Here is a 56,806-nt window from a genome sequence, read left to right on the forward strand (position 1 = left end):
CGGACAGCAGGGCGCCGGGATCGGCGGGGGTGAACGGCACGTCGGTCATCACCGCGGCAGTGAGATTGCCCTCGGCCGCGGCGGACGGTTCGCGCACCATCAGCGGTACCGCCACCCGCAGCCGCTCGCGCAGCGGCCCGGACCAGTCCGGCCGCATCCGCCGCAACGCGCAGACCATGACGGTCAGCAGCACGTCGGTGACCCGCGCCTGCCGCGAATGCGCCACGGCCCGAACGGTTTCCAGGTCCAGACCCGCCACGGCGAAGTCGCGCCGCGTGGAGCCCTCGGGTATCCGCCCCGCCGGCCGGGCATCGGTGGCGAGCTGAGCCAGCCCGGTCGCGATCCCGACCGCCGCCCGCCCCGGCCCGGGTCCCCGCCGTCCGTCGATGGCGAGGTCGACCGGCGGCCGCAGCAGATGCAGCGCCTGCACCACGGTCCCGACCCCGTCGGCCACCGTGTGATGCATCAGCAACACCACCCCGACCACCCCGGCCCCCGGATCCCGCACCACCACCAGCCGCCACAGCGGCCGATCCCGAGGCAGCGGCTCCCCCGCCAATTCCCCCACCAGCCGGGCGATCTCACCCGTCCACGGTCCCGGTTCGTCGGGCTCCCCGGCATCCGGTAGTCCGCCGAGTTCGTTCTCCCTCGGCGCTAGGAGCCGCTCGGTGACGTGCCAGGCCCAGTCGATATCCGCGTCGACCCAGCGGGCGCGCCGCCAGCCGCCGGGCAGATGCAGGCGCTGACGGAAACGGGGCAGGTGGGACAGTTCGCCGCGTACCAGATCGCGGACCTCGTCGATCGTGGGTCCGCCGGGCCCTGGCCGCAGGACGACCATGCCGCCGACCTGCTGGGGCAGTCCGGCGTCCTCGATGTGCAGGAAGAAGGCATCGGCCGGCGGCACCACGGGCGGGCGGTCGTGCCAGCGGTCGACCAGCAGGATGCTCAGCGCCACGACTATCGCCGCGACGACCGCGTCGAGGACGAAATGGTTCGCGGTCGCGACGATGACGTACAGCGTCAGCAGGACGTGCAGCGCGCTGAGCAGCTGCACCAGCAGGCCGCTCGCGATGCGCGCCAGCACCACGCTCACCCACAGCGCCCAGCCCACGTGCAGCGACGGCACCGCGGCCAGCTGATTGCTCCCGTCCACCAGCGGCGTACCCCACGACCCCCAGGTCCCGCCCGAGACGACGGTGTCGGTGAATCCGAGATCCGGCAGCAGCCGCGGCGGGGTCACGGGATACACCGCGAAACACGCGATGGCGAGCGCATTCAGCAGCAGGAACGAGTCGCGCGCCCGCGGATAGTCCGCCGGCCTGCGGAAATACATCCAGAACAGCAAGGCGAACGCGGTCACGATATAGGTGAAGGCATATTCGTAGTTCGCGGCGGTGGCCAGCCAGTCGCGCCCGTCCAGCCACCGGTTCAGCGACAGCTCGACATCGATGTGCGACCACCGCTCGAGATCGAACAGCGAGCGCGCGTTGCGATCGGCCGCGGCCCGCCGCTCCGCGCTGTGCATGCTGTCCACCAGCAGATACAGCCCGAATACGCCCAGCCCGACCGCGATATCCCGCCACAGGACGGGCCGCCGCGAGGGATTACCCACGCCAACCGTCATAACACAAAGCCCCCCAGCCTTTTACGATCTTCGAGCGGCTTCAGCGCGCGTCGTCGTGGCTCATGGTGCCCGCGGGCACGCTGTCGTCCCGCGCCGAATCGGACCCGGCGTAGAACGCCTGGGCCAGCGGGGAGTGGGCCAGGCCGGAGATTCCCCAGGCCACCAGGGCCCCGGCGACGGCGATACCGGCCAGGGCGCCGGGCGAGACGGGGATCTCGACGCGGAAGGCGAGGATGCCGACGAGGTAGCTCACAACCGGGTTGGTGACGCTCATGGCGGCGATCGCCCAGGGCAGCGGACCCGCGGCGAACGCGGCCTGCTCCAGCAGCAGGCCCGTGAGCGTGGACAGCGCCAGCAGATAGCCGGGCCAGTCCACCGCGGTCGCCGGAACGCCGCGATGCAGCAGGTCCTGGGTGGTGAGCTTCATGAAGACCGCGCTCATCGCGAAACAGATCCCGGCGGCGACCGCGACCGTATTCGCGGCGACGCGGATCGAGCAGCGGGTGCTCGCGGCGGCCAGCAGCGCCACCAGCCCGGCCGCCGACACCGTCGCCAGCAGCACCCGGTCGCGTTCCGGATCGCCCGACAGCGGCGCCGCGCCCTCCACACTGAACAGCACCGCCAGCCCCGCGCACACCAGCAGCGCGTAGAGCAGATCACGCGGATTCGGCCACCGCCTACGCCCCGCCGCCTCCAGCGGCACCGCGAACAGCAATTGCGTCGACATCAGCGGCTGCACCGCCGCGACGGACCCCACCTGCAACGCCGCGGCCTGGGTACCGAATCCGGCCAGATTCGTCAGCCACCCCCGCAGCCAGGTGCGGCTGCGCAGCAGGCGCCGCATGAGCATCGACAGTCCGGGCACCCGCGCCGCCCGCGGTTGCTCGGCCACCACGTCCCGGGCCGCCCGCTGTTGCAGGAACCCCGCCGCAGCGAAGAGAAATGCGGCCAGCACGCCCAATGCGACTACCAGAACCATGCCGGACCCCCAACTGGTGATCTCTCCTCGACTTTACGCCCGCGCCCGGTTCCGTCAGAGGTCGTGAGTGTCGAGCCAGGTGCGGGCGAGGTCGGGGGCGTGCTCGTCGCGCAGGCGGCGGACCAGGGTCGTGAGTTCGTCGGTGGTCAGCTCGCCCGCGACGTAGTTGAGCTTCTTGATCTGGCGCGCGGAGAGGGCGCCCTTGCGGAACAGCGGGATGACGCTCTGAGCGCGGAAGGCGTACTTCGGGTCGGCGATCGGGACCAGGTCACCGACGCCGCCGGGCAGCAGCGCCGCCGGGGCGGTCAGCACACCGGCCTGAACATGACCGTCCTGCAACGCCTTTCGCAGTTCCGTATCGCTCGGATACACCGTGTAGTGCGCGATATCGCAGCCGTAGACCGACCGCAGCGGCTCGATCACATCGCGACGCGGATCGGGCGCGGGCCGCAACGGATCCAGCTCACTGCCGGTCGCGACTCCCACCGTCAACTCACCACACCGTCCCCCCAACTCCGCCAACGAATCCGGAAATTCGCGGGCGTGCGCCGGGGCGAAGACGAACGACGCCCGCAGATCCGTGCCGTCGGCGATATCGGACACCGAAAACCCCTCGGGCAACGCCCGGCTGACCGCGTCGGCCACATCGGGCACGGGCTTGTCGGAGGGCTTGTCCGCCGTACCGCCCGGCGTCGTCGTGGTGGCCGCGGCGGCGAGCTTGTCGGGCAGCCGGGCCGGGGACGCCGCGTCCAGGGCGTCCAGCAGGTCGCCGCTCTGGTCGCCGACCAGCGCGACGGTGCCGGCGTCGAGGGCGGCCAGATAGTCGCCGCGCTGGCCGAGGCCGGTCCGGGTGACCGTGCGCGCGCCCGTGCGGGCCAGCGCGCCGGCGTAGATCTCGGCGATCAATTCGGACTGAGCGGAATTTCCGGCGCCGACGGTGATCGCCGTCCCGGAATCGCCGTCCGAACAGGAAACGACCAGCGTAGCGGCCATGATCGCGACCACCGCGCGAGCTGTCACCCGCATCGATGCGGCCAACTCCATCCGGCGACACCCACTCCCGATACATAGTATGAACGACACCCGGCTGACAGTATGGACAGCCGAGAAGGTGGCTGTCCCGCGACGAATCGTAGTCGGAGCGTGCGCCGTCCCCCTCGGAGCGTCCGGGCCATCGGAAGGACCTGCAGTGAAAGCCACCCCCATCAGTTCCACGCGCCTATTAGCCACCGCCGTCGCCCTGGCCGCCGCCATGGCGCTCTCGGCATGCGGCGGCACCAGCGATCCGCTGTCCAGCGGCTCCGGAGGCTGCGACGGCGACACCAACAAGATCACCGTCGGCTCCGCCAACTTCCCCGAATCCGAGACGGTCGCGAACATCTACTCGGAAGCGTTGCGCGCCAACGGATTCGGCATCGACACCAAATTCAACATCGGCAGCCGCGAGGCCTACATCCCGGCCCTGCGCGACTGCTCGATCGGCCTGATCCCCGACTACACCGGCAATCTGCTGCAGTACCTGGACAAGTCGGCCACGGCCACCGCCGCCGACCAGGTGAACCAGGCCCTGACCGCCGCGCTGGGCGACCAGCTCGCGATCGGCACGCCCGCCCCCGGCGAGGATTCCGATGCCGTGGTCGTCACCCGGGCCACCGCCGACAAGTGGAATCTGAAGTCGATCGCCGACCTCGCCCCGCATTCGGCCGAGGTGAGTTTCGGCGCACCCGCCGAGTTCTCCGAGCGCCCGGGCGGCATCCCGGGCCTGAAGTCCGTCTACGGACTCGATATCGCCAAGGACAAATTCGTCCCGATCGGCGACGGCGGCGGCCCGGCGACCGTGCGCGCACTGACCTCGGGGCAGGTCACCGCCGCCGACATCTTCACCACCTCGCCCGCCATCAAGGAGAACGACCTGGTGGTCCTCGCGGATCCGAAGCACAACTTCGCCGCCCAGAACATGGTGCCGGTGTTCAACGCGAAGAAGAAGTCCGACAAGGCCCAGAAGGTCCTGGACGCGGTCTCGGCGAAACTGACCACCGCCGAACTGGTCTCGCTCAATCAGGCGGTGTCCGGCAACGCCAAGACCGAGCCCGCCGCGGCGGCCAAGACGTGGGTGACGGCCCAGGGGCTCGACAAGCCGGTCGGATAGGAGCGCTCCCGTGGCGGATATCGAGTTCAGCAACGTCACCAAGACCTATCCGGACGGCACCACGGCCGTCACCGACCTGGACCTGCGCATCGACTCCGGTTCCTTCACCGTCTTCGTCGGCCCGTCCGGCTGCGGGAAGACCACCTCGATGCGCATGATCAACCGGATGATCGCGCCCACCGCGGGCACGATCACCGTTGCGGGCGAGGACATTTCGGCCGTCGATCCGGTGAAGCTGCGACTCGGTATCGGCTACGTGATCCAGAGCGGCGGGCTGCTGCCTCACCGCACGGTGCTCGACAATGTCGCCACCGTCCCGGTGCTGCGCGGCCGCACCCGCCGCGCCGCGCGCCGGGACGCGCTCGACGTCCTCGACCGGGTGGGCCTCGACCGCGGGCTCGCGGGGCGGTATCCGGCACAGCTGTCCGGCGGCCAGCAGCAACGCGTCGGCGTGGCGCGCGCCCTGGCCGCCGATCCGCCGATCCTGTTGATGGACGAGCCGTTCAGCGCCGTCGACCCGGTGGTGCGCGAGGAACTCCAGGCCGAGATGCAGCGATTACAGGCGGAACTACACAAGACGATCGTCTTCGTCACCCACGACATCGACGAGGCAGTCAAACTCGGCGACCGGATCGCCGTCTTCGCGCGCGGCGGCGTACTGCAACAGTACGATTCGCCGCAGCGCATCCTGTCCGAGCCGGCCACGGATTTCGTTGCCGACTTCGCCGGGCGCGACCGCGGGTACCGGGGCCTGTCCTTCCGCAGCGCGAAAGACGTTGTGCTGCACGATCTCCGCACCGCGACCGCCGACGAGGTCGCCGGACTGCGTCTCGCGTCCGGCGACTGGGTCCTGGTCGTCGACGACCGGCGGCGCCCGCTCGGCTGGGTGGACGTCACCGGCGTCGAGGCCGTGCGAGCCGGACACGCGTTGTCCGGCAGCATGTCCGCGGGCGGTTCGCTGTTCGTTCCCGGCGGCGACCTGCGCCAGGCCCTGGACGCCGCGATCTCCTCACCGTCGGGAACCGGTGTGGCCGTGGACGATTCGGGTGCGGCGGTCGGCGGCGTCATCGCCGAGGAGATCATCGAACTGCTGGCCCGCCAACGCGCGGGCGAGGACGCCGCACGCAACCGGCACTTCTTCGAGACCGAGGAAACCCGGTGAGGTACCTCGTCGACAACTTCGCCGACATCGCCGGATTCGCGCGCACGCACCTGTATCTCGCGCTGGTCCCGCTGCTGATCGGTCTGGTGATCGCCATTCCGGTCGGCACCCTGGTCCGCCGCGTCCCGTGGTTGCGCCGCGTCAGCGTGACCGTGGCCAGCCTCGCCTACACCATCCCGTCGCTGGCGCTGTTCGTGATCATCCCGCCGCTGGCCGGTATCCCCGCCATCGATCCGCTGAACGTCGTCATCGCGCTGAGCATCTACTCGGTGGCGCTGCTGGTGATCGCCGTTCCGGCGGCGCTGGATTCGGTCCCGGCGGCCGTGCTCGACTCGGCCGACGCGATCGGCTACGCCCGGCTGCGGCGCGCCCTGACGGTCGAATTCCCCTTGGCGCTCCCGGTTTTCGTCGCCAACCTCCGGGTGGTCGCGGTCACCAACATCTCGATGGTGACGGTCGGCGCGCTGATCGGCGTGGGCGGCCTGGGCAAGCTGTTCACCCAGGGCTACCAGCGCGACTACCCGGACGAGATCGTCGCCGGGATCATCGTGGTCCTCGTGCTGGCACTACTGGTGGACCGGGTGCTGTATCTGCTCGGCCGGTGGTGCACGCCGTGGCTGCGCACCGATCGGCCGACCCTCGCGCGGCGCCTGCGCCTCGCCACCGATCCGGCGCGGGGTGCGAGCGCATGAACCTCTTCCTGGACGCGTGGCGCTATCTCACCGACGGAGCGAACTGGGGCGGTCCCGCCGGCATCGATCACCGGCTGCTGGAACATCTCTGGTACAGCTTCCTCACCGTCGCGCTGTCGGCGGTGATCGCGGTCCCGATCGGCCTGCTGATCGGCCACACCCGCCGCGGTTCCGCCCTCGTGGTCGGCTTCGCCAACGCGATGCGCGCGCTGCCCACGCTGGGCCTGCTCACCTTCGTCGTCTTGCTGCTGGGCCTGGGCCTGCTGCCGCCGCTGCTGGCGCTGATCACCGTCGGCATACCCCCGTTGCTGGCCGGCGCCTACGCGGGCATCGCCAATGTCGACCCCGATGTGGTCGACGCGTCGCGCGCGATGGGCATGACCGAGAGCCAGGTCCTGCTGCGCGTCGAGGTGCCGAACGCGCTGCCGGTGCTGCTGACCGGTCTCCGCTCGGCCACGTTGCAGGTCGTCGCGACGGCCACCATCGCCGCCTATGTCAATCTCGGCGGCCTGGGCCGCTACATCTTCGACGGCATCAGCCTCTACAAGTACGACCGCGTCCTGGTGGGCGCCCTGCTGGTCGCGGTGCTGGCGCTGGTCCTGGATGCCGTCCTGGCATTCGTGGTGTGGGCCAGCGTGCCCGGCACCGGCCGCCTGCGCCGCCCGGTTCCCGTGGATTAGCGCCGCGGCTCTCGAGCGGTTCACAGCCGTTACCCAGGCACTCCTCACGCGGTGCCGGAGAATGACGATGTGCAGCCTGGACGCGTACTGGTCGTCGAAGACTCCGAGGCCATCCGGACGGCGGTCGCGGCCGCCGTCACCGCGGCCGGTCACGAGGCGCTGACCCGACCGCACGGCGAGCGGCTGGAGCACGATCTGGACCGGTTCCGGCCGGACGTGATCGTGCTGGACGTCATGCTGCCCGGCCGCGACGGCTTCGCGCTGCTGGATATCGCGCAGTCCCGGTGCGGCGCGGGCGTTCTCATGCTCACGGCGCGCGATCAGGTCGAGGACCGGATCCGCGGCCTGCGCGCGGGCTGCGACGACTACGTGGTGAAACCCTTCGACCTGACCGAACTCGTCGCGCGTATCGAGGCGCTGCTGCGCCGCCTCGGACGGCTGCGCACCCGGATCGCCGTCGCCGACCTGACCGTCGACATCGATGCCGGAATCGTGCTGCGCGGCAACGAATCCGTCGCGCTCACGGCCACCGAGTTCAAACTGCTCGCCTATCTCGCCGCGCACCGCGACCAGGTCGTCACCAAGACCCAGATCCTCACGGCCGTCTGGGGTTACGACAACTACGACCCGAATCTGGTCGAGGTCTACGTCAGCAACGTCCGCCGGAAACTGGAGGAGTACGGACCGCGGGTGCTGCACACCGTGCGCGGTATGGGGTACACGATGCGGGCCGGCGACCGGTGAGGACCGTCTCGCTGCGCCGTCGCGTAACCCTCACCGCCGCACTCATTTCCGGGGTCGTGCTGGTGCTGATGTCGCTGCTGATGCACGCCGCGTTCGCCGTGGTGGTCAATCGCACCGAGAGCGCGGTGCTCGTCGACCGCGCCCAGCTCGCGCGGCGGCTGGCCCAGACCGGGATGCCGCCGCCCGACCTGCTCGCCCAGGTGGATTCGAGATCGGTGCGGGCGCGCCTGGTGCTCGCCGACGGGCGCGGTTTCGGCAGTCTGTCGCCGCGGCGGGCGATCGATCCGGAGGCGAAGACCCGGCGCGTGGCCTTGACCGGACCCGGCGAACTCGACCACGCCCAGCTGACCCTGCAGGTCGACACCCCGCTGCTGGCCAAGGTGCAGGCCCGGATCGGCTGGGTGCTGTCGACCGTGACCGCGGCGGCCGTCCTGCTCATCGCGGGCGGCCTGTGGTTCGGTGTGCGGCGGGCGCTGGCGCCGCTGGACTCGATGACCCGGCTGGCGCGCGAGATCGCCCAGGGCGGACGCGGACGCCGCCTGTCGCCGTCCCGCACGGACAACGAACTGGGCCGCACCGCAAGCGCTTTCGACGAGATGCTGGACGCGCTCGAGGGCGCCGAGGCGCGGGCGCAGGCCTCCGAGCGGCGGCTGCGTGCTTTCGTCGGCGACGCCGCCCACGAACTGCGCACGCCCGTCGCCGGAATCCGGGCGATCGCCGAGGCGGTCCTGCACCAGCCCGCCGACGCGGATCCGGAGGAGCGTCAGCGGATGCAGGCGCTGCTCGTGCGCGAGGCGCAGCGGGCCGGCCGGCTGGTCGACGAACTGCTCGATCTGGCCCGCATCGATGCCGGGCTGCGGCTGCGGTGCGACCGGGTGGACCTGTACGGCCTGGCCGCGACCCATCTGGAGCGTATGCGGACGGTGCACTCCGGCACCGAATTCCGGCTCACGGGCGGCCCGGCCATGGCGGTCGCGGACGCCGAGCGCATCGGCCAGGTCCTGGTGAACGTGCTCGACAACGCGTGCCGCGCGGCCGGTCCCGACGGCACGGTCACGGTGCATATCGGCAGCGCGGGCGAGGTGGCCGAGGTCCGCGTGCTCGACACCGGCCCCGGCGTGCCGCCCGCGGAGCGCGAGCGCATCTTCGACCGTCTGGTGCGCCTGGATTCGAGCCGCGATCACCGCTTCGAGGGTTCGGGGCTGGGCCTGGCGATCGCGCGCGGCATCGCCCGCGCGCACGGCGGTGACCTGGTGTGCGAGGAACCGCGGGCGGGTTCGGCCGGAGCCGAGTTCGTGCTGCGGCTCCCGGCCGCCGCCTGAAGATCCGCTGAAGAAGGGTCCCGGATTCAGGGTCCCTTCAGCCGGAGCGGGCAGATTCGGTGGGGCAGTGTCCCCGAGGATTGGAGTCAACGAATGAAGCGAGCTGTTTCCGTGGTCCTGGCCGGTGCGGCCGGTCTCGCCGCGCTGGCGATCGCCGTGCCCGGTGTCGCCTCCGCCGACGGCCCGCAGTGCGGTCCCGAAGCCCGCGCCGCCGCTCGCGAGCAGGCACGGCCGCAGATCCAGGCGTTCCTCGACAGCCACCCCGACTTCAAGGCCGAGCGGGAGAAGATCAAGGGGCTGCCGAAGGAGCAGCGCAAGGCCGAGCGGCAGGCCTTCGCGCAGGCGCACCCGCAGGAGGTCCAGGACTTCAAGGCGGCCGCCCAGCCGATCATCGACTACCGCCACGCCTGCCACAAGTAGCGCGGCGCCGGGTCACCGGGGCGGTGGCGGCGTCACATCGAGCCGCCGCCGCACCCGCCTCCCCCGAACTCCTTGTACGCATTTCTCTCGTGGGGCCTGTTGCGCTCGTTGATGCGCCGCAGTGTGGCAAGATCGCGAACCGCCGCGGCTCTGCGTTGCTCGGCCGCCCCTTTCGATTCGGCAGGGCGGCGAAGAATCTTTCGGACAATCGCTCGAATTCCCATGCCCGCCAGCCTTTCTCCCGATATATGTTAAACATTATTCCAGCGCACATACCGCAGCCGTCCCCCAATACCGGGGACAGTACGAGCCGGACAATAGATAAACGAAAAGGTGCCTCGCTCGAATCGAGCGAGGCACCTTTTCTGTGAAATTAATTGCTACGCAACGCCCTCCGCGCGCGCGGTCGCCGCCACTGCCTCCGCAACGGCGGGAGCGACGCGCGGGTCGAGGGGGCTCGGGATGATCTTGTCGACGGCCAGCTCGTCGGCCACCACGGCGAAGATCGCGTTGGCCGCGGCCACCTTCATACCCTCGGTGATCCGCCGGGCGCCCGCGTCCAGCGCGCCCTTGAACACGCCCGGGAAGGCGAGCACGTTGTTGATCTGGTTCGGGAAGTCGCTGCGGCCGGTGGCCACGACGGCGGCGTACTTGTGCGCCACCTCGGGGTGGATCTCCGGGTCCGGGTTGGACATCGCGAAGACGATGGAATCCGGCGCCATCGAGGCGATCAGGTCCTCGGCGATGGTGCCCGCCGACAGGCCCAGGAAGACGTCCGCGCCGGACAGCGCCTCGGCCGCGCCGCCGGTGACATCGCGCGGATTGGTGCGCGCCGCCAGGTCGGCCTTCACGGAGTTGAGGTCGCCGCGGTCCCGGCTCACGATGCCGCGCGAGTCGAGCACGACGATATCCGGCACTCCGGCCGCCAGCAGGATGTTGGTGCACGCCACACCGGCCGCACCGGCGCCCGAGACCACGACCTTCAGCCCCGAGATGTCGCGGCCGAGCACCTTGGCCGCGCCGTTGAGGGCGGCCAGCACCACGATGGCGGTGCCGTGCTGGTCGTCGTGCATGACCGGGCAGTCCAGCGCCTCGACGACGCGCCGCTCGATCTCGAAGCACCGAGGCGCGGAGATGTCCTCGAGGTTCACCGCGCCGAAGCTCGGGCGCAGCCGGATCAGCGTCTCCACGATCTCGTCGACGTCCTTGGTGTCGAGCACCAGCGGGATCGAGTCCAGGCCCGCGAACTTCTTGAACAGCGCGGCCTTGCCCTCCATCACCGGCAGCGAGGCGCGCGGGCCGATATCGCCCAGGCCGAGCACCGCGGTGCCGTCGGAGACGACCGCGACCAGGCGGTCGGTCCAGGTGTAGCGCTTGGCCAGCAGCTCGTCCTTGGCGATGGCGCGGCTGACCTGCGCTACACCCGGGGTGTAGGCGATAGACAGATCGCGCTGGGTATCCAGCGGAGCGGTCAATTCCACCGAGAGCTTGCCCCCGAGATGACCCGCGAAAATCTCTTCGTGCGTAATTGCGGAAAGGCTTGCCGCATCGTTCTCACGGCTCGCCGTGGCGGCATTCGGTGCGTCAGTCACGGGTGACACGATCTCACTCCTGCTCGGTGGTGGCTAGCCCGGCTAGCGGTTACCGCCGGGTATCGGGAATAGGGGTTTTACGGGTTACTCGCAGGGTGTGCCGAGCGCGCTCGCGGACGCCGGACGCTACCCCGCGGTAGCTATATCGCGGCAAGCCGCGCACGGCACAACGGCATTCGGTTCGCGTATCGCGGCACAGATCTGTCGAGCGAGAACCGGACGGGTGGGTCCGGGCAATGCAATGGCGTGATCCGCGATCCGGAGCCGTTCGTCACGAATCGAGATTCACCAGCAGTCCCGGACCGGGCGGTGGCGTCGGCCGGGAATCCGCAACATTCTGCCAGCCGGAGCGTGGCCTTGCCAAATCGCCTCACGATGCGTGCTCCCATCACCCGAGGGTAGCGACCCCGAATTACCTCGGGGTAAGCGGAAACTCGCAGCTCGGCGTGTGATCGGGGTGAGCTGTCGCACGGGGCGAGGCCGGCCCGGTGTGAGGTCGGGACTCGGGCGATGCGTGGACGTTACGCCAGTATCCAGGGTTGCGGGTTTCCGGCCGAAAGCGTGCCGGAAACAAGAATCTTGGCCGCCCGCCCCTTCCTCGCGCCCGGCATCCCCTCCCTTGTTTCCGGCGCGCTTTTGGCCGGAAACAAGCAACTACGCCGGGGTCAAGTCCGCTCGACACGGGGCCTCACCGGGATCGCACTGCTCCGGCCGCACCCATACCGATCCGATTCCGCCCGCGCGCAGGCGGACCTGCCAGTCGTCGCCCGCGCTCGGGTGGTCGGTGCGGCGGTGCATGCCGCGGGTCTCGGTGCGGGCCAGGGCGCTGTGTTTGGTCCATCGGGCCACCGCGAGCAGCGCCGCCGCCTGCCGCGCCGGCAGCCGCTGCGGTCCGTGGCCGCCGAGATCGTAGGCGGTCACCGGCCACATGCCGTCGAGTTCGGCGATGCTGTCGCGCAGGCTCCCCGCGCTGCGCCAGTAGCTGCGCCGCAGCGGCAGCGTGTGCTCCTGCACCAGGCCGACCACCGCGCGCGGGTCGATGCCCGCGGTGGCGTTGAGGCCCGCGCCGGGCGCCGGGCGGCCCTTCGACGGCCGCCCGCGCTCGAGCGCGAAGCGCGCCGCGCCCCCGCCCGCCCACACTCCCGACGACATCGCCCAGGCCCCGCCCTGACCGCCGAATCCGCCGACGGCACCGGTGATGGGCTCCCTCGTGGTCACGTCACCGGCGCCGAACAGGCCGGGAACTGTTGTGGCACAGTCGAATCCGGACAACTGCACCCCACCGGTCCCGCGCACGGTGCCCTCCAGGACCGCCCGCAGCGGCACCCGCGCGGGCTTGCGGTCCTGCCCGGCGAACCAGGGGGCGCGGGCCAGTTGCTTGCGCAGCGGCCCGGGGATCTCCTCCAGGGCCGCGTACACCCGGCGCCCGTCGGCGAGGGCGGCGAAGGCCTCGGCCCGCGAGCCGAGGCCCCCACCGCCCAGGGCGGCGCCGGACTCGTCGTACAGCGTCGCGAAATGCAACGCCAGATCGGGCGCGGGTACCGGATTCGGCCCCGGCGTCTCGTCGGTGACCGCGGCCAGGCGCACCCCGCCCGCCGGGGTCAGCGCGTAGGCGTTGGAGAACTCCATTCCCGACAGCTCGCCCCCGACCTCGGCGGCCATCAGCAGGCCGTCGCCGGTGTCGACATCGCTGCCGAGGCCGCCGGACAGGAAGGCGCAGCCACCGGTCGCCAGCACCACCGCACCGGCCCGCACGGTCCAGGAACGGAATTCGTTGCGCAATTGCACACCGCAGGCCCCGGACACCATGCCGTCGCCGTCGGCGAGCAATTGCAATGCCGGATGATGGTCGAGAATGCGCACTCCCGCGACGATGAGACTGCGGCGCATCCGGCCCAGATATCGCGAGCCGTTCAAATACACCCGGTCGGGCCGCCCGCCCCGATCACCGGGGAAACGGTAGCCCCACCGAACCAGCTGATCGACCCGCCGGTGCGTCTCCTCCAGCACCCGGTGCATCCACTCCGGATCGCCGAGGAAACCGCCGTGCCGATAACTGCGCTGCACGGCCTCCTCGCGGGCCGCTCCCGGCGGGATATTCCACAGGGCCACAAGCCCTTTCGCGGTCGGCCCGCTGCTGCCGCAGCGCCCCTTGTCGACCACGACGACCCGTGCGCCGGCGTGCGCGGCGGCGAGGGCGGCCCAGGCGCCGGCGGGGCCACCACCCAGCACCAGCACGTCGGCCGCAATTTCGCTCACAAGGAAAAATGTTCGGCCACAATTCACCCCACCGCAACCGTTACACGTACCTCAATTCCACCACTGCGTAACCAATAGATAACCTGCCGCCACAAAAACGACCAGCGATCCGGAAACCGAGGCCAAACCTCGACGACGGTCGGCGAAAATCTGGGCCGCGAGGGCCACGACCGTCAGCCCGATGTGCCAGGCCAGCATCTCCGCGCCCGGCCCCGGAAAACCCCGACGATCCCCGACGAACGCGGCCCCGACCAGCACCAGAGTGAGCGCGACCAGCCCACCGGCAACGATCCCGCTCACCGCACGCAGCGGTTTCATACCCCTACTCCGCGGTACTCCCCTTGCCGCCCGCTCACGGGGCGATCACCGGTACGCCGGTCGCCTTGGCCGCCAGCGCCTCGAATTGGTCCGGGGCCGTGGTGAATTCGCCGAGGCTGATGGTCTTGTTGGCGCCGTGGTAATCCGAGGAGCCGGTGACGATCAGCTCCAGTTCGGCCGCGAGCCCGGCCAGCAGGGCACGGTCGGCGTCGCTGTGGTCGGGGTGGTCGACCTCCAGCCCGCCGAGACCGAGGGCGGCCAGCTCGCGGATGTCGTCGACGGCGAGCAGCCGCCCGCGCTTGCGGGCCCGGGCGTGCGCCACCACGGTGACTCCGCCCGCGGCGGTGACCATCTCCACCGCGCGGCGCAGCGGGGTGTCGGCCTTCTCCACGTAGTAGCGCCCGCGCGGCGCCAGCAGATCCACGAAGGCCGCGTCGACCGTCGGCACCACGCCGGCCGCTACCAGGGCGCGCGCCAGGTGCGGGCGACCGGCGGAGGGGCCCGCGGAGGCAAGCACCTGATCCGGGTCGACCGGTAGGCCGTCGGCGGCCATCTTCTCGGCCATCGTGCGGACCCGCTCCACGCGCTCGGCCCGCAGCCGCTCGCGCTCCCGGGCGAATGCCCGGTCGGCCGGGTCGAACAGATACGCCAGCAGATGCACGGGCACCGGCCAGCCGTCCTCGCCCATCCCGACGCACGACATCTCCATGCCCCGCACCAGCGTCATGCCGGCCGGCAGGGCGTCGGCGGCGTCGGCCCAGCCGGAGGTGGTGTCGTGATCGGTGATCGCCACGACGTCGAGCCCGGCCGCGGCCGCGTTGCGGACCAGTTCGGCCGGGGTATCGGTGCCGTCGGAGGCGGTGGAATGGGTATGCAGGTCGATGCGCACCCTGTCTATAGTGCCCAACGGCCGTGCGGCGACGGCGATCAGCGTGCTGCCCGCGACCCGCGCGCAACCGCGGACCGGCCGACTAGCATCCAGACAATGCCGCAGATTCCGCAGCTACCGTCGTTTCGCGGACGTGGGAAGTCCGCCCACTCGCCGTACCGGATTCCCGTTCCGACCGCGCGAGCGATCGTCGACTGCGCGGTCTACGTGGACGGGCACCGGCTGCCCGGCCGCTACACCCACGCCGAGGCCCTCGCCGAGGTGCGCGAGCGCGACTCCGGTTTCGTCTGGGTCGGGCTGCACGCTCCGGACGAGGCCCAGATGGCCGATGTGGCGCAGACGTTCGGACTGCACGCACTCGCGGCGGAGGACGCCGTCCACGCCCGGCAGCGGCCCAAACTGGAACGCTACGACGACGTGCTGTTCCTGGTGCTGCGAACGGTGAAGTATGTGGAGCACGATCTGCACGCGGTCAGCGAGATCGTCGAGACCGGCGAGATCATGGTGTTCATGGGCCGGGATTTCGTCATCACCGTGCGCCACGGCGAGCACACCGGACTGCACGGCGTCCGGCACGAGCTCGAGGGCAATCCGGAACGGCTGGCGCTCGGCCCCGGCGCGGTGCTGCACGCGATCGCCGACCACGTCGTGGACTCCTACGTCTATGTCACCCAGGAGATCGAGGACGATGTGGAGGAGATGGAGGAGGAGGTCTTCACCCCGCGCAGTCGTCTCACCACCGAGGCCGTCTACCAGCTCAAGCGCGAGGTGGTGGAGCTGCGGCGCGCGGTCAACCCGCTCTCGCTCCCCCTGCAACTGCTCTCGCGCAGCACCGATATCCCGGTGCCGAAGGAGATTCGCCGCTATCTGCGCGACGTCGCCGACCACCACACCGCCGTGGCCGAGCGCATCAGCGACTTCGACGATCTGCTCAGCGCGCTGATCAACGCCGTGCTGGCGAAGGTGAGCGTCCAGCAGAACACCGATATGCGCAAGATCTCCGCCTGGGTGGCCATCGCCGCCGTACCGACCATGACCGCCGGCATCTACGGCATGAACTTCGATTTCATGCCGGAACTGCACTGGAAATACGGCTACGGGATGGTCTGGATCGTCATCCTCGTCGTCTGCGGCGGTCTCCTGTACACCCTCCGCCGCAACCACTGGCTGTAGGTTTCCGCTGCACGGAAGGTGTTGCGCTACAGGTTCGCTGCCCCACGCCCCGGATCATGCACATCGATCCCGGCCTCGCCCCACGCCTCCCGCAAGGCATCCGCGCCACGCACCCGCACCCACGCGGCCTCGGTGGCGGTGATCGGCGTCACGGACAGGAACCGCACGGGCTCAGCGGGTTCCGGCAGCGGGACCTCCGGCAACTCCGCGGCCCCCAGCAGGGCGGCGGTGAAGGGCGCGTTGTGCCACAGCGGTTCTCCGAGATCCAGCAGCGCATCCGCTTGCAGCACAACGCCTTCCACTGCGGGTGAGGCGACGAGTATGCCGAGGCCCTTGGCGAGCCCGGCGTGGGCGCCGCCGCGCAGCGTCAGCACCAGTTCCGCGCGCGGGCCCCGCTCCGGATCGGCCAGGGCGGCCGTGGGATCGGTCATGGGATGGCGCGCGCCGCCCAGCGTCACGTAGTGCACGAGATCCCCGTCCGGGATGCGCAGGATCTCGATCGGTTCCAGGCCCAGGAACGTCACCGACGCCGAATCGGCCGAGGACACACCGAAATGCCCGAGCGCCGCGGCCCGGACCTCGTCGACCACATCCATCCGCTTACAAAGCCAGCTTCGCCAGCATGTCGCGGGCCTGCTCGGCCGCCTTCGGCTCGCACAGCACGTCGTAGCGGCCGGCCACCAGCTGCATGGTCGATGCGAAGTCGCGCTGGCCGCGGGTGGCGGCGTACGGGATCGAGGTCGAGATGACGCCGAAGATGACGCCACCCACCAGGCCGACGACCAGCGGGCCGAGGGCGCCGCCGGTGGTGAACAGGCTCAGCAGCAGGCCCAGGAACAGACCCAGCCACGCGCCGGAAACCATGCCCCCACCGATTACCTTGCCCCAGGTCAACCGGTACAGCACGCGCTCGACCTGCATGAGGTCGACACCGACGATCGTCACGTTCTCGACGGGGAACTGATTGTCGGCCAGATAGTCGACCGCCCGCTGCGCCTCGGCATAGGTGGGATACGACCCGACCGGCCAGCCCGACGGCGGCGTCGGCAGACCCGGTCGGTTCCGATTCGCGTTTCCCAACGGATTAGCCATACCACCATCATGCTAGGTCGCCGCCCGGGATGCGCCCACAAGCCACACAACCGGCCCGCGTGTCCGGTATGTCTCTCCTCACCCCCGGACCCCTTTCCGCATCCAGGCACGTCGGTCCCCGCAAGTCAGCACTCACGTTGCCGGCATGTCTCGCCTGCTTGCCCCGCGCATGCGGGGCCACGTGCTCAGTCGGCGGGCGGGGGTGGGACGAACCGCGTGGTGCGCCGCATTCCGGCCGCGCGGCCCTTGTCGGCGATGACCTGGGCCATCTTCGCGCTGGCCTCGTCGATCATCTCGTCGCCGAGCATGGCCGCGCCGCGGGCGCCGCCCTCGACCGAGGTGTGGAAGGCGTAGGCGTCGAGGATCTCCTCGGCCCGGTCGTATTCGGCCTGGCGGGGCGAGAAGATCTCGTTGGCGGCCTCGATCTGGCTCGGGTGCAGCACCCATTTGCCGTCGAAACCGAGTGCGGCCGTGCGGTTCGCGGCCCGGCGGAAGCCGTCGAGATCGCGGACCTGCAGGTACGGGCCGTCGATGGCCTGCAGGCCGTGGGCACGCGCGGTGAGCAGGATCGTCATCAGGATGTGGTGGTAGGCGTCGCCGGTGTCGTAGCCCTCCGGCTGTTCACCGACCACCAGCGTGCGCATATTGATGCTGGCCATGAAGTCCGCCGGACCGAAGACCAGCGTCTGCACGCGCGCGCTGGCGGTGGCGATCTCGTCGATGTTGCGCAGCCCCTGGGCGTTCTCGATCTGCGGCTCGATGGCGATGCGGCCGACCTCGAGTCCGCCCGACTTCTCCAGCTGGGTCAGCAGCAGATCCAGCGCCCGCACCTGACCGGCGTCGATCACCTTGGGGAGCAGGATCGCGTCCAGCTCCGCGCCCGCGCCGTCGACGACCGAGATCACGTCGGCGTAGGTCCACTGGGTGGTCCAGTCGTTGACCCGCACCACCCGGTTCTGCTGCCCCCAGCCGGGCTCGTTGAGCGCCGCCACGATATTCGCCCGGGCCGTAGCCTTGGCTCCGGGAGCGACCGCGTCCTCCAGGTCGAGGAATATCTCGTCGGCGGCCAGGCCCTTGGCTTTCTCGATCATCTTCGGGTTGCTGCCGGGGACGGCGAGCACCGAGCGCCGGGAGGGCGTCAGCCCGGTACGGCGAGTTGACATGCGCGGCTCCTGAGGTTCGTGATTCGGGCGCTGCACCGCATAGCCTGGCAACCATGGCAGCGACGAAGGTCTTCGCCGCCCGCCTGGCGGGCTTGGTGGTGCTCGGTCCGGACGGGGAGTCTATCGGCCGCGTCCGCGATGTGGTGATCTCCATCCGGTACGACCGCCAGCAACCGCGCGTGCTGGGCCTGCTCGTGGAATTACCCACGCGCAAACGCATTTTCGTGCCGATGCTGCGCGTGACCGCGATCGAGCCGGGTTCGGCCAACCTCAACACCGGCACCGTCAGCCTGCGCCGATTCGAGCAGCGGCACGGCGAGATGCTGGCCCTGGCGCAGATTCTCGACTCCAAGGTCCGGGTGGAGGATCCCGAGCTGCCCGACGTGCGGGACGTCGACCTGTTCGTGGTGGATCTCGGCATCGAACAGACCCGCACGCGGGACTGGGTGGTCTCGCGCGTCGCGGTGCGCGGGCACCGGCGCCTGACCCGCCGGCGCACGGTGCACGTCGTGGACTGGTCCGCTGTGCGCGGGCTGACCCAGCAGGAACTCGACCTGCCCGGCCAGAGCGTCACCGCCCTGCTGGAACAGTACGAGGGCCTGCGCCCGGCCGACGTCGCGCACATGCTGCGCGAACTTCCGAAGAAGCGCCGCATCGAACTGGCGCAGGCCCTGGACGACGAGCGCCTGGCCGACGTGGTCCAGGAGCTGCCGGAGACCGACCAGCTCGAGGTGGTCAAACAGCTCGGCGTCGAACGCGCCGCCGACGTGATCGAGGCGATGGACCCCGACGACGCCGCCGACCTGCTCGGCGAGCTGCCCACCGGGGAGGCCGAGGCGCTGCTGGCCCTCATGGATCCCGAGGAGTCCGAGCCGGTGCGCCGCCTGCTCGAATACTCCCCGTACACCGCGGGCGGTCTGATGACGCCCGCGCCGGTGGTGCTGACCCCCGCGGCGACCGTCGCCGAGGCGCTGGCCCGCGTGCGCGATCCGGATCTGACGCCTGCCCTGGCATCGATGGTGTTCGTCGTGCGCCCGCCGACCGCCACGCCGACCGGCCGCTACCTGGGCTGCGTGCACATCCAGCGACTGCTGCGGGAACCGCCGGCGAATCTGGTCGGCGGCATCGTCGACAAGGACCTCGCCTGCCTGCTGCCCGAGACCGCGCTCACCGCGGTGACCCGCTTCTTCGCCACGTACAACCTGGTCTGCGGTCCGGTGGTGGATACCGAGAACCACCTGCTGGGCGCGGTGACCGTCGACGACGTCCTCGACCACCTGCTGCCGGAGGACTGGCGCGAGCAGGACGAGGAGCATCCGGTCGCGGTGCACGCCGAATCGCCGGGGCCCGCGCAGGCCGAAGGAGAGCGACAGTGACCGAACGCAGCGACAAGCCCCGCGGGCGGCTGGAGACGCCGGTCGAGAACCGGTTCCGCTTCGACTTCGACGCCGAGGCGATGGCGCGCAGTTCCGAACGGGTCGCCCGGTTCCTGGGCACGGGCCGCTATCTGGTGTTGCAGACGGTCGTCGTCGTCGTATGGATCATCCTGAACGTCTTCGCCGTCGGGCTGCGGTGGGATCCCTACCCGTTCATCCTGCTCAACCTGGCCTTCTCCACCCAGGCCGCCTATGCCGCGCCGCTGATCCTGCTGGCCCAGAACCGGCAGGACAACCGCGACCGCGTCTCGCTCGAGGAGGATCGCGCCCGCTCCGCGCAGACCAAGGCCGATACCGAGTTCCTGGCCCGGGAGCTGGCGGCGCTGCGGATCGCGGTGGGCGAGGTCGCCACGCGCGACTACTTGCGCCGAGAGTTGGAAGACATCAAGGACGCCCTGGCGCGCCTCGAGCTGAATGCACCATTGAGCGGTGAAGATTCTGTTCCATCTACCAAAACCAGGAAGAGTACCGACAGAAAGAGGGGGCGAGTACCTATTTCGCCACAAATCGATGGCAACTGACCGCAAATATCGATAACAACAAGCTGACTGCCGGGTAACCTGGATCACGTTGCGGGAAGTGGCCGACTCAGACAGTGGGTGGAGTCGGCCACCGAATGGCTACGAGGGGATTGGTGTGCCGATGCGAATGTCTGGACCGATTACCGTATCGGCGTTGGTGGTAGCGGGGTTGATGGCTTCGGGATCGACGGCGCACACGCCGGTCCGCACCAGCGCGCCCAAAACACACGACGCGCAGCTGGCGGCGGCTTCCGCGCCGACGGATCCGCAGAGCACACCGGCCGATCAGACGGCCGGCCTCGTTCCCGCGGCGCCCGAACCGCCGCGCAAGCTGCGCGCGATGGCACCGCCCGCCGACGGCATCGCGCCGTTCGCCGGCACCGTCCCGCTGCAGGAGATCGCGCTTCCGGGCGGCGGTGGCGCGCTGGGCATCCCGGAGATCGTGCTCGCCGCCTACCGCAACGCCGAACTGGCTATGCAGTCCTCGGCCCCCAACTGCGGCGTGAGCTGGCACCTGCTCGCCGGCATCGGCCGCATCGAGTCGGGCCATGCCCGCAGCGGCCACACCGACGCCGCCGGAACCACCATCGGGGCCATCTACGGCCCGTCGCTGGACGGCACCCTCCCGGGTAACGAGGTCATCAAGGCGGCCGAGGGCGGATACGTGCGGGCCGTCGGCCCGATGCAGTTCCTTCCCGGCACCTGGGCCCACTACTCCTCCGACGGCAACGGCGACGGCGTGGCCGACCCGAACAACGTCTTCGACGCCGCCCTCGGCGCGGCCAAATACCTCTGCTCCGGCGGGCTGGACCTGCGCGACCCGTCGCAGGAGCTGCGTTCGGTGCTGCGCTACAACAATTCGCTGTCCTACGCGGCCAACGTGCTGAGCTGGTCCAACGCCTACGCGACCGGCGGCGCGCCGACCCGGGTGGACATCTCCCCCGAGCTGATTCCGCCGGGCAGCATGCAGGCGCCGAACGGCTCGGAGATGGTCGCGGTCAACTCCACCTACCCGGCCCCCAGCGCCGCGCCGCCGCCCGAGACCTCGACGGCCTCGATGCAGCCGCCCGCGCAGGTACAGACCCAGCCCCAGGGCCGCGCCCAGGCCCCGACGCAGGTGATGATCAACATCCCGGGCCTGCCGCCGATCCCGTGCGGAATCTTCTGTCCGCCGCCGCCCCCGCCGAAGCCGTGCGATCCGGCGGTCGTTCCCGCGCCGATGCCGAAGCTGCCGGGCGATCCGGCCGCCGAGGCCCAGCAGCGCTGGGCGCCGGGCGATCCGGTCCGGCCGGCCGACGCGCAGAACGCCGACCCGAACGCGCCCCGGGATCCCAACGCCCCGGCGAACTGCGTCCAGCCACAGGCTCAGGAGGCGCCCGGGCAGCCGCCCGCCGCACCGGCCCCCGAGGCCGCCGCGCCCGCACCGGAGGCCGCGGCTCCCGAACAGCAACAGACCGAGAACGCCGCGCCGACAGCGCAACCCGGCCCGGCGGAACCTGCCGAACCGGCACAGTCCGCGGCCCCCGCACCGGCGCCCGCGCCGGCCATCACGCTGCCCTTCGGCATCACCATCCCGATGCCGGTTCCGGCCGGATAACCGCCGGTCCGTAGCCAAACCGCAAACACGGTCACGAAGGAGTAACGAAAAGGTCTCGGATGCGGTAATCTGATCTCGTTGTGTCACGAAAAGCTCACAGCGAGCATGGGAGGACCACCGCACGTGGGACGTCACCGCAAACAGCCGGCTAGGAATGTTGGCCGCGGATCCGTTATCGCACTGACCGGACTCGTCCCCGCGGGAGTCGTCGCCGTGAGCGCGGCGTCCGCGGCGGAGGTGAACACCGCCGAGCACGCGACATTGTCTGCGCTGAACGAGAATCCGGACGAGCAGGCCGCCGCGCCCGAATCGACCGCACCGGACACCGAGGGATTCCTCCGCGCCGCCAAGCACGCCGGCCCGCCGGTCGTGAAGACCGTGGCGCAGCCGGACGGCCGGGTCGCGGCCGACCTGCCCGCCGGGCCGCTGGGCCTGCCGGGCATCGCGCAGGCGGCCTACCAGAACGCCGAACGCGTCCTCGCCCAGGAGGATTCGAACTGCCACATGCCGTGGTCGGTACTCGCCGGCATCGGCCAGGTGGAGTCGAAGCACGCCTACGGCAAGGCCGACGCCAAGGGCTACCCGCTGGACCCGATCTACGGTCCGGTACTCGACGGGAGCCTCGGCGGCAATCAGGTGGTGCACGCGACCGACGGCGAACTCGACGGGGGTATGTCCTCGTACACCCGCGCCGTCGGTCCCATGCAGTTCCTGCCCGAGACGTGGCGCAAGTTCGCGGCCGACGGCGACGGCGACGGTATCTCCGATCCGCAGAACCTGTTCGACGCCGCCCTCACCGCGGGCAAGTACCTGTGCCACGGCGGGCTGGACATGAACGATCTGGGCCAGCAGTCGAAAGCGATCATGCGCTACAACAACTCGATGGCCTACGTCGCCAACGTGATGGCGTGGGAGGTCGCGTACCGTACCGGCGTCGCGCCGGAGCGCGGCCAGCTGCCCCGGATCTGAGGCGCCGGGCTCGGCCCACCTAGACTCGCCTTATGTCAGTGGTTACGGAATCGGATGTGCGGGGCGCCCTCGCCAAGGTGAACGACCCGGAGATCCGCAAACCGATCACCGAGCTGGGCATGGTGAAGAGCGTCGCGGTCGGCGACGACAGCAGCGTGCACGTCGAGATCTACCTGACGACGGCGGCCTGCCCACTGCGCACCACGCTGACCGAATCGGTGACCAAGGCCGTCGCCGACGTGGCCGGCGTGGGCGCGATCTCGGTCGAGCTCGATGTGATGAACGACGAGCAGCGCACCGAACTGCGCAAGAAGCTGCGCGGCGATTCGGCCGAACCGGTCATCCCGTTCGCCCAGCCCGGCTCGCTGACCCGGGTGTACGCCGTGGCCTCCGGTAAGGGCGGCGTCGGAAAGTCCAGCGTGACAGTGAATCTGGCGGCGGCCATGGCCGAGCGCGGGCTGTCGGTGGGCGTCCTGGACGCCGACATCTACGGCCACTCGGTGCCCCGCATGCTCGGCACCGACCAGCGGCCCACCCAGGTGGAGCGCATGATCATGCCGCCGGTCGCGCACGATGTGAAGGTCATCTCGATCGCCATGTTCACCCAGGGCAATACGCCCGTGGTGTGGCGCGGCCCGATGCTGCACCGCGCACTGCAGCAGTTCCTGGCCGACGTGTTCTGGGGCGATCTGGACATCCTGCTGCTGGACCTGCCGCCGGGCACCGGCGACGTCGCGATCTCGATCGCCCAGCTGATCCCCAACGCCGAGATCCTGGTGGTCACCACCCCGCAGGCGGCGGCCGCCGAGGTGGCCGAGCGCGCGGGCGCCATCGCCCTGCAGACCCGGCAGCGGATCGCGGGCGTGGTGGAGAACATGTCCTGGCTGGACCTGCCCGACGGCTCCCGGATGGAGCTCTACGGCTCCGGCGGCGGTCAGTCCGTCGCCGACCGCCTCACCCAGGCCGTCGGCGCCGACGTCCCCCTGCTGGGCCAGATCCCGATCACCCAGGAACTGCGCGAGGCCGGCGACGAGGGCACCCCCATCGTCCTCCGCAACCCCGCCGACCCCGCCGCCACGGTCCTGAACGAGATCGCCGACAAGCTGGCGGTCCGCCGCCGCGGCCTCGCGGGCATGTCCCTAGGGATCGATACCACCCGCCACGCGTAAGGCTCTACTCGCCGACTACAGAATGTTCCACGTCAGCGGAACGCCTTTGCGCAGGCCGTCTATGCGGCGCAACACTTCCCGCGCGCTCGCCGAGCCCGGGGCAGATTTGAAGGCGTTGGTGGTGATCATTCGGAGTTCACGCAGGTCGCGCAGCCAGGAGAACCCGGACCAGGTGCGGACGTCGAAACCGTAGTCGCGGCAGAAGGTGTCGTATTCGCCCGGATGGTGGGCGAATCGGCGGCAGTGCACCTCGATCGTCACCAGATCCCACTCGGGCTGGCCGATCGCCACGCTCTCCCAGTCGCACAGGACGCCGCGGCCGGTTCCGTTGTCCCACAGCGTATTCCGATGATGCGCGTCGCCGTGGATGAGGCCCTGGGCGAGCGGGTAGGCGATCTCGTCGCTGCGGGCGGCCAGCCGGTTGCGTTCCGCGCGCAGCAGGCGGCGGTCGCTGGGCGAGAGGATCGTGTTGCCGTCGATGGCGCGGGCGATGCGGACGAAGGCGTCGGCGAGATGGCTCGTCGGCAGCCACTGCGCCGGGCGGTGTCGCAGCCCGTGCAGCAGAGCCAGCGGTCCGGCCAGATCGGCGGCGACGATCTCGCGGCGCTGCGGCAGATACCGCCAGAAGGTGACCACACAGCCGCCGACCACGACCCGCTGCACCCCGGACGCCGGCGGCACCACGGGCACTCCCCGCGCCCGTAACCAGCGCACCAGCGCGACGACGTCGATCGGCGCCGGCCCGCCGTACGGCCGATCGATCTTCACCACGATCGGCTGCCGCGCCAACCGGTACACGGCATTGGTGTGATGGCGCAGCAGTTCGGCGCCGGTGGCGTCGAATCCGCCCTCGTGGCACGCTCGTTCGAGGATCCAGCGCGTCCGGTGCGGCGTGAACTCCGCCGCCGGTGCGCGGTAGGCGACCGCCTGCGATGCCGTGGTCACCGTGGTTCCCCCGTCCCCGCCGCCACCCTGCGGCGCAGCTCGTCGACGGCGCGGCGGGTGCGGCTGTGCTCGGGTATCGCGTCCATCACCGCGGCCGCGCGGGTCATCACGATCGTGGTGCGATGTTCCGGCGGCAGCGCGGCCAGCACCCGCGATGCCAGCTCGCACGCCTCGTCCACCGCGCCGTCGAGGGCGTGGCAGATGGCGGCGTCGAGTTCGATGAGGGCCGGGTCCACCACGACGTCCGGACTGCCGCGGTAGAGCTGCAACCCCCGCTCCTGCGCGCGCCGGGCCGCGGCCGTGCGGCCGAGGTTGGTCAGGGTGCCGGATTGGTAGAGCAGCAAACGCTTTTCGTTGAATCGGAAGGCCTCGTCGCTCACCGCCGCGCCGAGTTCGTCGATGCGCTGCCGGGCCCGGGTCAGGGCCAGATCGGCGCCGTCGGCGTCACCGAGGCGGGCCAGCGCGCGGGCCTCCGCGGCGGCCGCCAGCGCGGTCGAGTCGTCGGCGGTCTCCGGGAGTTGCGCCTGCGCCGCGCGGGCCAGCAGCACGGCCTGTTCGGGAGTGCCGTAGTAGTACGGCAGCATGGCGTGCTGGGCTCGGACCCGCGCACGCAGCCGGCGGTTCGCGGTGTCGTCGGCGGCCAGGCGCGCCGTGCCGTACCAGTAGTTGGCGCGCTCGATCTGGCCGAGTTTCATCAGCGCGTCGGCGATCAGCAGCGCCAGCACCGCGGTGACCTCCGACAGCCTGGCCTGCACGGCCGCGGGCTGGCGCAGCGTCGAAATCGACTGCACCTCCAGCAGATCCGGCAGCACGGTGGACAGGACGGCGGTGGGCGGCGTGCTGGTGTAGGCGAGGACCCGCCCGGCCGCGCGCTCCTCCATCAGCTCCACCATGGCGGGACCGATGGTGCCCGCGGCCAGCGTCCGGTCGATCACCGGCCGGGCCTCGTCGAGCCGCGACATCAGGGCGATATCCGCGGCGGGCCCGGGGACGGCGGCGACCACCGCGCCGCGCCGGGACGGTGACCGGCGCGAGCCGATCGCCTGCTCACCGGCGGCCAGGATCTGCTCGAACCGCTCCCGCACCTCGGCGCCGACCTGGAGCAGCAGCGTGTCCAGGAGTTCCTGGGTGAGGGGCCGCGGGGTGACCGCGCTCAGCCCGGCGCGCCAGTTCGCGACCGTCGTCATCTCCACGCCGAGATGAGCGGCGAACTCCCGCACAGACTTTCGCGTCGCCTCCTGTAGGGCGACAGCCTCGAAACCGGTCCACGGCCGACCCAACACCATTGTTAATTCCTTATTTCACGCCCGTATGCCAACAGTAAGCCAACACCAACGCCAACGGTGCGCGATTTCGCAACGGACCGAATACGACGAAAGTTGAAGGCGCACCCGGTGCCTGAACGACACGCAATCGAATCCGAACCGCGGGCGGCGATCCTGAGACCCACGGTTTCCAGGGCACCGGGTGCACCGCACACCAGTGGGAGGTACCGCCATGTACGCACCGTCCTCGGGAGCACGTGACATGTGGCTCATGGACAGCCGCGACTGCGGGCACGAGCCGTCCGAACTCACCTATGACCGGGCACGATTCATTCTCGCCGTGCATGCCGGGCACGGCGGCAGGTGCAGGCAGTACCTCGCCGCGGCCGCGTACTGCTTCCGCCGCACCGGAGAAAGGTGAACCGGCGGTTGCCGATTCGCACGCCGGGCCGGCGGAGGGGAAGCGGCCCGGCGTGATCGAATCGAGCGCCCTACGGAGGGGGCGGCCGGAACGGCGGGATGTCGGACCGGCCGCATATCCTCGTCCGTATGCTCACGCTGCTCTTGTACGTGCTGATCGTCGGTCTGGTGGCCGCGCTGCTGTTCCTGGTCGCGAGCGCCGTGTTCGGACGCGGGGAGGAATTGGGGCCGCTGCCGGAGGGCACGACGGCCACCGTTCTGCCCGCTGTGCGCATTCACGGCGGCGACGTCCGGGCGCTGCGGTTCCAGCAGGTCTTCCGCGGTTACAAGGCCGGCGAGGTGGACTGGGCGCTCACCCGTCTAGCCGCCCGCATCGACGAGCTGGAACACCAGCTGGCCGAGGCCCGTGGCGAGCAGCCGCCCACCCCCACGTCGAACGGCACACCCCCCGCCGAGCAGCAGGCCCATCCGGACCGGACGCCCGGCCCCCGGGGCTTCGCGTCCGGCGCGTCGGCCCCGCCCAACGGCCACGCCGACGTCCCCCAGCCCAGCCAGCCACCCCCTGAGACCGGCCCCTGGGGCGCGCCACCCGCACACCCCGACACCGGCGCGTGGGGCACACCGCCCTCTCACCACCCCGGCCCCGAGGCAACGGGCTCTGGCAACACCCCACCCGACGCGCCGCCTTCCCCGATCACCTGGGCTCCGGGCCAGGCCCCGCCGGAGAGCGCTTTCCCCGCCGTGGCACCCGGCAGCTTCGGCCAGCCCACGGGACAATCCACCGCCTGGATCCCAAGCCACCCCGCGGGCACGGGCGGCATCCCGGCCGTGGCAGCCGGCTCGCCCACCGGCGGCTTCGGTCCCGGCACGGCACAACCCACACCCGCGGCAGCCTGGACTCCGGACCCCGGCACGGCGCAGACCAGCTCCCCAGGGACCTGGACTCCCGACCCCAGCACGGCGCAAACCAACCCCTCGGGAACGTGGACTCCCGATACCGGGGCTGCGCAGCCCACAATCTCCGAGGCGTCGACGCCGGGGCCCGATACGGCGCAAACCACTGGTCCCGGCGGCTGGGCACCGGGGCCGACCCCGGTGGACGGCGGCGGGAGCACGCCGCCCGCAGCGCCGGCGGCCTCGACGTCCTATCTCGACCTGAGCACCGGCACCGAGCCGCCCGGTGGGGGCGCGCAGTATCCGGCCCAGCCCGGCGGCGATCAGGCCGCTGGCCGGCGGGAACGGCAGTGAGCGCCGCCGCGACCGTCGTCGACGACGGCAAGATCCGGTGCGGGTGGGGCGAGTCCTCCCAGCTCTATCGCGACTATCACGATCAGGAGTGGGGGCGGCCGCTGCACGGCGACGACGCGTTGTTCGAGCGGATGTGCCTGGAGGCGTTCCAATCGGGCCTGTCGTGGATCACCATCCTGCGGAAGCGCCCGGCGTTCCGGGCGGCCTTCGACGGGTTCGCCATCGACCGGGTGGCCGAGTACACCGAGGCGGATGCCGAACGTCTGCTGTCCGACCCCGGCATAGTGCGCAATCGCGCCAAGATCGAGGCCAGCATCGCCAACGCGAGGGTTGCCCGGGACCTCGACCCCGGCCTGGACGACCTGCTCTGGTCGTTCGCTCCCCCGGCGCGGCCGCGTCCCCGGCAACTCTCCGACGTCCCCGCCACCACACCCGAATCGGTTGCTCTCGCAAAGGAACTCAAGAAGCGGGGATTCCGTTTCGTGGGCCCGACGACGGCGTATGCACTCATGCAGGCGACCGGTATGGTGAACGACCATCTGGCCGATTGCTGGGTCGATGTGCGCGGTTGAACACGCGCCACGGCGGTCGGTTTTCGAACTCAGGTACCCGCCCAGTTCCGTGATGAGGAAGAATAGTCGTGGTGTAGCCCCTCGGGCCCGGCTCGGCCGTGCGCGTGGGCTACCCGTTGGTGACAACACGAGTTCCAAGAAAGTGCGCAGCAGACCGCGCGGATCTGGAGGGAGCAGAGGATGGCGGCCATGAAGCCCCGCACCGGGGACGGTCCCCTCGAGGCAACCAAGGAAGGGCGTGGAATCGTCATGCGGGTTCCACTCGAGGGTGGCGGGCGTCTGGTCGTCGAGCTCACGCCGGAAGAGGCCGCGGCCCTCGGCAAAGAGCTCACCGAAGTCACCAGTTAACCCCTTACCCGATTCGATGCCGGTGAACCCGGCGCGAGCGGATACGGCATCGCCGCTCGCCGCGGTGGCGCGGTTACTGGCCTGCCCGGAATGCGGGGCGGACCTGGCCGTGAGCGACCGCTCGCTGTCCTGTACCCGCGGTCACGCCTTCGATCTGGCTCGGCAGGGTTATGTGAGCCTGCTGACCGGTGCGTCGACCAAGATGTCCGGAGATACATCGGACATGCTGGACGCACGTGCCGCCTTTCAGCGTGCCCGTCATTTCGCACCGATCGCCGACGCGGTGACGACGGCGCTCAGCTCCGCCGCTCCGCCGCGGGCGATTCTCGAGATCGGTGCCGGAACCGGTTACTACCTCGCCTCGGCGCTCGACGCCGCCCCGGACGCCCGCGGAATCGCCCTGGACGTGTCGAAACCCGCCGCCCGGCGCTGCGCCCGGGCCCATCCGCGCGCGGCTGCGGTGGTGGCCGACGCCTGGCGCGGCCTACCCGTCCGCGACGGCGCGCTCAGCCATGTCCTGTGCGTTTTCGCACCGCGCAATGCGGACGAGGTGGCCCGGATCCTGTCCCCGGACGGTGCCTTCGTCGTCGCCGCCCCCACCTCTGCCCACCTGTCCGAACTGATCACCCCACTGGACATGGTGCGCGTGGACTCGGCCAAGGACGACCGCCTCGCCGACGCCCTGTCCGGCCGCTTCGAACGCCTCACCCGCGACATCGTGGAATACCCGATGACCCTCGACCACGCCGACATCACCAATGTCGCCGCCATGGGCCCCTCCGCCTTCCACGCGACCACCGACCGCGCGGCCCGCATAGCCACCCTCCCCGAATCCGTCGAGGTCACAGCCTCGGTAACGGTCTCCACCTACCGCCTCCGATAAAGATCGGCAATACGCACCCCGCCGTCTTCCGCCGAATATTCAGCCGGCTGTCAGCGCCCGAACCCGAGCCGGGTCGGCGAAGACGTCTATTTCCGCGATGCGCCCCATCACCACGGTGAACGCCAGCAGGACCGCGGGTTCCCCGGCCAGCAGCACCACGGCTCCGGCCGCGCCGTGCACCAGGACGGGCCGCACATCCGAATCGGGCCGGGCGAACAGCAGTGCCCGGCCGGCGGCGTCCTGTGGGCCGTGGATCTCCCACATCCGGCCCGGTCCGGCATCCGCGCGCAGGGTGATCTCCGGATCGAGCAGATCGATTAGAGCGTCGAAGTCACCGCGGCGGGCGGCGGCGAAGAACGCGTCCACCACTCGCCGCTGCCCGGCCACATCGGTATCGGGCACGGGGGCGGCCCGCACCCGCCGCCGCGCACGGCTGGCCAGCTGCCGCACGGCGGCCGGTTCGCGATCGAGCAGCGCGGCGATCCGCGCGAACGGCACCCCGAATCCGTCGTGCAGGACGAAGGCGAGCCGCTCGCCGGGCGTCAGCCGATCGAGCACCACCTGTACGGCCAGCCCCACCGACTCCGCCAGCACCGCCTCGTCCTCCGGCGAGGCGACAACGCCCACGAGCGGATCCGGCAGGTGCACACCGGCCGGCAGCTCGCGCCGGGAACGCGCGCGCAACAGGTCCAGGCACGTGTGGGCGACCGCGGTGGTCAGCCAGCCGTCGAGATTGTCCACGGGCCCCGGCGGGCTGCGGTGCACGCGCAGCCACGCCTCCTGCAGCGCGTCCTCGGCCTCGCTCACCGAGCCGAGCATGCGATAGGCCAGCGCGCGCAGCCGCGGCCGCTGCTCGTGCAGCCGCTCCAAAGCCGGTTCGCTCACCCCGTCACATCCTCGCGACGCCGTTCGCCATATCGATGACGGATCCTCACGATAGCGAGAAAGGCCTCCGCCATGAGCCTCTCGACCCGAACGCCGGTAGCGCCCCGATACCGGACGGCCGCCTACTGGACGGCCACCGCACTCGTCGTCGCCGAACTGGGCGTCGGCGGCATCTGGGATATCGCCCGCATCGAACTCGTCCGCGAGACGACCACCCACCTGGGTTATCCGACGTACTTCCTGGTCCTGCTGGGCGTCTGGAAGATCCTGGGCGCGGCCGCGCTCGCGGTCCCGCGCTTGCCGCTGGTCAAGGAGTGGGCGTACGCGGGCGCGATCTTCGTCTATACCGGCGCGATCGCCTCTCACCTGACCACGGGCTACGCCCGGAGCGAGGTCGTAGTGCTGGCCACGATGACCGTCCTGACCGTCGCGTCGTGGGCGCTGCGGCCCGCCGACCGCTGCGTGCGTCAGCCTTTGCGGATGCGGTCGTAGAGCTGAACGGTCTGGCCGGCGACCTGGGCCCAGTCGAATTCGGCGATGGCCCGGGCCCGGCCGGCGGCGCCCAGCGATCCGGCAAGCAGCGCGTCACCGGCGATCGCGTTGACCGCCCGCGCCAGCGCCGTCTCGAAATCCTCGGTCGCGTCGCCGTCGTAGTGCACGAGGCGTCCGGTCGCGCCGTCGGCGACGACCTCCGGAATCCCGCCCACATCCGAGGCCACGACCGCGGTCCCGCAGGCCATCGCCTCGAGATTCACGATGCCCAGCGGCTCGTACACCGACGGGCAGACGAAGACCGTCGCCGCCGCCAGGATCTGCCGCACCTGCTCGGTGGGCAGCATCTCCCGCACCCAGAACACCCCGCCGCGACCGCGGGACAGCTCGGCCACCGACGCCGCGACCTCGGACTCCAGCTGCGGCGTATCGGGCGCGCCCGCGCACAGCACCAATTGGATGTCCGGATCGAAGTCGCGGGCCGCGGCCAGCAGGTGCGACACGCCCTTCTGCCGGGTGATGCGCCCGACGAACGCCACGATGGGCGCGTCGGTTCGCACCCCGAGTTCGGCCAGCACGTCCCGGGCGCCGTCGATCGGGCCGCCCGGGCGCCACGCCTGCGCGTCGATCCCGTTGTGCACCACGTGTACTCGCGCGGGGTCGATGGTCGGATAGGTGTCGAGGACGTCTCGGCGCATCCCCTCACTGACCGCGATGACGGCGTCGGCGTACTCCATCGCGTTGCGCTCCGACCATGACGAGAGCCGGTAGCCGCCGCCGAGCTGCTCGGCCTTCCACGGCCGCCGCGGTTCGAGGGAGTGCGCGGTCAGTACGTGCGGGATCCCGTACAGCGTGGCGGCCAGATGCCCGGCCAGCCCGGTGTACCAGGTGTGCGAGTGCACCACGTCCACGCCGCCGACGGCATCGGCCATGCGGAGCTGCGCGGACATCATCTGAAGCGCCGAATTGGCCGCGTACAGCATCGGATCGGGCTGATGCACCACGGCGTCCGCGCGCGACACCCCCATGCAGTGCACGGTCACGTCGCACAGGCGGCGCAGCCGCGGTACGAGATGGGTGACGTGCACTCCCGCGCCGCCATATACCTCCGGCGGATATTCGCGAGTAAGCATCGCGACCCGGAGCCGCTCCCGCTCTTGCGACCGGCTCGGCTCGCCACCACCCTCCGCGGTGAAACTCACCGGTCCAACTTAATCGTTCACCTTCGTGGTGACTACTCCGTTGGCATGTCGGCGGTAAGTTGGCGAGTGTGAGGAGCCAGCCGCACGTACTAGGAATCGTGCTCGCCGGCGGTGAGGGCAAACGCCTCTTCCCGCTCACCCAGGACCGCGCGAAACCGGCGGTCCCGTTCGGGGGCGCCTACCGGCTCATCGATTTCGTCCTCTCCAATCTGGTGAACGCCGGCTATCTGCGCCTGTGCGTTCTCACCCAGTACAAATCGCACTCGCTGGACCGGCACATCTCCCAGACCTGGCGATTATCCGGGTTCGGCGGTGAGTACATCACCCCGGTGCCCGCGCAGCAGCGGCTGGGACCGCGCTGGTACACCGGCAGCGCCGACGCGATCATGCAGTCGCTGAATCTGATCTACGACGAGGATCCGGACTACATCGTGGTGTTCGGCGCCGACCACGTCTACCGCATGGATCCCGAGCAGATGGTCACCCATCACATCGACACCGGCGCCGGCGTCACCGTCGCGGGAATCCGGGTGCCGCGCAGCGAGGCCGGGGCGTTCGGGTGTATCGACTCCGACGAGTCCGGCCGGATCACACAATTCCTGGAGAAGCCCGTGCACCCGCCGGGCACGCCCGACGATCCGAATGTGACGTTCGCTTCGATGGGCAACTACGTTTTCAGCACCAAGGTCCTGGTGGACGCGATCCGGGCCGATGCCGACGACGCCGATTCCGACCACGACATGGGCGGCGACATCATCCCCGGACTGGTCGCCCAGGGCGAGGCGGGGGTGTACGACTTCGCGCTCAACGACGTGCCCGGATCCACCGATCGCGATCGCGGCTACTGGCGCGACGTGGGCACGATCGACGCCTTCTACGCCGCGCACATGGATCTGGTCTCGGTGCACCCCATCTTCAATCTCTACAACAAGCACTGGCCGATCCGCGGCGCCGCGGAGAACCTGCCCCCGGCCAAATTCGCGCAGGGCGGGCTCGCGCAGGAATCCATCGTCGGTTCGGGGAGCATCCTGTCCGCCGCGACGGTCCGCAATTCGGTGCTCTCGTCGAACGTCTTCGTCGAGGACGGCGCCACCGTCGAGGGCAGCGTCCTGATGCCCGGGGTGCGGGTGGGCCGCGGCGCGGTGGTCCGCCGCGCGATCCTCGACAAGAACGTCATGGTCGGCGAGGGCGAGATCATCGGCGTCGACATGGATCGCGACCGGGAACGCTTCGCGGTCAGCAACGGCGGCGTGGTCACAGTCGGAAAGGGCGTGTGGGTCTAGCGCCCCCACCTCACCGCGGCGCGGCCGGAACGGGAGTGGCCGTGCAGAACGGATCGCACGGGCCGTGCGTGATCGGCGGCTGCTTGGCCGGGTCGTTGAAATCGCTTCCGCTGACCAACAGCAACACCAGGAGCGCCACGAAGACCAGGAACCCCAGCAACGTCACCGCCAGCACCAACCAGCTGCGGGGCGCGACTTCGATCAGCACCGCGCGTTGGAAAACCACCCCACGCCTCCACCCGTAGCGAATTACCTGATCTTCCAATCATATCCGCCCCAGCAACCCGCCGCCGGACAACGGCTGCAACGACCCCGCGCAGGTCAACGTGGTTGCGTAGGAACGGCACTCGTCCCGTAGCAGAACGGCGCGCAGGTCCCGTGCGTCGTCGTCGCGGGCGCTCGATGCTCGTCGAAGTCCGAACCGCTCACGAGCAGCAACACGACCAGCGCCACGACCACGACCGCCCCGAAGACCAACGCCGCGGGAAACAACCACCCCGAGGGCAGAAAGTGCTCCACGAGATGCCCGAGATCCTCCACCATCGCGCATCACCTCCCCCCTCCGCATACCCACTCCGCGGCAAGAAACCCACGCACCCCCTCCGCACTCCCGCACCCACTCCAGCGTCGTGGAGAGGGTGCGAGAGGCGTACCGGCCCAGCCGGTTCAGCGCAGGTCGCGCCGGCGGAAGGCGATGAGGCCCACCGTGGTCAGCACGGCCGCGAGGATCACCAGGATCACCACGGGGGTGGCGGTGAACGGTGTGCCGGGAACCTTGGGGAGGTGGCTGTAGGGCGTCAGGTCCTGAACCCATTGCGGCATACCGGAGATCGAGCCGAGCAGGAACAGGGCCACACCGGCGGTGAACACGCCCCACGCGACCGTCGACCAGCGCGGCAGCAGCCCGAACAGCAGCACCGCCGCACCCGCGAACACCCAGATCGCCGGAACCTGCACCAGCGCCGCCTCCAACACACGCCACACCTTGCCCATATCGTCCGCCGCGGCGCCGTACACCAGGCCGCCGATCAGACCCGAGACCACGAGCAGCACAACCGGACCGAGGAAGGCGAAGGCCAGATGGGATGCGGCCCACCGGATCCGCGCGACCGCTCCGGTCAGCACGACCTCCGCCCGCTGGCCGGACTCCTCCGAATGCAACCGCAGCGCCGCCGAGATCGCATACGCCGACGCCGCCATCCCGAGCATCGTGTATCCCATGGACAGGAACGAGTCCTCGAGAACGTCACTGCCGCCCAGCCTGCCGATGAAATCGTTGATCGCGTCGCTGGTTCCGAGTTCGTCCCCGATCCCGTGCACGACACTGCCGATGACCAGCCCGTACAGCGCCAGCCCGACCGTCCACGCCAGCAACGCACCGCGCTGCAGCCGCCAGGACAGACCGAACGGACCGGACAGCCCGGGCCCGGCGGCGGGCGCGCCGAGCCGCTCGGCGATCAGCCCCGCACCGAGGTCGCGGCGCTGCAGCAGCACATAGGCCACCCCGATCAGCACGACCGCGGCCACCACGTGCAGCAGCAGGATCGCGAAGTGATCACCGGCGAGCGGCCGCACCTGAATCGACCAGCCCTGCGGCGACATCCAGACCAGCGGATTGGTCGGCCCGTTTCCGGCACGCGCATCGCCGATCGCCCGCAGCGTGTAGGTCGCCGCCAGCACCGCGAACGCGATCCCGCGCGTGGTGCGGGCATTGGCGCTCAGCTGCGCCGCGACCGCGGCCACCGCGGCGAAGACGATGCCCGACCCCGCGAGCGCCAGCCCGAACGCCAGCGACCCGGCCCCGTCGACGCCGGCGCCCTTGATGCTCGCGGCGCCGAGGAGCCCGGCGGCGAGCGCGCCACCGCAGGCGACGACCAGCGCGGCGGTCAGGCTCGCGAACCGCCCGACCTGAGTGGAGGCCAGCAGTTCCTCACGCCCGGTCTCCTCCTCGGCGCGGGTGTGCCGGATGACCGTGAGAATCGTGGCGATTCCGATGAGCGTGAAGAACATTCCCGCCTTCCACAACCCGACCGCCGCCGCGGACGTGGTGTTGTAGACGGGCCCGTACATCGCCAGCTGCGCCGGGCTGGACAGGATCGTATGCGCGAAGCTGTCGAGCTGTTGCGGTGTGGGATACACCTTCTCGGTGCTCTTGACGTAGGTGCTGCCCAGCGGCAGCGAGAACAGCAGCACCCACAGCGGCAGCACGATCCGGTCGCGCCGCAGGTACAACCGCAGCAAATGCAGGGTGCCGGTGAAATCGGAGGCGCGGCCCGAGGATTCGGCGAAACCGTAGTGCGGGCGCGCGACGGTGGCTGTGGTCATTTCGACGCCTCCGCGTAGTGGCGGCCCGTGTCGCTGCCGGCGGCGTCGTCGCCGTCGAGCGAATAGTGGCGCAGGAACAGCTCTTCCAGCGTCGGCGGCTGGCTGACCAGCGTGCGCACACCGGCGTCGCCGAGCACCCGGATCAGCTCGCCGAGGTGTTCGCTGTCGACCTGGCAGTGCAGGGTGTGGTCCTCGAAGGTGACGTCCTCGACACCCGCGATCCGGCCGAGATCGCCCGGATCGCCGAGCATTTCGGCCGTGATTGAGGTGCGGCTGAGGTGCCGCATCTCCGCCAGCGTGCCGCTCTCCACCGTCCGCCCGGAACGGATGATGGTGACCCGCTCGCACAGCAGTTCCACCTCCGACAGGATGTGGCTGGACAGCAGCACGGTCACCCCGCGTTCGGTGGCCTCCTGCACGCACTCCCGGAAGATCTGCTCCATCAACGGATCCAGGCCCGAGGTGGGCTCGTCGAGCATCAGCAGGTTGGCGTGCGAGGAGAACGCCGAGACCAGCGCCACCTTCTGCCGGTTGCCCTTGGAATAGGTGCGGGCCTTCTTGCGCGGATCCAGCTCGAAGCGCTCGATCAGCTCCTCCCGCCGGTCGGGGTCCAGACCGCCGCGCATGCGCGCCAGCAGGTCGATGGTTTCCCCGCCCGACAGCGACGGCCACAGCGTGACATCGCCAGGGACATAGGCGATCTCCTGATGCAGGCCGACCGCGTCGGTCCACGGATCGCGGCCGAGGACCCGGGCCTCACCGGAGGTGCGGGCGAGAATGCCCAGCAGAATGCGGATGGTGGTGGACTTGCCCGCGCCGTTGGGGCCCAGGAAGCCGTGCACCTCGCCTTCGGCGACCTCGAGGTCGAGACCGTCGAGGGCGTGTACCTGTCCGAAGTGCTTGCGCAACTCTCGGACGACAATTGCCGATGACATCGAAACTCCTTGTGGGAAAAGAGGTTTACCGATCGGCGAGCAGGGCGTCCAGCAACGTCGAATCGGCGAAGAGACCGTGTGTGTTGATTTCCACCGCCGGCAGCATCATCTGGTCGGCGTAATCGCGCAGCGCTTGTCGGTAGTCGAGCTTTCCGTCGTGCCGGGCCGCGTGCAGCTGGAGGAAGAAGAAGAACCCGCCGCCGTTCTGGGTCGCCAGATAGCGCGCGGCGGCCTTCAGATCCAATGGTTTCCGCAATGTCCCGGCCTCGATGCCGACGGCGAGATAGGCCTCGACATCGGTCACCATCTGGTCGAACATCGCGGCCATGAGCGGTCCTCCGCTCTGGAAGCTGCGCATCAGGTAGGCGATGAGGGGTGCGTACTCCTCGATCTCCGCGAGTGCCTGCAACGTCGCGTGCGGCGTGGGTTGCTGGACGTACTCCGTCTTCGCCGCCCGGATGATCGAGCGGACGTACTCGTCGCACGCCTCCCGCAGCCCGTCCTTGGAACCGAAGTGATGGTTGACGAGCCCGGGAGACACTCCCGCGGCCTTCGCGATAGCCCGTACTCCGACACCGAAACCCTCGTCGCCGAACAGGGCGATCGCGGCGTCCCGGATGCGGGCGCGAGTGCTCAGATCCGAGGCGGATCCTTCCGGTAAGGCTGCTCCTTTAAACACATGTTCAATATACTAAACACTCGTTCAATCCGCACGCAAGCCCTGACACACACCACGAGCCGAAATAGACATATCTCCAGTTCAGCGGCCAAGAACAAGTAACGCGCCGGGTCGGGCGGCCTCGCCTTGGTTCCGGCACGCGTTGCTCTTGCCTGCACGCTTTGCCTTGTTTCCGGCACGCTTGTGGCCGGAAACCCCCAACTACCCTCGCGAGGCGCAGAGCAGCCCGTCCCCCACCGGAATCAACACGCTGGTCAACTGCGGATCCTCCGCCACCGCACGGGTGGCGGCCCGCACCGCCTGCGTCGCCGCGTCCCGCTGCGCCGGATCCGGCACCCGCCCGCCGAGCAGCGCGTTGTGCAGCAGAATCGCCCCGCCCTCCCGCAGCAGCCGCACCCCCTGCTCGACATACTGCGGGTGCTCGAGCGGCGCGGCATCGATGAACACCAGGTCGTAGGCGTCGTCCGCGAGGCGCGGCAGCACATCCAGCGCGCGGCCGTTGATCAGCCGGGTGCGGGCCGGCGGGATCTCGGCGGTCCGGAAGGCGTCCCGCGCGGCCCGCTGATGCTCCGGCTCGGAGTCGATGGTCGTCAGCGTGCCGTCCTCGCGCATCCCGTCGAGCAGCCACAACCCGCTGATCCCGGCCCCGGTACCCACCTCGACCACGGTCCGCGCCCCCAGCAGCTGGGCGTACATACTCAGCAGCGCGCCCACCGAGGGCGGCACGGGTGTCGCGCCCAGCTCCGTGGCCCGCTCGCGCGCGGCCAGCAGAATCTCGTCCTCCGCGACGGATTCCTCCACGTAGGCGAGATTGCGCTGCGCGGCCGCCGCCGCCGGTATCAGACTCACGGTGTCACCTCGCTGACGCTCGGTGCCACCGTGCGCCTGGCACGCTGTGTCAATGGTTCGCTCGCAAGCTCGCTCACGCCAATGAGGCTAATGGCGAAGCCCGCCCCACGTCGCGACCGACGGGCGGGTAGGGGCCGCCGACCGGGCCGGGATTTTTCTCAGGTGTCCCTCAGCCTCCCCACACCACGACCACATCGGGACCCAGCAGAGTAAGGACAACGCAAAGGCCGACCGACCGTCGGCGGCGCGGGGAACAATCCGACGTGAGTCCGTAGTTGTACCCCGTACGCGATGGATGGAAACCCCCGTCGCGGTGCGCCGGCCCCGGTCCCGAGTAGGAGGTAACCCCATCCACATGGTCGATGCGGCGCGTGAGTACGCCACCCTGCAAGAGTCGAGCCTGCCGGTCACCGGTGCGGCCGACTACCCCCTGCCCGAGGCCGACAGCAGCGATCCTGCGATTTCCGACGCCTCGATGCCCGAGACCGCCGCCGAGGATGCCGAGGACGCCCCGCTCACGGGCACCGCGGCCTTCGACGCCACCGGCGACCGGACGGTGATGCCCACCTGGGACGAGCTGGTCCGCGAGCACGCCGACCGGGTCTACCGGCTGGCCTACCGCCTGACCGGCGATCCGCAGGACGCCGAGGACCTGACCCAGGAGACGTTCATCCGGGTCTTCCGCTCGCTGTCGAACTACCAGCCCGGCACCTTCGAGGGCTGGCTGCACCGCATCACGACGAACCTCTTCCTGGACATGGTGCGCCGCCGCAACCGCATCCGGATGGAAGCGCTGCCCGACGACTACGACCGCGTGCCGTCGGAGGGCCCCGATCCCGAGCAGGTCTACCACGACGCCAACCTGGACCCCGACCTGCAATCCGCCCTGGATTCGCTGGCCCCGGAGTTCCGCGCGGCCGTGGTCCTGTGCGATATCGAGGGCCTGTCCTACGAGGAGATCGGCGCTACGCTCGGCGTGAAACTGGGCACTGTGCGCAGCCGCATCCACCGTGGACGCCAGGCGCTGCGTGACTACCTTGCGCATAATGGAACTCAGCAGCGGTTCGCCGCTGACGAGAAGGTCGGGTAGTTCACCGCCGCCGCGAGCGGCGCCCGGCAGCAATTCGTCCGTCGGAAGGGTGTGTGCACGTATGAGTGGCGAGGACGCCGCGACAGGCCGCGATTCCGGCTCGGCTGCGGACCGGGGGTATCCGGGTCGTCCACCTCGTTTCGCGCCGACCGAGCACTTGGCGAGCGAAGCCATAGCCGCCTACGTGGACGGCGAGTTGCGTATGAACGCCTATCTGCGCGCCGCCGAACATCTCGCCAAATGTCCCGAATGCGCGGCCGAGGTCGATTCTCAGCAACAGGCGCGCATCGCCCTGCGCCAGGCGGCGCAGCGGCAGTTCTCGGCCCCGGGCGACCTCCGCGACACCCTGAGCCGAATTCCACTGGCAAATCTCCCCGGCCCGATGGACGAGATGACTCGCGGTGCGAGTTTTCTAGGGCTGCGGGCGGATTCGTTCCGTTTCGTCTCCACCGATCGCGAGTTCTCTTCGGAGAGCAGGCGGTGGACCGGATGGTGGCGCAAGTAGAGTTCGACACGTGACCACCGAATCGACGAACACCGGACCACAACCCGAACAGCCCGGCGAGTCGGCGAAGGACGCTGTGTCGAATTCGGCGGCCGAACGGGGGAACCTGAGGCCGCCCGACGCACCCGTCCTGGGACCGCGGCCCGTGTATCGCCCGGATGTCGACAAGCACACCGCACGCGCCTTCCGTCGCCCCGAGGGTCAGTCCGGATCGTTCGCCGCGCAGCCGTCCGGCGCGCCCGCCGAGCCGAAATTCGACGGTCCCGAATTGGTGAACCGTCCCCCCGACACCGTCCTCGCCGAGGCGTTCGGCCGCCCCGAGGGCTCCGACGAACGGTTGCAGCGCGATCCGGACGCGATCGACGACCCCAATCCTCCGGCCGGACCGGCCGATCCCTGGCGTGATCCGGATGCCGCCGCCCGCTTGGGCGCGCCCGCGATCGTCACGCCCCAGCAGGAGCAGCTGCCCCCGGCCCCCAGGCTCAGCGCCCGCGAGGTGCTGTTCGGCAAGCGCGTGGCGCCGGCCGCGCTGGCCGTCCTGGCCGTGATCGCGCTCGCGATCGGTCTGGTCGGCGGCCTGGTCGGCCGCTTCACCGGCGACTCCACCTCGGCGCTCACCTCGCGCAAGATCACGCTCCAGCAGGAGAGCGCGAAGGACAAGCCGCACGGCCAGGTCGCCAAGGTGGCCGACGCCGTCCTGCCCGCGGTGGTGCAGATCCGCGAGACCGTCGGCGACAACGGCGCTCTCGGCTCCGGCGTGGTCATCGACGGCTCCGGCTACATCGTCACCAACAACCACGTGGTCTCGATGGTCGGCCTGGACAAGTCGGGCCGGGGCAAGATCCAGGTGACCTTCTCCGACGGCACCAAGGCGCCCGCCCAGATCGTCGGCCGCGACCCCAAGACCGACCTCGCCGTACTCAAGGTCGACGTCAAGAACCTGACCGTGGCCCGGCTCGGTAAGTCCTCCGACGTGCAGGTCGGCGACGACGTACTGGCCGTCGGCTCGCCGCTGGGCCTGACCAAGACCGTCACCTCCGGCATCGTCAGCGCGCTGAACCGCCCGATGGCCGAGCCGACCGAACCGGGCGACGACACCGCGGGCGCGTTCGACGCCGTGCAGACCGACGCCGCGATCAACCACGGCAACTCCGGTGGCGCCCTGCTCGACAGCGAGGGCCGGCTGATCGGCATCAACACCGCCATCCGCAGCGAGAGCGGCGGCTCGGTGGGCCTGGGCTTCGCGATTCCCGTCGATCTGGTGCAGCGGGTCGCCCAGACCCTGATCCGGGACGGCAAGGTGCACCATCCGTGGCTCGGGGTCAGCGCCAAGACCAAGACGGTCGAGAACGACGCGATGAGCGGCGCCGCGGTGGCCGACGTGATGGCGGGCAGCCCCGCCGCGAAGGCCGGTATCGCCGAGGGCGACGTGATCGTGCGGGTGGCCGGTCGCGACGTGACCGAGCCCGCGGAGCTCACCGTCGCCGTGCAGTCCCACCAGATCGGCGAGACCGTCACGTTCCAGGTGATTCGCGACGGCCGCCAGGTCGATGTGCCGGTCACATTGGAATCCGACGAGAACGCTCCCAAGCAACCTTAGTAGCCTGGTCCTATGTTCAATATCGGCTGGCCCGAGATGGTGATCCTGGTGGTCGCCGCCTTGGTGATCCTCGGGCCGGAGCGGCTGCCGGGGGCGATCCGCTGGACCGCGCAGAGCCTCCGGCAGGTTCGCGATTACGCCAGTGGCGCAACCACGCAGCTGCGCAGTGAACTGGGACCGGAGTTCGACGAGATTCGTAAGCCGCTGCAGGAAATCAACGAGCTGCGGCGGCCGCTCGATCAGTTCCGCGGTATGACGCCCAGGTCGGCGGTGACGAAACATCTGCTGGACGGCGACGATTCGCTGTTCACAGGAAAGTTCGACAAACCGTCCAGTACGTCTAATGGATCGGGGTATTCGCCACCTCCGTCCTATTCGCCACCCGAGCCTCCGAAACCGTTGGCTCGAAACGAGAAACCCCCTATCGATTTCGACGCGACGTAGTGAAGAACACCATTTTGACGGTGTGACCACCAGTGATTCCGAACGTCAGGTATTGCCGATCGGAACCGCTGCGCGCAATTCCGATGCAGGCGGGGGCATATTCGTCAAGCGGTCTAGACACATCTCGCTGTCGAGCTATCTAGACTGCGCACATGTCGGCCGATGAGGTGGCACGAGTGTTCGCGATCGAAGACAAGGTCGAGCGTCTCAAAGCAGCCACCGACGGGGTCGCTCAGGCCCAACAGACAATCAACGAGCTCACCAGAATTCGGCGGGCCGTCATCCGCGAATTGCATGCGGAAGGATGGACCTTCGCCAGAATCGGTGCGGCGGCGGGACTTTCGCGTGCGCGCATTCACCAGGTGAGCACGCAGGGTCCGGTGCCGGAGGGACTGTTCTTCGGGCACGGCCCGCTGACGATCCTGACGCCGGACGTGCGCAGCACCACCCGGGCCGCGCCGCTGATCGGCGCGCCCGACGCCGCGGCCCCGCACCGGCTGGTGGAACTGTTGCGCGAGTTGGGCTTTGCCGTCGGCGTGGAGCGGTTCCTCCCCGGCCGCCCGCTGGACCTGGACCGCGACGGGCTCATCGTGCTGGGCGGTCCGGAGCTGTCACCCAGCTTGCGCTATCTGGCCGCCGCTGATCCGCGCCTGCGCCGCACGGTGGCCCGCGCCGGGCGTGTCCGCCGCGGCATCGAGGACCGCGCCGCCCGCCGCGTCTACCGCCCCGGCGGCACGGAACCCTACGACATCGCCTATCTGGCCCGCCTCCCCCGCCCCGACGGCCGCGGCACCGTCCTCGTGGTCGATGGCCTCCACCCGCCCGGCTCTCTGGGCGCCATCCGCCTCCTGGCCACCCGCCTGGCCACCCTCCACGAACGCGCCGGCCTCCACCCCTTCTCCGCCGTAGTCGGCGTCCGCTACGACCGCAACACCGGCGAGCCCCTCGAGGCCGACCTCCTCACCCCCATCTACCGCCACGAACGCTGAACCCCTCGCCCCAGCCGAAGGGCGGGGGCAAGGGGCGCTACCTCCTCAGGCCGCTACTTCGGCCGCGCGCAGGGTATTCATGGGAGGTCTATCGGCCAGCGACACCTCGGTGGTCAAGGCCGTGAATTCCTCACCCACCAGCGGGAACTGGGTGAGGCAGGCCCCGGAGTCGCGGATTCCGCTGCGCCCCAGCACCGTTCCGAGGATCTGACGGCTCATCACCCCGAGATCCGACAGCGGGCGGTTGCGGTGGGTGCGGACGCCGAGGTTGACCTGGCCGATGGCCGACAGGCCCAGCATGTCGTACGTATCGAGCAGCAGCCCGATCTCGACGCCGTAGCCGGGGGCGAACGGGACGGCCGTCAGCAGTTCCCTGGTGCCCGCGTACTCGCCGCCCAAGGGCTGCAACACCTTCGACAGCGCCGGTCGCAAGGCCGACAGCAGCGGGCGCGCCACCAGCTCGGTCACCCGGCCGCCACCGTTGTGGTCGACCGAATCGCCCTGCCGCAGCGGCCGGCGGTAGTACGCCTTCACCAGATGCATGCCGTCGACCATCACCAGCGGCCCGAGCAATCGCGGCACGAAATCCGGATCGGGATCGATCAGATCGGAGTCGACGAAGGCGATCAGATCGCCGGTGGTGGCGGCCAGCGAGCGCCAGAGCACCTCGCCCTTGCCCGGCACCGGATCCAGTTCCGGAACCGCCTGCTCGCGCGACACCACGCGCGCGCCCGCGGCCCGGGCGCGCTCGGCGGTGGCGTCCGTGGAGCCGGAATCGAGCACCACCAGTTCGTCGACCAGCGTGCCGACCAGCGGTCTGATACTCGCCACCACGTCGGCGACGGTGCGTTCCTCGTTCAGCGCGGGCAGCACCACCGAGACGGTGCGGCCCGCTTTGGCGGCGATCAATTCCTCGACCGTCCACTCGGGGCTGTCCCACGTATTGGTGAGCGCCCACTCCGTTGTGCTGTCGGTGACCAGTTCGGGGGTGGTTGTCATACCAGACCTCGCAGAGTTCGTGCGGGGGGCCGGACGCCCTGGATTGCCGCGATCATGTCCACTACGCGCCGGGTTGCGGCGACCTCGTGAACCCGGAAGACCCGGGCGCCGGCCGCGGCCGCCCATGCGGTTGCTGCCAATGTGCCCTCCAATCGCTCGGATAGGCCGACACCAAGAGTCTCCCCGATGAAATCCTTGTTGCTCAGCGCCATCAAGACAGGCCATCCGGTGTTTACAAGAACGTCCAACGCGCGCAACAGTGCGAGCCCGTGATACGTGTTTTTGCCGAAATCATGCGTCGGATCTATCAAAATCGAGTCTTTGCCGACCCCTGCGGCCGCAGCATTTTCGGCCGACCGCATCAGCGTCTCGGTGACCTCACCCACCACGTCGGCATAGCGCACGCGGTGCGGCCGGGTGCGCGGCTCGGCCCCGCCGGTGTGGCTGCACACGATCCCGGCCCGCAACTCGGCGGCGACCCCGACCAGATCCGGATCGGCCCCCGCCCAGGTGTCGTTGATCAGATCCGCGCCCTCGGCCACCGCGGCCCGCGCCACCTCCGCGCGCCAGGTGTCGATACTGATCAGCAGCTCCGGATACCGCTCGCGAATGGCGGCCACGAACGGCACCACCCGCCGCGCCTCCTCGGCGGCGTCCACGTCGTCCCCCGGCCCGGCCTTCACCCCGCCGATATCGACCAGATCGGCGCCCTCGCCGACCGCCCGCGCCACCGCCGCCATCGCGGCCTCATCGGAAAAAGTGGCGCCCTTGTCATAGAACGAGTCCGGCGTCCGATTCACGATCGCCATCACCAACGCCCGATCCGTAGCCACCGGCTTCCCACACAAGGTGGCCAACGACGGCGTCGAACTCATGCCCCCGACTGTACCGACCCCTGTCCCACCCCCAACCCCCCACCAACTTCCCGCACCCCCTGCGTACTCCCGCACCCTGTCCAGCGTTATGCAACGCGTGCGCGAGTACGCAGAGCGTGCGTGAACATCCGCTCCGCTATGTCACCCCGCCCGGCCGACCGCGCCCGAACTTCCCGCCCTGCGTCGCCACACTTCCCTAGCCCGCGCCGCCCCCACTTCCTGGGCTGCTACCCCCACACGCCCGGGCCCGCTACCCACAATTCCCGGGACCGCTACCCCACACGCCCCGGGCCCGTTACCCCACACATCCCGGACCCGCTATCACACTTCCCTGGCCCCGTCGCGCCAGCGGCGGGGTCAGGGCCTCGGCGCCCGCCCCTCCGCAACCTCATCCACGTACTCGCTGTAGAAGGGCACATACCCCTCCGACCGCCCCGCCAGCACATACAGGGTGCTGGAGTCATCAGGCACATACCCCTGCTTCCGCAACTCCACCTTGCGACTCTTGAACGTGGAGGTCGTCTCCAACTCGTCCACAACCCGCAGGAACAGCGGAACCGCGTACGCGGGCAGCCGGTCGTACAACTGCTCCGCCAAAGCCTGCCCACCGAGGTCGGCCCCGGGCCGCAACGTCACCGCCGCCATGCCGGCCTTGCCATCGGTCCCCGGCACATCCACCCCGTACACCACAGCCTGGGTGACCTGCTCCGCACCGTCGAAGGCCCCCTCCACCTCGGTGGTCGCGACGTTCTCGCCTTTCCACCGGAAGGTGTCCCCGAGCCGGTCGGCGAAGGCGATGTGCCGCCAATGCTGGTCGCGCACCAGGTCTCCGGTGTCGAACCAGACGTCGCCCTGGCGAAAGGCGTTGCGCACCAGCTTCGATTCGGTCGCCGACTCGTCGGTGTACCCGTCGAACGGCGACCGCCCGGTCACCTTCGACAGCAGCAGGCCGACGCCGCCCGACTTCACCCGGCGCAGCCGCCCGTTCCATTGCCGCTTGGCCTCCCCGGTCTCCTCGTCGAATTCGACCACCGCGTACGGCAGCGGACCGAACCCGGCCGTGCGATCGACGCCGAAAGCATTGATGAAGGCCGTATTTCCCTCACTGGAGGCATAGAACTCGACGATCCGCTTGATCCGGAACCGCTCACGGAACTCGTCCCACAGCTCGGGCCGCAACCCGTTCCCCACCGCCAGCCGCAGCGAATGTTCGTGCTCGACCGGCCTTTCGGGCTGATTGAGCAGATAGCGGCACAGCTCGCCGATATAGATGAAGCCGGTGGCCCGGTTGGCGATCACCTCGTCCCAGAACCCCGTCGCGGAGAATTTCCGCCCGATGGCCAGCGTCGCCCGCGCACCCAGCACCGCGCCGAGCGCCACCGTCAGCGCGTTGTTGTGATAGAGCGGCAGGCAGCAGTACAGGGTGTCGTCGCCACGCAGCCGCACGCCCAGCCCGCCGAGCCCCGCCATACTCTTGGTCCAGCGCAGATGTGACATCACGCTGGCCTTGGGCAGCCCCGTCGTGCCGGAGGTGAAGATCAGGAACGCCTTTTCCCGGGCCCGGATGTCCGCGCACACCGCAGGATCCGCGGCATCGGCCGTCTCGGCGGCCACCTTCAACTCCTCCGCGAGCAGCAGGTTCCCGGGGCTTTCGGGGAGCGAATGCAGCGCCTCGCGGCACTCCGCCCCGACCACGTTCACCACGCTGTTCAACAGCCCGAAACTGTGCGCCAGCACCTGATCCCGCTGATTGTGGTTCAGCAGCCCGACCGTCGCGCCCAGTTTGACCGCCGCCAGCACCACGATCAGCGTCTCCGGCCGGTTGGTCATCAACACGCCGACCACGTCACCGCGCCGCACGCCCCGCTCGGCCAGCACGCTCGCATAGCGGTTGACCTCGGCATTGGTGTCACCGTAGCGGTACTCGCGCCCCTCGAACCGCAGGAAGACCCGGTTCGGGTAACTCTGCGCGGCCTGCTGAAAATACAGCCCGACCGACGATGTGCTGTCGGGCCGCACCAGCATGCCCAGGGCCCCGCGGATCATGCCGGGCGCGTCCAGCGCCATCGCCGGCAGGCGGCGAGCGATATCGAGCAGGGTGACGTTGTTCTGCGTATCCGTCACATGTCCTCCATGCGATCTTCCGAGACGCCCACCAGGGCTTCGAAGGCGGCCGTCAGGTCCGCGGTCACGGTAACCCGTTCCAGCGCACCCTCGCCGACGAAACCGTCGGCGTGTGCCTTACCGAGCCAATCGAACAGCCCGCGGTAGTGCCCGAGCGGATCGAGTACGGCCATCGGCTTGTCGTGCATGCCGAGGTAGCCGCCGGTCCACGCCTCGAAGAATTCCTCCAGCGTGCCGATGCCGCCGGGCAGGGTCAGGAAGGCGTCGGCCCGGCTCTCCATGATCTTCTTGCGCTCGCGCATGGTGTCGGTGACGATCAGCTCGTCGGCGTCGACGTCGGCGACCTCCAGATGCACCAGCTGCTTGGGGATCACGCCGATCGTGTGGGCGCCACCGTTCCGCGCCGCGGTCGCGACGGCCCCCATCATCGATACGTTCCCGCCGCCCGACACCAATTGCCAACCGCGCCGGGCGATCTCGGCGCCGACCTCCCCGGCCAGCCGCAGATGCGCCGTATCGGTGACGCTGGCCGAGCAGTACACGCACACCGCGTAGGGCCTGTCGCTCACCACTGGTCCTCCGTCCCGATCACATCCCTGTTGCGACCCTCGGCCGCCGCCTGCACGATCTCGACGACCTCGTCGACGCTGTCGGTGACGTGCAGCAACCCCAGGTCACCGGGCGAGACCTTGCCCGACCCCGCCAGCGAATCGCGCATCCAGTCGACCAGCCCGCCCCAGTACCGCGTGCCGAACAGCACGATCGGGAACCGGGTGATCTTGTGGGTCTGCACCAGCGTCAGCGCCTCGAACAGCTCGTCCAGGGTGCCGAATCCGCCCGGCAGGCAGATGAACGCCTGCGAGTACTTCACGAACATGGTCTTGCGGGCGAAGAAGTACCGGAAGTTGATGCCCAGATCGACCCACTCGTTGAGGCCCTGCTCCATCGGCAGTTCGATCCCGAGCCCGACCGAATACCCGCCGGCCTCGGAGGCGCCGCGGTTGGCCGCCTCCATCACCCCCGGCCCGCCGCCGGTGATCACGGCGAATCCGGACCGCGCCAGCGCGGCCCCGATGGCCCGCGCGGCCTGGTATTCGGGCGTATCGACCTGTGTGCGAGCGGACCCGAAAACGGCCACCGCCCTGGGTATTTCCGCGAGCGCCCCGAAGCCCTCGACGAATTCGCTCTGAATCCGCAGCACCCGCCACGGATCGGTGTGCACCCAGTCGGTGGGACCACGGCCGTCGAGTAGATGCTGATCGGTGGTCCCGGCTTCGTCGGCACGGGCGCGGCGCAACATTATGGGTCCCCGAAATCTGGGCGCCGACTTCGGCGCACGGATCGATACGGGCTCGGAGTCGGTCGACATGAATCCCAGGCTACTGGGCGGAATCGGCCGTGAGGTAGCTGCGCAGTATCTGATCGACCACGGTGATCTGCGAGGTCGGCACCCGCTCGTCGACTTTGTGCGCCAGATTCGGGTCGCCGGGCCCGAAGTTGACCGCTGGAATGCCCCGCGCGGCGAACCTCGAGACGTCGGTCCATCCGTATTTGGCCCGCACGCCGCCGCCACCGTGCGCATGCACCCGCTCGATCAGATCCTTCGCCGCCGGCGCGGTCAGGCCGGGCAGCGCCCCCGGTGCGCCGTCGGTTCGCTCGAAGCCCAGATCCAGGCCCGAGAACACCTCGCGCACATGCTCGGTCGCCTGCTCCAGCGAACGATCCGGCGCGAAGCGGAAATTCACCGTCACCTCGGCCGCATCGGGCACCACATTCCCGGCCACGCCGCCGCCGATCTGCACCGCCGACAATCCTTCGCGATAGCGGCACCCGTCGATATCGACCTGCCGAGCCTCGTAATTGCGCAGCCGGTCCAGAATCGGCGTCAGATGGTGAATCGCGTTGTCGCCCAGCCAGGCCCGCGCGGTGTGTGCCCGCGTGCCCGACACCGTCAACCGAGCGCGCAGCGTCCCCTGGCACCCCGCCTCTATCCACCCGCCGGACGGCTCACCCAGAATGGCCAGATCACCGTCCAGCCATTCGGGCAGCTCCCGCTCGATGCTGCCCAGTCCGTTGAATTCGGCGGCGATCTCCTCGCAGTCGTAGAAGATCAGCGTCAGATCGCACACCGGATCGGCCACGGTGGCGGCCAGGTGCAGGAAAACGGCATCACCGGACTTCATGTCCACGCTGCCGCACCCGTGCAGAATCTCCTCCCCGTCCACGACCTCGAACCGCCCCGGCACATTCCCGGCAATCGGCACGGTATCCAGATGCCCCGCCAGAATCACCCGATTCGGCCGCCCGCGATCGGTACGAGCCAGCACGCTGTTCCCGTGCCGCAACACCTCGAACCCGGTCGTCTGCTCCCGCAACGCCCATGCCACCGTGTCGGCGATCACCGCCTCGTCCCGGGATTCACTCGGGATGTCGACAAGGGCCGCGGCAAGGCTGATGGGGTCGGCACGCAGATCGATGGTCACCCGGACCAGCCTAGTCGTGGATATCCCCCGGCCAATTCTCCGGACGACCCCGCCTTCGGCATCGGGTGAGGGGCCGACCCACCAGCCGCACGGGCCTGCTGGTTCTCTTACACTCGCCTGCGTGAGTACTCAGGGAGCATCCGCAGTCGGCCTCGCCACGGTGACCGTGAACGGGACGGTCCTCGACACCTGGTTTCCGTATCCGGAGCTCGGTGAATTCGCCGAGACCGGCACCGCGAAGCTGAGCGCCGACGACCCTGAATATGCCCGGTTCGCCGACCTGACCGGTTTCGACGAGGCCCGCCGCGTCGACGTGATCGCGGTGCGCACGACCATCGCCGACCTCTCGGCCGCCCCCGCCGACACCCACGAGGTGTACCTGCGCCTGCATCTGCTCTCGCACCGGCTGGTGAAGCCGCACGGCCTGAGCCTGGAGGGCCAGTTCGGCCTGCTCGCGAACGTCGTGTGGACCAATCACGGCCCGTGCTCGGTCGAGGAGTTCGAACTGGTGCGCGCCAAGTTGCGCGCCCGCGGCCCGGTCACCGTCTACGGCGTGGACAAATTCCCCCGCATGGTCGACTACGTGCTCCCGGTCGGCGTCCGGATCGCCGACGCCGACCGCGTGCGCCTGGGCGCGCACCTGGCCGACGGCACCACGGTCATGCACGAGGGCTTCGTGAACTTCAACGCCGGCACGCTCGGCGCGTCCATGGTGGAGGGCCGCGTCTCCGCGGGCGTCGTGGTCGGCGACGGCTCCGACATCGGCGGCGGCGCTTCGATCATGGGCACCCTCTCCGGCGGCGGCAAGCAGGTCATCTCCATCGGCGAACGCTGCCTGCTGGGCGCCAACGCGGGCCTCGGCATCTCCCTCGGCGACGACTCGGTCGTCGAAGCCGGCCTCTACCTCACCGCCGGCTCCAAGGTCGCCCTCCCCGACGGCCGCACCGTCAAGGCCCTGGAACTCTCCGGCCAGTCCAACCTCCTCTTCCGCCGCAACTCCCTCACCGGAGCCATCGAGGTGGTGGCGCGCAAGGGCACGGGCATCGAACTCAACGCAGCCTTGCACGCCAACTGATTTCAGCTCTCGCCGAGACGGCATCATCCCGAAACCGTTGGCGATGATGCCGTCTCGTTCGCATCTACCGCGTCGGTACCCGCCCTCGACGTCGCCTCTCAGCACCGATACCTGTTCTTGTTTCCGGCACGCACCTGTTCTTGTTTCCGGCACGCTTTTGGCCGGAAACAAGACCTAGGCAGAGGGATTGAACTCCCCGTCACGCACCCCGGCGGCGAAGGCGTCCCACTCACTCGCGGCGAACACCAGCGCCGGGCCGTCCGGGTTCTTCGAGTCACGGACTCCGACCTGCCCGCCGTCGAGGAAAGCGACTTCGACGCATTCGCGCCCACCCGAGCTACGACTGGACTTGAACCAACGGGCCTCGCGTAGATCAGCGACCATTGCCATACTCCCTTGCCATCTCCCGCAACTTCAATCGGCTCGGCCCTACGTCCATGCTGGCATTGAGGACCGTGTTGAAGGCGTCGCGATACGCGCCGACGTCGGCCGTACTTTCAAAGTACATACTGCCGATCATGCTCTCGGCAAACACGATTGTCGGCTCGAGAGACTTGCCCCTGGCATCCTGCGGGAAGTCCAAGATCACGAACGGCGGCATCACCACACCGGAGGGGGCTCCCGCTTCGAAAGGCAGCACACGCAATTCGATGTTGTCCCGCGTGCTCATGTCCGCAAGGTGCCGAATCTGCCTCGCCATGACACTGCGATCGCCGACCACAGTCCGCAGGACCGCCTCTTGCAGGACCACGATCAGACTCGCCGGATACCGCTGTCGCGTAAGGATATTCTGTCGCCGGAGTCTCATCTGGACTCGCCGATCCACCTCTTCTGCTGTCTCGTCTCGGAAGAACCGTACGTCGAGCGCACGCGCGTAATCGACGGTTTGGAGCAGACCTGGTACGAGCAACGATTGATAGATCGTGAGTTCCGTTGCGCCCGCTTCCAATCCGACATAGACGTTGAAGTCCGCGGGGATCACGTCGTCGTACGCGTGATACCAGGATCTCGCGGGAATCTGTTTCGCAAGCCCAACCAGCGCTTGGGTTGTCGTCTCGTCCAGTCCGTACAGCTCACACAGTTCACGCGCGGTACGGCTTCTGACCTTGTGCGTGCGCCCCGTTTCGAGGTTCTGGAGCGTGGTCTTCCCCCACTCCATCAACCCCGCCGCTTGCAGGATAGTCATCCCGGCGGCTTCCCGCGCCTCGCGCAGGTACCGGCCGAGTTGCCTGCGTGGCAACGTGCTGCCGGTTTCCTCTGAGTCATCACCGCTCACACCAACCCCCTTGCTCCGATTGCGACCACCATTTGGTCGCATTTCGACCGACCGTAAATATCTGCCGCGACCCGATCCTGCGGCTTCGTGCAAGTTGCTCGAGCTGTTGCGTTAAAGGGCTCTGAGCAGGCGTTTCAGTTAATCCTGTGCTTCATGAATACGGCAGAGACAAAAGCAATAGTCGATAACCGGCCGAAGGCGATCGGCCTCGTGCGCAACGACATCTCGGGACTGGCCGCGGCCAGGCATGCGCTCGAAGTTCGCCGCCATGCCGAAAAACTGGGATACCTCTATCTATATACCGTGCGCCCACCGACTCGCGTGTCCGATCCGGTCGGTTATTGCCTCCGCATCGCGACGGCCGTACAGGTGGCGGCTGTCGTCGTGCACGACCTGACGACAGTGGACCATTCACCTGCCCGGACCTGCGAGGTCTGCGACCTCGAAACCGTCATCCCTCCCGAGACGTGGGCCCGAGCGGCGACGTACCCACACGGCACTCACCTCTCCCCGGTTCGCGAAGTACCGACACACACCGACGTATCCCCCGCATTTCACCCGGTAGCCGCCGAGACGCATGCCGTCCTGAATGCCCTTGCCGCACTGGCCGACCCGAACGTCGACGCACGCATTATCCGCACTCGCCCCGCCGAGAGCACCTAGCCATGCCCGCGAACACACGCCGCACCGAGATCGGCGACCTCATCGCGACCTGGCGGATGAGCCATCATTGCATCGAAATTGTGAACGTACACAGCACATCTCACGGCACCGGGCCAACTCAGGACGTGACTTTCCCGCCCGGCACAGACCTCGCCGAGGCCCGCGAACAACACCCCCACTGGGCCCACCTGTGGGACGCGATCCGCCACCAGTTCTGGACCGCCCACACCCCTCCCCACACAACAGCGAGCCCACAGTGAACCCGAAGTACTACACCCACTGGGCAATCGTCACCACCGGCGGCACCTGCCCCCACCACGAGGGCCCCTGCCCCAACGGTGTCTGGGGCCCGTACACCAGCCTCCCCGACGCCGAATCCGCAGCCCGTTTCGTCCGCCCACCCCACAACCCCCACATAGTCCCGTACTGGTCCCGAGCCCACCAACCCCCAACTCCACCCGAACCAACCACCCACACTCGCCCTCGCCCCGTCAGCTGAACTCCCCACCCAGATCTCTCCTCCAGCAAGGACCCCATGACCACCTCTCACCACCCGCATGGCCGGGTGCACCCACCCACCCCGTTTGCTACATTCACACCAACCACGTCAGGCGTACGAAAGGGTGGGGATGCGCCGCTTCAAACTGGCCCTACTGGCCACAGCCGTACTCCCAGCACTGGTCGCCACAGGCGGCTGCATGGATAACAACTCCACGGACAAGACCCCCACCACGTCCGCAGCCCCGGCCCTCTTCGACCCCTGCACAGCTCTCCCGGACGACGCACTGCGGGCTGCTGGCGTGGACCCGGCAACCAAGCAAATCGGAGCCGCTGGTGTTCATCAGTCCGGTTGGGAAATTTGCGGGTGGGATGCACCCCAGTACTCGATCACTGTGTACTCATCGGCCCGCACAGTCGCCGATTACGAGAAGCGGCCCGACTATGGCGACTTCAAGGACGTGACGTTCGCAGGGCGGGCAGGCCGCCAGTTCCGCTCTCACGGCGGTACAGACGATCTCGGATGTGAGGTAGTGTTCCCGACCGCCCAGGGCACGATTCAAATCTCACTACTCAACAGTGCGGTTCTAGATAATCTGCCGAGCCCTTGCACTTTGCTACCCGAAACCGCCGCTGCGCTGGTCCCGTACTTGCCGAAGTAGGTCTATTACCCCGCAGGGAGGCCGGGAAATGAGTGCAGAGGACGCAACGAAGTGGAAAGGGCTCGCCGATCAAGCACGTGCGGGAGAAGTCTACGTCGACGACGAGGCTGTGGCTCGCGAATGTCTCAAAGCGTGTGGTGATCGCCTTAACCAGCTGAATGACACATTAAAAGAAATACGGCGAACTCAGACTGTATCGGGTTTCGGTGACTTCACAATGGCCGACGATCTCGCCAAAAAGTTCACAGAACAAGGCACCGACATTGAAACATCACTCCGCGAACACATCGAGACCGTGAAAAACATGCAAGAAGTCTTCCGCCTCTCACTGTCGAAAATCGTCGGCCAAGATGTCGACAACGCGGGCAACATCAAAAACACGCCTGCCTAGATCGAGCCGGTGAGCCGCGCCCACGCGGAGCAGTCGGTGACGATCGGCAGCTGGTCGGTGGGTTCGTCGTCGGTGTCGCAGGGCCCCGCGTGCAGTCGCGCGAAGAATACGTCCAATGACCCGTAGCGGGCACTGACCTCCTCCACGAAATGCAATACGTCCGCCTGCGACCTCAACACGGCTGCTCCTCCCTGATCGGATTCCACTACCCCGAGCCGACGTCACCTTTTCACCACTTCCGAGGCCGAAACCGACTCGCGCTGAGGGAGTTCCGTGTTCGAGGCTCGTCGTGACGTCGTCGACAACGGAGAAGGGCCGACGCTGCGCGAAGGTGGCGTGGGCGCGCCGTATCGACAGCGTCGGCCCTCTCCGAAAACTTATTCTCGGCGCGGCCGCCCGAGGGCCTATGTTGCCGACAACAAAGTGGGCGATGGAAGTGTGTCGGTGGCAACAGACCGCCTTCGTGAGAAGCGCGGGCTAGCATCGGTTTCCGTGCGGCACCGCGACCAAAACGCCATCATCGCCCAGCTCGCGAGAACACATACGCCCGGAGACCGGGCAGACGATGAGATCTGCCCGGTCTCCCGGTATGCGTCGCACCTGGTCACAGGATCGGGGCCTTACCCGCACCTCGTCAGGCGGCGTCGAGGGCCGCGGTGATCTTGCCGGCCATGGCCGCCGAGGCCGGGCTGGGCGCGCCCTTGTGGGACTGGGTGGCGGCGTCGAGAGCGACCAGGACCGTGGTGCGGAAGTTGTCCGCCTCGGCCTGGTCCTGCTCGGCGAGCAGGGACATCGCGGCGGTCAAGGCAGGGAGGACGTGGTCGGCCAGGTCTGCGACCGTCTTGCCCTTCAGAGTGATGTCCTTGGACTTCGCAGCCAGGACGTGACCGACGGAGCCGGTCGCCGAGGAGAGAGCGAGGGTGCCGTTCGTGGCGGCCTTGTGTGCCGAGCTGTGGTCGGCGGCCGCCATGAGCGAGACGGCACCGTACGCGGCGGTCCGGACGATGGCCTGGTCCTGGGTGGTCAGGGTGATGGACATGATGATCTCCTTCGAATATGTTGCGGTACACAGGGATTGAACGAACAAGGTGAAAGCGGAAGCTGTGTCACCCACCACCCTCGCGGTCCGGGTCGACCGCTCGGGGAGTTGCTGTGTTCGTCATGGGAACTACTATCAGCGCCCCTGCTGACACGACCGTGACGCCGACCTGACACGACCACTGACACGCCGATCCACGAGGGTCAGCCACACAAGTTCATGGTCGGCACCTCGGCTACGTGCGAGGCCGCGAGGACAGCCCTATGCGCCTCGACGAATCTTTCACCACGGCAGGCACCTGTCGGCGCGGCCACCACGACCCGCAGCACGCACGGTCGTCACTGCTCGTGGTCTGCCAAGGCCACAAGCCTCTTCGCCGTCGCGGTAGCGGAAGGCATCGCCGCGATCTCGGTGGCGACGGCATGGGCGGCTTCGTGCATATCCACGTCGGTGACCAGGCGATTCAGATCGGTGGCGGTGATGCGACGCGCGGCGACCGCCACCCCTGCCCCGCGACGCTGCACCGTGAGCGCGTTCCACCGGCGGTCGCCGGGAGCGGGAGTCGCCAGTTGCGGGATGCCGGCCCACAGCGCCGCGTAGATCGATCCCGCGCCGCCGTGGTTGACCATGGCGGTGCACGTGGGCAGCACCTCGTCCGGTCGCACCCAGCCCACGGTGCGGACATTGGCCGGAAGTGCTTTGGCGCGAGCGGTTTTCCGGTTCGGGCGGACGATGACGATATCGGCGTCGACGCCGTTCGCGGCCCGCAGCACGGAACGCAGCATCGCGTCGGGACCGTCGCCGAGCATCGTGCTGCGCGTGACGAGGATGCGCGGCCGGTCCGGCGGGACCCGCAGGAAGTCCGGCGTCTCGGCACCGGACGTCGCGTAGGGGGTGTAGCGCAGCGCCCGGCCCGGGACGGCGACCACACTGGGCGGCGCGATCGACAGGGTCGCCAGCGGCGGCGCGGCGGCCGCGCCGAGTACCCGCAGCATTTCCCGCCGCATGACGGTGCCGTCGTCCAGCGCGATGTTGTGCAGCACGGCGGGGACACCGGCATGCGCCGCGACCAGAGCCGCCTCGGCGGCGAAGGGTTCGTGTACGACCAGGTCGGGAGCGAACTCGGCGGCCAGCCGGTCCAGCCGTGGCAGCATCGCCTTGGCTGTGGGCGCGAAAAACCGTGCGCCACCGCGTGCATCGGCCATACCGCGCGCACAGCGCAGCGCCGCCACCGGGTGCGGTCCCAGCCCGAGGACGGCGGTCCGCACGAAACCGATGTCGGGCGCCACGTCGGCCACCGCGATATCGCCGGCCACCGCCGTCACGGCGTCCCCACCCGTCGCCACCAGCACTCGATGCCCGAGCGCGTGTAACCGCAGCGCCAGCGGCATCATCGGGAACAGATGCCCGATCAGCGGCGTCGCGACGAACATCACCCGCACGGCGGCACCGTGCCCTGGAAGCCGGACGCCAGTCGCCAGAGGATCTCGCCGCCACGTCGCCGGTGTGCCCGCCGGACCATCGCGACGACCCGCTTCCCACCTCCCAATGCCGGTAGCTGCGTGCGATATTCGGCGATCGCGCGGAGTTTGGCCGCTTCCGTGTCGCCGACCGGAACGGATCGCCACACCCAGCGGGCGTCCTCCGGGTCCTGTCCCGCCAGCGTGCTCGCGGCCGCCCCGCGCGACACCAAAGCCATTGCCTCCACGAGCATTCCGGCCAACGGGCTCGCCAGCGAGGGCGCGTCCCGCCACCGCAGGGGTGCGGTCACCGACACCGGATGCCGTCTGCGGCACAGTTCCGACAGCGCGT

At 69.3% G+C, this 56,806-nt stretch carries 59 protein-coding genes and 1 pseudogene (1 of these 60 cut by a window edge); 28 read left to right on the forward strand and 32 right to left on the reverse strand.

Annotated elements, in window-relative coordinates; all coding sequences use genetic code 11:
- The 3 genes from ON41_RS39335 to ON41_RS25485 all read right to left on the reverse strand — a co-directional run.
- The coding region (locus tag ON41_RS39335; RefSeq protein WP_174411357.1) for a bifunctional phosphatase PAP2/O-acyltransferase family protein at window positions 1-1,612 on the reverse strand (1,612 nt) is incomplete at its 3' end.
- Between the two features lie 52 nt (window positions 1,613-1,664).
- Window positions 1,665-2,603, reverse strand: coding sequence for a DMT family transporter (locus ON41_RS25480; protein ID WP_063709955.1), 939 nt, complete (start codon window positions 2,601-2,603; stop codon window positions 1,665-1,667).
- Between the two features lie 54 nt (window positions 2,604-2,657).
- Window positions 2,658-3,629 (reverse strand): glycine betaine ABC transporter substrate-binding protein, encoded by a 972-nt coding sequence (locus ON41_RS25485; protein ID WP_246460879.1) that lies wholly within the window; start codon window positions 3,627-3,629, stop codon window positions 2,658-2,660.
- 226 nt (window positions 3,630-3,855) lie between these two features.
- On the opposite strand from ON41_RS25485, the gene ON41_RS25490 reads away from it, so the two are divergent.
- The 7 genes from ON41_RS25490 to ON41_RS25520 all read left to right on the forward strand — a co-directional run bounded on the left by ON41_RS25490 (window position 3,856) and on the right by ON41_RS25520 (window position 9,772).
- Window positions 3,856-4,752 (forward strand): ABC transporter substrate-binding protein, encoded by an 897-nt coding sequence (locus ON41_RS25490; RefSeq protein ID WP_246461137.1) that lies wholly within the window; start codon window positions 3,856-3,858, stop codon window positions 4,750-4,752.
- Window positions 4,753-4,762: 10 nt separating this feature from the next.
- A complete protein-coding gene (locus ON41_RS25495; RefSeq protein ID WP_040750324.1) occupies window positions 4,763-5,914 on the forward strand; it encodes an ABC transporter ATP-binding protein in 1,152 nt (383 codons plus the stop codon).
- Window positions 5,911-6,606 carry an ABC transporter permease gene (locus tag ON41_RS25500; RefSeq protein ID WP_040750325.1) on the forward strand — a complete coding sequence of 232 codons (696 nt, stop codon included), beginning with the start codon at window positions 5,911-5,913 and terminating at the stop codon, window positions 6,604-6,606. Before ON41_RS25495 ends, ON41_RS25500 begins: the two co-directional genes overlap by 4 nt.
- Window positions 6,603-7,286, forward strand: coding sequence for an ABC transporter permease (locus tag ON41_RS25505; RefSeq protein ID WP_040750326.1), 684 nt, complete (start codon window positions 6,603-6,605; stop codon window positions 7,284-7,286). Before ON41_RS25500 ends, ON41_RS25505 begins: the two co-directional genes overlap by 4 nt.
- Before the next feature lie 69 nt (window positions 7,287-7,355).
- The gene (locus tag ON41_RS25510; RefSeq protein ID WP_040750487.1) at window positions 7,356-8,030 is read left to right on the forward strand and encodes a response regulator transcription factor; all 675 of its coding nucleotides are present in this window, start codon (window positions 7,356-7,358) and stop codon (window positions 8,028-8,030) included.
- On the forward strand, window positions 8,027-9,352 hold the full coding sequence (locus tag ON41_RS25515) for a HAMP domain-containing sensor histidine kinase (RefSeq protein ID WP_040750327.1): 1,326 nt from the start codon (window positions 8,027-8,029) through the stop codon (window positions 9,350-9,352). Before ON41_RS25510 ends, ON41_RS25515 begins: the two co-directional genes overlap by 4 nt.
- A 93-nt stretch (window positions 9,353-9,445) precedes the next feature.
- Window positions 9,446-9,772: a hemophore-related protein gene (locus ON41_RS25520; protein ID WP_083905634.1), complete on the forward strand. Its 327-nt coding sequence runs from the start codon at window positions 9,446-9,448 to the stop codon at window positions 9,770-9,772.
- Window positions 9,773-10,152: 380 nt separating this feature from the next.
- On the opposite strand, the gene ON41_RS25525 is transcribed toward ON41_RS25520, so the two are convergent.
- The 4 genes from ON41_RS25525 to ON41_RS25540 all read right to left on the reverse strand — a co-directional run bounded on the left by ON41_RS25525 (window position 10,153) and on the right by ON41_RS25540 (window position 14,830).
- On the reverse strand, window positions 10,153-11,364 hold the full coding sequence (locus ON41_RS25525; protein WP_040750329.1) for an NAD(P)-dependent malic enzyme: 1,212 nt from the start codon (window positions 11,362-11,364) through the stop codon (window positions 10,153-10,155).
- Between the two features lie 654 nt (window positions 11,365-12,018).
- Window positions 12,019-13,623 carry an FAD-dependent oxidoreductase gene (locus tag ON41_RS25530; protein ID WP_040750330.1) on the reverse strand — a complete coding sequence of 535 codons (1,605 nt, stop codon included), beginning with the start codon at window positions 13,621-13,623 and terminating at the stop codon, window positions 12,019-12,021.
- A 51-nt stretch (window positions 13,624-13,674) separates the two neighbouring features.
- Entirely contained in the window at window positions 13,675-13,941 is a 267-nt protein-coding gene (locus ON41_RS25535; protein ID WP_040750331.1) for a hypothetical protein, read from the reverse strand.
- 34 nt (window positions 13,942-13,975) lie between these two features.
- Window positions 13,976-14,830: a PHP domain-containing protein gene (locus tag ON41_RS25540; protein ID WP_040750332.1), complete on the reverse strand. Its 855-nt coding sequence runs from the start codon at window positions 14,828-14,830 to the stop codon at window positions 13,976-13,978.
- Between the two features lie 96 nt (window positions 14,831-14,926).
- Here ON41_RS25540 and corA point away from each other — a divergent pair, with 96 nt between their 5' ends.
- Window positions 14,927-16,003 carry a magnesium/cobalt transporter CorA gene (gene corA, locus ON41_RS25545; RefSeq protein WP_040750333.1) on the forward strand — a complete coding sequence of 359 codons (1,077 nt, stop codon included), beginning with the start codon at window positions 14,927-14,929 and terminating at the stop codon, window positions 16,001-16,003.
- Between the two features lie 26 nt (window positions 16,004-16,029).
- On the opposite strand, the gene ON41_RS25550 is transcribed toward corA, so the two are convergent.
- The 3 genes from ON41_RS25550 to ON41_RS25560 form a co-directional block, all read right to left on the reverse strand.
- A complete protein-coding gene (locus ON41_RS25550) occupies window positions 16,030-16,599 on the reverse strand; it encodes a suppressor of fused domain protein (RefSeq protein WP_083905635.1) in 570 nt (189 codons plus the stop codon).
- A 4-nt stretch (window positions 16,600-16,603) separates the two neighbouring features.
- A complete protein-coding gene (locus ON41_RS25555) occupies window positions 16,604-17,095 on the reverse strand; it encodes a YflT domain-containing protein (protein ID WP_040750334.1) in 492 nt (163 codons plus the stop codon).
- 185 nt (window positions 17,096-17,280) lie between these two features.
- A complete protein-coding gene (locus ON41_RS25560; protein WP_040750490.1) occupies window positions 17,281-18,258 on the reverse strand; it encodes an HpcH/HpaI aldolase/citrate lyase family protein in 978 nt (325 codons plus the stop codon).
- Between the two features lie 53 nt (window positions 18,259-18,311).
- Between ON41_RS25560 and ON41_RS25565 the strand changes: the two genes are divergently transcribed.
- The 5 genes from ON41_RS25565 (at window position 18,312) to ON41_RS25585 (ending at window position 23,950) form a co-directional block, all read left to right on the forward strand.
- The gene (locus ON41_RS25565; protein ID WP_040750335.1) at window positions 18,312-19,634 is read left to right on the forward strand and encodes a magnesium transporter MgtE N-terminal domain-containing protein; all 1,323 of its coding nucleotides are present in this window, start codon (window positions 18,312-18,314) and stop codon (window positions 19,632-19,634) included.
- On the forward strand, window positions 19,631-20,215 hold the full coding sequence (locus tag ON41_RS25570) for a DUF1003 domain-containing protein (RefSeq protein WP_040750336.1): 585 nt from the start codon (window positions 19,631-19,633) through the stop codon (window positions 20,213-20,215). The genes ON41_RS25565 and ON41_RS25570 overlap by 4 nt, the downstream gene beginning before the upstream one ends.
- Window positions 20,216-20,387: 172 nt before the next feature.
- Entirely contained in the window at window positions 20,388-21,812 is a 1,425-nt protein-coding gene (locus tag ON41_RS25575) for a lytic transglycosylase domain-containing protein (protein WP_246460881.1), read from the forward strand.
- Between the two features lie 123 nt (window positions 21,813-21,935).
- Window positions 21,936-22,781 (forward strand): lytic transglycosylase domain-containing protein, encoded by an 846-nt coding sequence (locus tag ON41_RS25580; RefSeq protein WP_040750338.1) that lies wholly within the window; start codon window positions 21,936-21,938, stop codon window positions 22,779-22,781.
- A 32-nt stretch (window positions 22,782-22,813) separates the two neighbouring features.
- A complete protein-coding gene (locus tag ON41_RS25585; RefSeq protein ID WP_040750339.1) occupies window positions 22,814-23,950 on the forward strand; it encodes an Mrp/NBP35 family ATP-binding protein in 1,137 nt (378 codons plus the stop codon).
- Window positions 23,951-23,965: 15 nt separating this feature from the next.
- Here ON41_RS25585 and ON41_RS25590 read toward each other — a convergent pair whose 3' ends face one another.
- On the reverse strand, window positions 23,966-24,895 hold the full coding sequence (locus ON41_RS25590) for a phosphotransferase (protein WP_051162459.1): 930 nt from the start codon (window positions 24,893-24,895) through the stop codon (window positions 23,966-23,968).
- A complete protein-coding gene (locus ON41_RS25595; RefSeq protein WP_157185617.1) occupies window positions 24,892-26,181 on the reverse strand; it encodes an NsdA family TPR-like regulatory protein in 1,290 nt (429 codons plus the stop codon). The genes ON41_RS25590 and ON41_RS25595 overlap by 4 nt, the downstream gene beginning before the upstream one ends.
- A 528-nt stretch (window positions 26,182-26,709) precedes the next feature.
- On the opposite strand from ON41_RS25595, the pseudogene ON41_RS25600 reads away from it, so the two are divergent.
- The 4 genes and pseudogenes from ON41_RS25600 to ON41_RS25610 all read left to right on the forward strand — a co-directional run.
- Window positions 26,710-27,000 (forward strand): annotated as a pseudogene (locus tag ON41_RS25600) (DivIVA domain-containing protein); the annotation flags it as partial.
- A gap of 824 nt (window positions 27,001-27,824) precedes the next feature.
- Complete coding sequence (locus ON41_RS25605) at window positions 27,825-28,400, forward strand: DNA-3-methyladenine glycosylase I (RefSeq protein WP_040750340.1); 576 nt, start codon at window positions 27,825-27,827, stop codon at window positions 28,398-28,400.
- A gap of 180 nt (window positions 28,401-28,580) precedes the next feature.
- On the forward strand, window positions 28,581-28,748 hold the full coding sequence (locus tag ON41_RS40595; RefSeq protein WP_019929283.1) for a DUF3117 domain-containing protein: 168 nt from the start codon (window positions 28,581-28,583) through the stop codon (window positions 28,746-28,748).
- Between the two features lie 16 nt (window positions 28,749-28,764).
- Window positions 28,765-29,631, forward strand: coding sequence for a putative RNA methyltransferase (locus ON41_RS25610; protein ID WP_051162463.1), 867 nt, complete (start codon window positions 28,765-28,767; stop codon window positions 29,629-29,631).
- 39 nt (window positions 29,632-29,670) lie between these two features.
- Here the strand turns inward: ON41_RS25610 and ON41_RS25615 are convergent, their stop codons facing one another.
- Window positions 29,671-30,516 (reverse strand): sigma-70 family RNA polymerase sigma factor, encoded by an 846-nt coding sequence (locus ON41_RS25615; protein WP_051162465.1) that lies wholly within the window; start codon window positions 30,514-30,516, stop codon window positions 29,671-29,673.
- Between the two features lie 72 nt (window positions 30,517-30,588).
- Between ON41_RS25615 and ON41_RS25620 the strand changes: the two genes are divergently transcribed.
- A complete protein-coding gene (locus tag ON41_RS25620; protein WP_040750341.1) occupies window positions 30,589-31,008 on the forward strand; it encodes a DoxX family protein in 420 nt (139 codons plus the stop codon).
- Here ON41_RS25620 and glgA read toward each other — a convergent pair.
- A complete protein-coding gene (gene glgA, locus ON41_RS25625; protein ID WP_040750497.1) occupies window positions 30,984-32,141 on the reverse strand; it encodes a glycogen synthase in 1,158 nt (385 codons plus the stop codon). The genes ON41_RS25620 and glgA overlap by 25 nt on opposite strands.
- A 137-nt stretch (window positions 32,142-32,278) precedes the next feature.
- On the opposite strand from glgA, the gene glgC reads away from it, so the two are divergent.
- Window positions 32,279-33,493 carry a glucose-1-phosphate adenylyltransferase gene (gene glgC, locus ON41_RS25630; protein ID WP_040750342.1) on the forward strand — a complete coding sequence of 405 codons (1,215 nt, stop codon included), beginning with the start codon at window positions 32,279-32,281 and terminating at the stop codon, window positions 33,491-33,493.
- A gap of 10 nt (window positions 33,494-33,503) precedes the next feature.
- Here glgC and ON41_RS25635 read toward each other — a convergent pair whose 3' ends face one another.
- From ON41_RS25635 to ON41_RS25660, 6 genes are all read right to left on the reverse strand, one after another.
- Entirely contained in the window at window positions 33,504-33,719 is a 216-nt protein-coding gene (locus tag ON41_RS25635) for a hypothetical protein (RefSeq protein ID WP_040750343.1), read from the reverse strand.
- Window positions 33,720-33,814: 95 nt separating this feature from the next.
- Complete coding sequence (locus ON41_RS25640) at window positions 33,815-34,036, reverse strand: hypothetical protein (RefSeq protein WP_040750344.1); 222 nt, start codon at window positions 34,034-34,036, stop codon at window positions 33,815-33,817.
- Between the two features lie 123 nt (window positions 34,037-34,159).
- On the reverse strand, window positions 34,160-35,818 hold the full coding sequence (locus tag ON41_RS25645) for an ABC transporter permease (protein WP_040750345.1): 1,659 nt from the start codon (window positions 35,816-35,818) through the stop codon (window positions 34,160-34,162).
- Complete coding sequence (locus tag ON41_RS25650) at window positions 35,815-36,753, reverse strand: ABC transporter ATP-binding protein (RefSeq protein ID WP_040750347.1); 939 nt, start codon at window positions 36,751-36,753, stop codon at window positions 35,815-35,817. The genes ON41_RS25645 and ON41_RS25650 overlap by 4 nt, the downstream gene beginning before the upstream one ends.
- Window positions 36,754-36,778: 25 nt before the next feature.
- A complete protein-coding gene (locus tag ON41_RS25655; RefSeq protein ID WP_040750348.1) occupies window positions 36,779-37,432 on the reverse strand; it encodes a TetR/AcrR family transcriptional regulator in 654 nt (217 codons plus the stop codon).
- A gap of 201 nt (window positions 37,433-37,633) precedes the next feature.
- The gene (locus ON41_RS25660) at window positions 37,634-38,272 is read right to left on the reverse strand and encodes an O-methyltransferase (RefSeq protein WP_040750498.1); all 639 of its coding nucleotides are present in this window, start codon (window positions 38,270-38,272) and stop codon (window positions 37,634-37,636) included.
- A gap of 484 nt (window positions 38,273-38,756) precedes the next feature.
- Between ON41_RS25660 and sigE the strand changes: the two genes are divergently transcribed.
- The 5 genes from sigE (at window position 38,757) to ON41_RS25685 (ending at window position 42,909) form a co-directional block, all read left to right on the forward strand.
- Window positions 38,757-39,371: an RNA polymerase sigma factor SigE gene (gene sigE / locus ON41_RS25665; protein WP_040750499.1), complete on the forward strand. Its 615-nt coding sequence runs from the start codon at window positions 38,757-38,759 to the stop codon at window positions 39,369-39,371.
- Between the two features lie 61 nt (window positions 39,372-39,432).
- Window positions 39,433-39,876, forward strand: coding sequence for an anti-sigma factor (locus ON41_RS25670; protein WP_040750349.1), 444 nt, complete (start codon window positions 39,433-39,435; stop codon window positions 39,874-39,876).
- Between the two features lie 10 nt (window positions 39,877-39,886).
- The gene (locus ON41_RS25675) at window positions 39,887-41,476 is read left to right on the forward strand and encodes a S1C family serine protease (RefSeq protein ID WP_373281362.1); all 1,590 of its coding nucleotides are present in this window, start codon (window positions 39,887-39,889) and stop codon (window positions 41,474-41,476) included.
- A gap of 12 nt (window positions 41,477-41,488) precedes the next feature.
- Window positions 41,489-41,920, forward strand: coding sequence for a Sec-independent protein translocase protein TatB (tatB, locus tag ON41_RS25680; RefSeq protein WP_040750350.1), 432 nt, complete (start codon window positions 41,489-41,491; stop codon window positions 41,918-41,920).
- Between the two features lie 152 nt (window positions 41,921-42,072).
- The gene (locus ON41_RS25685; protein ID WP_040750351.1) at window positions 42,073-42,909 is read left to right on the forward strand and encodes a hypothetical protein; all 837 of its coding nucleotides are present in this window, start codon (window positions 42,073-42,075) and stop codon (window positions 42,907-42,909) included.
- 45 nt (window positions 42,910-42,954) lie between these two features.
- Here the strand turns inward: ON41_RS25685 and ON41_RS25690 are convergent, their stop codons facing one another.
- The 6 genes from ON41_RS25690 to dapE form a co-directional block, all read right to left on the reverse strand.
- Window positions 42,955-43,908, reverse strand: coding sequence for a glucosyl-3-phosphoglycerate synthase (locus ON41_RS25690; RefSeq protein ID WP_040750352.1), 954 nt, complete (start codon window positions 43,906-43,908; stop codon window positions 42,955-42,957).
- The gene (gene folP, locus ON41_RS25695; protein ID WP_040750353.1) at window positions 43,905-44,783 is read right to left on the reverse strand and encodes a dihydropteroate synthase; all 879 of its coding nucleotides are present in this window, start codon (window positions 44,781-44,783) and stop codon (window positions 43,905-43,907) included. Before folP ends, ON41_RS25690 begins: the two co-directional genes overlap by 4 nt.
- Before the next feature lie 357 nt (window positions 44,784-45,140).
- Window positions 45,141-46,907: a long-chain-acyl-CoA synthetase gene (locus tag ON41_RS25700; protein WP_083905637.1), complete on the reverse strand. Its 1,767-nt coding sequence runs from the start codon at window positions 46,905-46,907 to the stop codon at window positions 45,141-45,143.
- A complete protein-coding gene (locus tag ON41_RS25705; RefSeq protein ID WP_040750354.1) occupies window positions 46,904-47,479 on the reverse strand; it encodes an LOG family protein in 576 nt (191 codons plus the stop codon). Before ON41_RS25705 ends, ON41_RS25700 begins: the two co-directional genes overlap by 4 nt.
- The gene (locus ON41_RS25710) at window positions 47,473-48,276 is read right to left on the reverse strand and encodes an LOG family protein (protein ID WP_040750355.1); all 804 of its coding nucleotides are present in this window, start codon (window positions 48,274-48,276) and stop codon (window positions 47,473-47,475) included. The genes ON41_RS25705 and ON41_RS25710 overlap by 7 nt, the downstream gene beginning before the upstream one ends.
- 10 nt (window positions 48,277-48,286) lie before the next feature.
- Window positions 48,287-49,390, reverse strand: coding sequence for a succinyl-diaminopimelate desuccinylase (gene dapE, locus ON41_RS25715; protein WP_040750356.1), 1,104 nt, complete (start codon window positions 49,388-49,390; stop codon window positions 48,287-48,289).
- A 121-nt stretch (window positions 49,391-49,511) separates the two neighbouring features.
- Between dapE and dapD the strand changes: the two genes are divergently transcribed.
- Complete coding sequence (gene dapD, locus ON41_RS25720) at window positions 49,512-50,465, forward strand: 2,3,4,5-tetrahydropyridine-2,6-dicarboxylate N-succinyltransferase (protein ID WP_051162468.1); 954 nt, start codon at window positions 49,512-49,514, stop codon at window positions 50,463-50,465.
- A gap of 174 nt (window positions 50,466-50,639) precedes the next feature.
- Here the strand turns inward: dapD and ON41_RS25725 are convergent, their stop codons facing one another.
- Window positions 50,640-50,849, reverse strand: coding sequence for a DUF397 domain-containing protein (locus ON41_RS25725; protein ID WP_040750358.1), 210 nt, complete (start codon window positions 50,847-50,849; stop codon window positions 50,640-50,642).
- On the reverse strand, window positions 50,839-51,741 hold the full coding sequence (locus tag ON41_RS25730; protein WP_040750359.1) for a helix-turn-helix domain-containing protein: 903 nt from the start codon (window positions 51,739-51,741) through the stop codon (window positions 50,839-50,841). The genes ON41_RS25725 and ON41_RS25730 overlap by 11 nt, the downstream gene beginning before the upstream one ends.
- Window positions 51,742-51,894: 153 nt before the next feature.
- On the opposite strand from ON41_RS25730, the gene ON41_RS41830 reads away from it, so the two are divergent.
- From ON41_RS41830 to ON41_RS41835, 3 genes are all read left to right on the forward strand, one after another.
- The gene (locus ON41_RS41830; protein ID WP_157185619.1) at window positions 51,895-52,404 is read left to right on the forward strand and encodes a hypothetical protein; all 510 of its coding nucleotides are present in this window, start codon (window positions 51,895-51,897) and stop codon (window positions 52,402-52,404) included.
- Window positions 52,405-53,102: 698 nt separating this feature from the next.
- Window positions 53,103-53,564, forward strand: a complete 462-nt coding sequence (locus tag ON41_RS43880) for a DUF3558 domain-containing protein (protein ID WP_157185620.1) — start codon at window positions 53,103-53,105, stop codon at window positions 53,562-53,564.
- Window positions 53,565-53,592: 28 nt separating this feature from the next.
- Window positions 53,593-53,955, forward strand: coding sequence for a hypothetical protein (locus ON41_RS41835; RefSeq protein ID WP_157185621.1), 363 nt, complete (start codon window positions 53,593-53,595; stop codon window positions 53,953-53,955).
- On the opposite strand, the gene ON41_RS25735 is transcribed toward ON41_RS41835, so the two are convergent.
- The 4 genes from ON41_RS25735 to ON41_RS25750 all read right to left on the reverse strand — a co-directional run.
- A complete protein-coding gene (locus ON41_RS25735; RefSeq protein WP_040750360.1) occupies window positions 53,952-54,134 on the reverse strand; it encodes a hypothetical protein in 183 nt (60 codons plus the stop codon). The two genes, ON41_RS41835 and ON41_RS25735, sit on opposite strands and share 4 nt — an antisense overlap.
- Before the next feature lie 455 nt (window positions 54,135-54,589).
- Window positions 54,590-54,994 carry a hypothetical protein gene (locus ON41_RS25740; protein ID WP_040750362.1) on the reverse strand — a complete coding sequence of 135 codons (405 nt, stop codon included), beginning with the start codon at window positions 54,992-54,994 and terminating at the stop codon, window positions 54,590-54,592.
- Window positions 54,995-55,332: 338 nt separating this feature from the next.
- Entirely contained in the window at window positions 55,333-56,427 is a 1,095-nt protein-coding gene (locus ON41_RS25745; protein WP_246461151.1) for a glycosyltransferase, read from the reverse strand.
- On the reverse strand, window positions 56,427-56,806 hold the 3' end of the coding sequence (locus tag ON41_RS25750; RefSeq protein ID WP_083905640.1) for a PIG-L deacetylase family protein. The gene runs 499 nt beyond the window's last position; only the last 380 of its 879 coding nucleotides appear in the window; the start codon falls outside the window, past its right edge; it ends in the stop codon at window positions 56,427-56,429. Before ON41_RS25750 ends, ON41_RS25745 begins: the two co-directional genes overlap by 1 nt.

The sequence above is a fragment of the Nocardia transvalensis NBRC 15921 genome (assembly GCF_000308875.1).
Taxonomy (GTDB): domain Bacteria; phylum Actinomycetota; class Actinomycetes; order Mycobacteriales; family Mycobacteriaceae; genus Nocardia; species Nocardia transvalensis.

Bases quoted from the DNA above. Each gene is read 5' to 3' on its own strand.
- ON41_RS25480 (WP_063709955.1), bottom strand. From the start codon at position 2,603: ATGGTTCTGGTAGTCGCATTGGGCGTGCTGGCCGCATTTCTCTTCGCT.
- ON41_RS25485 (WP_246460879.1), bottom strand. From the start codon at position 3,629: ATGCGGGTGACAGCTCGCGCGGTGGTCGCGATCATGGCCGCTACGCTG.
- ON41_RS25490 (WP_246461137.1), top strand. From the start codon at position 3,856: ATGGCGCTCTCGGCATGCGGCGGCACCAGCGATCCGCTGTCCAGCGGC.
- ON41_RS25505 (WP_040750326.1), top strand. From the start codon at position 6,603: ATGAACCTCTTCCTGGACGCGTGGCGCTATCTCACCGACGGAGCGAAC.
- ON41_RS25520 (WP_083905634.1), top strand. From the start codon at position 9,446: ATGAAGCGAGCTGTTTCCGTGGTCCTGGCCGGTGCGGCCGGTCTCGCC.
- ON41_RS25535 (WP_040750331.1), bottom strand. From the start codon at position 13,941: ATGAAACCGCTGCGTGCGGTGAGCGGGATCGTTGCCGGTGGGCTGGTC.
- corA (WP_040750333.1), top strand. From the start codon at position 14,927: ATGCCGCAGATTCCGCAGCTACCGTCGTTTCGCGGACGTGGGAAGTCC.
- ON41_RS25550 (WP_083905635.1), bottom strand. From the start codon at position 16,599: ATGGATGTGGTCGACGAGGTCCGGGCCGCGGCGCTCGGGCATTTCGGT.
- ON41_RS25555 (WP_040750334.1), bottom strand. From the start codon at position 17,095: ATGGCTAATCCGTTGGGAAACGCGAATCGGAACCGACCGGGTCTGCCG.
- ON41_RS25560 (WP_040750490.1), bottom strand. From the start codon at position 18,258: ATGTCAACTCGCCGTACCGGGCTGACGCCCTCCCGGCGCTCGGTGCTC.
- ON41_RS25565 (WP_040750335.1), top strand. From the start codon at position 18,312: ATGGCAGCGACGAAGGTCTTCGCCGCCCGCCTGGCGGGCTTGGTGGTG.
- ON41_RS25575 (WP_246460881.1), top strand. From the start codon at position 20,388: ATGGCTTCGGGATCGACGGCGCACACGCCGGTCCGCACCAGCGCGCCC.
- ON41_RS25585 (WP_040750339.1), top strand. From the start codon at position 22,814: ATGTCAGTGGTTACGGAATCGGATGTGCGGGGCGCCCTCGCCAAGGTG.
- ON41_RS25595 (WP_157185617.1), bottom strand. From the start codon at position 26,181: ATGGTGTTGGGTCGGCCGTGGACCGGTTTCGAGGCTGTCGCCCTACAG.
- ON41_RS40595 (WP_019929283.1), top strand. From the start codon at position 28,581: ATGGCGGCCATGAAGCCCCGCACCGGGGACGGTCCCCTCGAGGCAACC.
- ON41_RS25610 (WP_051162463.1), top strand. From the start codon at position 28,765: ATGCCGGTGAACCCGGCGCGAGCGGATACGGCATCGCCGCTCGCCGCG.
- ON41_RS25620 (WP_040750341.1), top strand. From the start codon at position 30,589: ATGAGCCTCTCGACCCGAACGCCGGTAGCGCCCCGATACCGGACGGCC.
- glgA (WP_040750497.1), bottom strand. From the start codon at position 32,141: ATGCTTACTCGCGAATATCCGCCGGAGGTATATGGCGGCGCGGGAGTG.
- ON41_RS25640 (WP_040750344.1), bottom strand. From the start codon at position 34,036: ATGGTGGAGGATCTCGGGCATCTCGTGGAGCACTTTCTGCCCTCGGGG.
- ON41_RS25645 (WP_040750345.1), bottom strand. From the start codon at position 35,818: ATGACCACAGCCACCGTCGCGCGCCCGCACTACGGTTTCGCCGAATCC.
- ON41_RS25650 (WP_040750347.1), bottom strand. From the start codon at position 36,753: ATGTCATCGGCAATTGTCGTCCGAGAGTTGCGCAAGCACTTCGGACAG.
- sigE (WP_040750499.1), top strand. From the start codon at position 38,757: ATGCCCGAGACCGCCGCCGAGGATGCCGAGGACGCCCCGCTCACGGGC.
- ON41_RS25670 (WP_040750349.1), top strand. From the start codon at position 39,433: ATGAGTGGCGAGGACGCCGCGACAGGCCGCGATTCCGGCTCGGCTGCG.
- tatB (WP_040750350.1), top strand. From the start codon at position 41,489: ATGTTCAATATCGGCTGGCCCGAGATGGTGATCCTGGTGGTCGCCGCC.
- ON41_RS25685 (WP_040750351.1), top strand. From the start codon at position 42,073: ATGTCGGCCGATGAGGTGGCACGAGTGTTCGCGATCGAAGACAAGGTC.
- ON41_RS25690 (WP_040750352.1), bottom strand. From the start codon at position 43,908: ATGACAACCACCCCCGAACTGGTCACCGACAGCACAACGGAGTGGGCG.
- folP (WP_040750353.1), bottom strand. From the start codon at position 44,783: ATGAGTTCGACGCCGTCGTTGGCCACCTTGTGTGGGAAGCCGGTGGCT.
- ON41_RS25710 (WP_040750355.1), bottom strand. From the start codon at position 48,276: ATGTCGACCGACTCCGAGCCCGTATCGATCCGTGCGCCGAAGTCGGCG.
- ON41_RS25725 (WP_040750358.1), bottom strand. From the start codon at position 50,849: ATGGTCGCTGATCTACGCGAGGCCCGTTGGTTCAAGTCCAGTCGTAGC.
- ON41_RS41830 (WP_157185619.1), top strand. From the start codon at position 51,895: ATGAATACGGCAGAGACAAAAGCAATAGTCGATAACCGGCCGAAGGCG.
- ON41_RS43880 (WP_157185620.1), top strand. From the start codon at position 53,103: ATGGATAACAACTCCACGGACAAGACCCCCACCACGTCCGCAGCCCCG.
- ON41_RS41835 (WP_157185621.1), top strand. From the start codon at position 53,593: ATGAGTGCAGAGGACGCAACGAAGTGGAAAGGGCTCGCCGATCAAGCA.
- ON41_RS25740 (WP_040750362.1), bottom strand. From the start codon at position 54,994: ATGTCCATCACCCTGACCACCCAGGACCAGGCCATCGTCCGGACCGCC.
- ON41_RS25745 (WP_246461151.1), bottom strand. From the start codon at position 56,427: ATGTTCGTCGCGACGCCGCTGATCGGGCATCTGTTCCCGATGATGCCG.